Origin of the sequence: Maledivibacter halophilus (assembly GCF_900167445.1) — a bacterium.
Taxonomy (GTDB): Bacteria; Bacillota; Clostridia; order Peptostreptococcales; family Caminicellaceae; genus Maledivibacter; species Maledivibacter halophilus.
In genome coordinates, this window is record NZ_FUZT01000016.1 from 1 (window position 1) to 57671 (window position 57671).

65 protein-coding genes, 1 tRNA gene and 2 other annotated features (1 of these 68 running past the window's edge) are annotated in these 57671 nt (G+C 30.1%); of the genes, 9 read left to right on the forward strand and 57 right to left on the reverse strand.

All coding sequences use genetic code 11. From position 1 onward, the window contains the following. The 25 genes from B5X81_RS22740 to B5X81_RS22860 all read right to left on the reverse strand — a co-directional run. Positions 1-371: GTP-binding protein (locus B5X81_RS22740; protein ID WP_139380442.1), on the reverse strand; the 371-nt coding region annotated here is incomplete at its 3' end. 81 nt (positions 372-452) lie between these two features. After that, positions 453-529: transfer RNA gene (locus B5X81_RS22745), tRNA-Thr, on the reverse strand. A 65-nt stretch (positions 530-594) separates the two neighbouring features. Further along, positions 595-1239 (reverse strand): RNA polymerase sporulation sigma factor SigH, encoded by a 645-nt coding sequence (gene sigH / locus B5X81_RS22750; RefSeq protein ID WP_079495212.1) that lies wholly within the window; start codon positions 1237-1239, stop codon positions 595-597. Positions 1240-1368: 129 nt separating this feature from the next. After that, a complete protein-coding gene (locus B5X81_RS28520; protein WP_170917565.1) occupies positions 1369-1581 on the reverse strand; it encodes an NYN domain-containing protein in 213 nt (70 codons plus the stop codon). Positions 1582-1586: 5 nt separating this feature from the next. Next, positions 1587-1886, reverse strand: a complete 300-nt coding sequence (locus B5X81_RS28525; RefSeq protein WP_170917566.1) for a YacP-like NYN domain-containing protein — start codon at positions 1884-1886, stop codon at positions 1587-1589. 12 nt (positions 1887-1898) lie between these two features. Beyond that, positions 1899-2639, reverse strand: coding sequence for a 23S rRNA (guanosine(2251)-2'-O)-methyltransferase RlmB (gene rlmB, locus B5X81_RS22765; protein ID WP_079495217.1), 741 nt, complete (start codon positions 2637-2639; stop codon positions 1899-1901). A gap of 85 nt (positions 2640-2724) precedes the next feature. After that, the gene (locus tag B5X81_RS22770) at positions 2725-3090 is read right to left on the reverse strand and encodes a hypothetical protein (RefSeq protein WP_079495218.1); all 366 of its coding nucleotides are present in this window, start codon (positions 3088-3090) and stop codon (positions 2725-2727) included. Positions 3091-3092: 2 nt separating this feature from the next. After that, positions 3093-3533, reverse strand: coding sequence for a Mini-ribonuclease 3 (locus tag B5X81_RS22775; RefSeq protein WP_079495357.1), 441 nt, complete (start codon positions 3531-3533; stop codon positions 3093-3095). A 66-nt stretch (positions 3534-3599) separates the two neighbouring features. Next, entirely contained in the window at positions 3600-4421 is an 822-nt protein-coding gene (locus tag B5X81_RS22780; RefSeq protein WP_079495220.1) for a CPBP family intramembrane glutamic endopeptidase, read from the reverse strand. Positions 4422-4907: 486 nt separating this feature from the next. Then, a complete protein-coding gene (locus B5X81_RS22785) occupies positions 4908-5660 on the reverse strand; it encodes a LytR/AlgR family response regulator transcription factor (RefSeq protein WP_079495222.1) in 753 nt (250 codons plus the stop codon). Positions 5661-5812: 152 nt separating this feature from the next. Then, the gene (locus B5X81_RS22790; RefSeq protein ID WP_079495223.1) at positions 5813-6841 is read right to left on the reverse strand and encodes an ABC transporter permease; all 1029 of its coding nucleotides are present in this window, start codon (positions 6839-6841) and stop codon (positions 5813-5815) included. Next, positions 6832-8148, reverse strand: a complete 1317-nt coding sequence (locus tag B5X81_RS22795) for an HlyD family secretion protein (protein WP_079495225.1) — start codon at positions 8146-8148, stop codon at positions 6832-6834. Before B5X81_RS22795 ends, B5X81_RS22790 begins: the two co-directional genes overlap by 10 nt. Continuing rightward, positions 8141-8965 carry a carbohydrate ABC transporter permease gene (locus B5X81_RS22800; protein WP_079495226.1) on the reverse strand — a complete coding sequence of 275 codons (825 nt, stop codon included), beginning with the start codon at positions 8963-8965 and terminating at the stop codon, positions 8141-8143. Before B5X81_RS22800 ends, B5X81_RS22795 begins: the two co-directional genes overlap by 8 nt. Further along, a complete protein-coding gene (locus B5X81_RS22805; protein WP_079495228.1) occupies positions 8962-9786 on the reverse strand; it encodes a carbohydrate ABC transporter permease in 825 nt (274 codons plus the stop codon). The genes B5X81_RS22800 and B5X81_RS22805 overlap by 4 nt, the downstream gene beginning before the upstream one ends. A 259-nt stretch (positions 9787-10045) precedes the next feature. After that, positions 10046-11437 carry an extracellular solute-binding protein gene (locus B5X81_RS22810; protein WP_079495229.1) on the reverse strand — a complete coding sequence of 464 codons (1392 nt, stop codon included), beginning with the start codon at positions 11435-11437 and terminating at the stop codon, positions 10046-10048. A 187-nt stretch (positions 11438-11624) separates the two neighbouring features. After that, on the reverse strand, positions 11625-11807 hold the full coding sequence (locus B5X81_RS22815; protein WP_079495231.1) for an AC3_0185 family rSAM-modified Cys-rich RiPP: 183 nt from the start codon (positions 11805-11807) through the stop codon (positions 11625-11627). A 114-nt stretch (positions 11808-11921) separates the two neighbouring features. Beyond that, positions 11922-12206: a CXXX repeat peptide modification system protein gene (locus B5X81_RS22820; RefSeq protein ID WP_079495232.1), complete on the reverse strand. Its 285-nt coding sequence runs from the start codon at positions 12204-12206 to the stop codon at positions 11922-11924. A 12-nt stretch (positions 12207-12218) separates the two neighbouring features. Beyond that, positions 12219-14354 carry a radical SAM peptide maturase, CXXX-repeat target family gene (locus tag B5X81_RS22825; protein WP_079495234.1) on the reverse strand — a complete coding sequence of 712 codons (2136 nt, stop codon included), beginning with the start codon at positions 14352-14354 and terminating at the stop codon, positions 12219-12221. Then, positions 14341-15069 carry a S8 family serine peptidase gene (locus B5X81_RS22830; protein ID WP_079495235.1) on the reverse strand — a complete coding sequence of 243 codons (729 nt, stop codon included), beginning with the start codon at positions 15067-15069 and terminating at the stop codon, positions 14341-14343. Before B5X81_RS22830 ends, B5X81_RS22825 begins: the two co-directional genes overlap by 14 nt. Position 15070: 1 nt before the next feature. After that, the gene (locus B5X81_RS22835; RefSeq protein ID WP_079495237.1) at positions 15071-16837 is read right to left on the reverse strand and encodes an ABC transporter ATP-binding protein; all 1767 of its coding nucleotides are present in this window, start codon (positions 16835-16837) and stop codon (positions 15071-15073) included. 336 nt (positions 16838-17173) lie between these two features. After that, on the reverse strand, positions 17174-17527 hold the full coding sequence (locus tag B5X81_RS22840) for an AroM family protein (RefSeq protein ID WP_170917567.1): 354 nt from the start codon (positions 17525-17527) through the stop codon (positions 17174-17176). A gap of 101 nt (positions 17528-17628) precedes the next feature. After that, the gene (gene cysS / locus B5X81_RS22845) at positions 17629-19023 is read right to left on the reverse strand and encodes a cysteine--tRNA ligase (protein WP_079495240.1); all 1395 of its coding nucleotides are present in this window, start codon (positions 19021-19023) and stop codon (positions 17629-17631) included. 85 nt (positions 19024-19108) lie between these two features. Next, entirely contained in the window at positions 19109-19768 is a 660-nt protein-coding gene (gene cysE / locus B5X81_RS22850) for a serine O-acetyltransferase (RefSeq protein ID WP_079495242.1), read from the reverse strand. A 108-nt stretch (positions 19769-19876) separates the two neighbouring features. After that, positions 19877-20102 (reverse strand) — a binding site (T-box leader). Beyond that, positions 20101-21582 (reverse strand): glutamate--tRNA ligase, encoded by a 1482-nt coding sequence (gene gltX, locus B5X81_RS22855; protein ID WP_079495243.1) that lies wholly within the window; start codon positions 21580-21582, stop codon positions 20101-20103. (Overlaps the previous feature by 2 nt.) Positions 21583-21786: 204 nt before the next feature. Beyond that, the gene (locus B5X81_RS22860; protein ID WP_079495245.1) at positions 21787-23388 is read right to left on the reverse strand and encodes a proline--tRNA ligase; all 1602 of its coding nucleotides are present in this window, start codon (positions 23386-23388) and stop codon (positions 21787-21789) included. Between the two features lie 277 nt (positions 23389-23665). Here B5X81_RS22860 and B5X81_RS22865 point away from each other — a divergent pair, with 277 nt between their 5' ends. Genes B5X81_RS22865 through B5X81_RS22875 form a run of 3 tightly spaced genes read left to right on the forward strand, consistent with a single transcriptional unit; the run spans position 23666 to position 26044 of the window. Further along, positions 23666-24964 carry a double-cubane-cluster-containing anaerobic reductase gene (locus tag B5X81_RS22865; protein ID WP_079495246.1) on the forward strand — a complete coding sequence of 433 codons (1299 nt, stop codon included), beginning with the start codon at positions 23666-23668 and terminating at the stop codon, positions 24962-24964. A gap of 1 nt (position 24965) precedes the next feature. Next, entirely contained in the window at positions 24966-25226 is a 261-nt protein-coding gene (locus B5X81_RS22870) for a DUF3343 domain-containing protein (protein WP_079495248.1), read from the forward strand. Between the two features lie 47 nt (positions 25227-25273). Beyond that, on the forward strand, positions 25274-26044 hold the full coding sequence (locus B5X81_RS22875) for an acyl-CoA dehydratase activase (RefSeq protein ID WP_079495249.1): 771 nt from the start codon (positions 25274-25276) through the stop codon (positions 26042-26044). Between the two features lie 77 nt (positions 26045-26121). Here the strand turns inward: B5X81_RS22875 and B5X81_RS22880 are convergent, their stop codons facing one another. The 5 genes from B5X81_RS22880 to B5X81_RS22900 form a co-directional block, all read right to left on the reverse strand. Continuing rightward, positions 26122-26892, reverse strand: coding sequence for an NRDE family protein (locus tag B5X81_RS22880; protein ID WP_079495251.1), 771 nt, complete (start codon positions 26890-26892; stop codon positions 26122-26124). 23 nt (positions 26893-26915) lie between these two features. Continuing rightward, positions 26916-27176: a cysteine-rich small domain-containing protein gene (locus B5X81_RS22885; RefSeq protein WP_079495252.1), complete on the reverse strand. Its 261-nt coding sequence runs from the start codon at positions 27174-27176 to the stop codon at positions 26916-26918. A 479-nt stretch (positions 27177-27655) separates the two neighbouring features. Next, the gene (locus tag B5X81_RS22890; protein WP_079495254.1) at positions 27656-28228 is read right to left on the reverse strand and encodes a manganese catalase family protein; all 573 of its coding nucleotides are present in this window, start codon (positions 28226-28228) and stop codon (positions 27656-27658) included. Between the two features lie 21 nt (positions 28229-28249). Beyond that, complete coding sequence (locus B5X81_RS22895; RefSeq protein ID WP_079495255.1) at positions 28250-28507, reverse strand: spore coat protein CotJB; 258 nt, start codon at positions 28505-28507, stop codon at positions 28250-28252. Beyond that, the gene (locus B5X81_RS22900) at positions 28504-28695 is read right to left on the reverse strand and encodes a spore coat associated protein CotJA (protein WP_079495257.1); all 192 of its coding nucleotides are present in this window, start codon (positions 28693-28695) and stop codon (positions 28504-28506) included. The genes B5X81_RS22895 and B5X81_RS22900 overlap by 4 nt, the downstream gene beginning before the upstream one ends. A gap of 460 nt (positions 28696-29155) precedes the next feature. On the opposite strand from B5X81_RS22900, the gene B5X81_RS22905 reads away from it, so the two are divergent. Continuing rightward, on the forward strand, positions 29156-29482 hold the full coding sequence (locus tag B5X81_RS22905; protein ID WP_139380443.1) for a helix-turn-helix domain-containing protein: 327 nt from the start codon (positions 29156-29158) through the stop codon (positions 29480-29482). 147 nt (positions 29483-29629) lie between these two features. Here the strand turns inward: B5X81_RS22905 and B5X81_RS22910 are convergent, their stop codons facing one another. Then, positions 29630-30385, reverse strand: a complete 756-nt coding sequence (locus tag B5X81_RS22910) for an exodeoxyribonuclease III (RefSeq protein ID WP_079495260.1) — start codon at positions 30383-30385, stop codon at positions 29630-29632. Positions 30386-30850: 465 nt separating this feature from the next. On the opposite strand from B5X81_RS22910, the gene B5X81_RS22915 reads away from it, so the two are divergent. After that, positions 30851-31537, forward strand: a complete 687-nt coding sequence (locus B5X81_RS22915; RefSeq protein WP_079495261.1) for a hypothetical protein — start codon at positions 30851-30853, stop codon at positions 31535-31537. A 63-nt stretch (positions 31538-31600) separates the two neighbouring features. Here the strand turns inward: B5X81_RS22915 and B5X81_RS27935 are convergent, their stop codons facing one another. Then, positions 31601-31756, reverse strand: a complete 156-nt coding sequence (locus B5X81_RS27935; RefSeq protein WP_208985123.1) for a hypothetical protein — start codon at positions 31754-31756, stop codon at positions 31601-31603. Positions 31757-32129: 373 nt separating this feature from the next. Between B5X81_RS27935 and B5X81_RS22920 the strand changes: the two genes are divergently transcribed. Beyond that, positions 32130-32582 (forward strand): hypothetical protein, encoded by a 453-nt coding sequence (locus B5X81_RS22920; RefSeq protein WP_079495263.1) that lies wholly within the window; start codon positions 32130-32132, stop codon positions 32580-32582. 17 nt (positions 32583-32599) lie between these two features. Here B5X81_RS22920 and B5X81_RS22925 read toward each other — a convergent pair whose 3' ends face one another. The 3 genes from B5X81_RS22925 to B5X81_RS22935 form a co-directional block, all read right to left on the reverse strand. After that, a complete protein-coding gene (locus B5X81_RS22925) occupies positions 32600-33277 on the reverse strand; it encodes a hypothetical protein (RefSeq protein ID WP_079495264.1) in 678 nt (225 codons plus the stop codon). Further along, entirely contained in the window at positions 33267-33833 is a 567-nt protein-coding gene (locus B5X81_RS22930) for an RNA polymerase sigma factor (protein WP_079495266.1), read from the reverse strand. The genes B5X81_RS22925 and B5X81_RS22930 overlap by 11 nt, the downstream gene beginning before the upstream one ends. 154 nt (positions 33834-33987) lie before the next feature. Beyond that, positions 33988-34269 (reverse strand): hypothetical protein, encoded by a 282-nt coding sequence (locus B5X81_RS22935; RefSeq protein WP_079495267.1) that lies wholly within the window; start codon positions 34267-34269, stop codon positions 33988-33990. Between the two features lie 216 nt (positions 34270-34485). Between B5X81_RS22935 and B5X81_RS22940 the strand changes: the two genes are divergently transcribed. The 3 genes from B5X81_RS22940 (at position 34486) to B5X81_RS27940 (ending at position 36736) form a co-directional block, all read left to right on the forward strand. Next, positions 34486-34812, forward strand: a complete 327-nt coding sequence (locus B5X81_RS22940; RefSeq protein WP_079495269.1) for a helix-turn-helix domain-containing protein — start codon at positions 34486-34488, stop codon at positions 34810-34812. Positions 34813-35994: 1182 nt separating this feature from the next. Next, positions 35995-36204 (forward strand): hypothetical protein, encoded by a 210-nt coding sequence (locus B5X81_RS22950; RefSeq protein ID WP_079495272.1) that lies wholly within the window; start codon positions 35995-35997, stop codon positions 36202-36204. A gap of 154 nt (positions 36205-36358) precedes the next feature. Then, positions 36359-36736: a hypothetical protein gene (locus B5X81_RS27940; RefSeq protein ID WP_139380445.1), complete on the forward strand. Its 378-nt coding sequence runs from the start codon at positions 36359-36361 to the stop codon at positions 36734-36736. Positions 36737-36866: 130 nt separating this feature from the next. Here the strand turns inward: B5X81_RS27940 and proS are convergent, their stop codons facing one another. From proS to B5X81_RS23065, 22 genes are all read right to left on the reverse strand, one after another. After that, entirely contained in the window at positions 36867-38312 is a 1446-nt protein-coding gene (gene proS / locus B5X81_RS22960; protein ID WP_079495275.1) for a proline--tRNA ligase, read from the reverse strand. Between the two features lie 202 nt (positions 38313-38514). Next, positions 38515-38763 (reverse strand) — a binding site (T-box leader). Positions 38764-38816: 53 nt separating this feature from the next. Next, positions 38817-39290, reverse strand: a complete 474-nt coding sequence (gene ispF, locus B5X81_RS22965; protein WP_079495276.1) for a 2-C-methyl-D-erythritol 2,4-cyclodiphosphate synthase — start codon at positions 39288-39290, stop codon at positions 38817-38819. A 240-nt stretch (positions 39291-39530) separates the two neighbouring features. Beyond that, positions 39531-39866, reverse strand: a complete 336-nt coding sequence (locus B5X81_RS22970; RefSeq protein ID WP_079495278.1) for a hypothetical protein — start codon at positions 39864-39866, stop codon at positions 39531-39533. A 124-nt stretch (positions 39867-39990) separates the two neighbouring features. Next, entirely contained in the window at positions 39991-40254 is a 264-nt protein-coding gene (locus B5X81_RS22975; protein ID WP_079495279.1) for an HPr family phosphocarrier protein, read from the reverse strand. Between the two features lie 28 nt (positions 40255-40282). Next, complete coding sequence (gene lpdA / locus B5X81_RS22980; protein WP_079495358.1) at positions 40283-41713, reverse strand: dihydrolipoyl dehydrogenase; 1431 nt, start codon at positions 41711-41713, stop codon at positions 40283-40285. A gap of 90 nt (positions 41714-41803) precedes the next feature. Beyond that, positions 41804-43132 (reverse strand): 2-oxo acid dehydrogenase subunit E2, encoded by a 1329-nt coding sequence (locus B5X81_RS22985; RefSeq protein ID WP_079495281.1) that lies wholly within the window; start codon positions 43130-43132, stop codon positions 41804-41806. A 15-nt stretch (positions 43133-43147) separates the two neighbouring features. Then, positions 43148-44131 (reverse strand): alpha-ketoacid dehydrogenase subunit beta, encoded by a 984-nt coding sequence (locus tag B5X81_RS22990; protein ID WP_079495282.1) that lies wholly within the window; start codon positions 44129-44131, stop codon positions 43148-43150. 13 nt (positions 44132-44144) lie between these two features. After that, positions 44145-45104 (reverse strand): thiamine pyrophosphate-dependent dehydrogenase E1 component subunit alpha, encoded by a 960-nt coding sequence (locus tag B5X81_RS22995; protein ID WP_079495284.1) that lies wholly within the window; start codon positions 45102-45104, stop codon positions 44145-44147. Positions 45105-45377: 273 nt separating this feature from the next. Further along, complete coding sequence (locus tag B5X81_RS23000; RefSeq protein WP_079495285.1) at positions 45378-46673, reverse strand: NAD(P)H-dependent oxidoreductase; 1296 nt, start codon at positions 46671-46673, stop codon at positions 45378-45380. A gap of 257 nt (positions 46674-46930) precedes the next feature. Further along, positions 46931-47284 (reverse strand): PTS glucitol/sorbitol transporter subunit IIA, encoded by a 354-nt coding sequence (locus B5X81_RS23005; protein WP_079495287.1) that lies wholly within the window; start codon positions 47282-47284, stop codon positions 46931-46933. 63 nt (positions 47285-47347) lie between these two features. Continuing rightward, positions 47348-48328 (reverse strand): PTS glucitol/sorbitol transporter subunit IIB, encoded by a 981-nt coding sequence (gene srlE / locus B5X81_RS28235; RefSeq protein ID WP_079495288.1) that lies wholly within the window; start codon positions 48326-48328, stop codon positions 47348-47350. Between the two features lie 30 nt (positions 48329-48358). Continuing rightward, entirely contained in the window at positions 48359-48898 is a 540-nt protein-coding gene (srlA, locus tag B5X81_RS28240) for a PTS glucitol/sorbitol transporter subunit IIC (RefSeq protein ID WP_079495289.1), read from the reverse strand. Between the two features lie 54 nt (positions 48899-48952). Further along, on the reverse strand, positions 48953-49315 hold the full coding sequence (locus tag B5X81_RS23020) for a transcriptional regulator GutM (protein ID WP_079495291.1): 363 nt from the start codon (positions 49313-49315) through the stop codon (positions 48953-48955). Positions 49316-49412: 97 nt separating this feature from the next. Further along, positions 49413-50381, reverse strand: coding sequence for a sugar-binding transcriptional regulator (locus B5X81_RS23025; RefSeq protein WP_079495292.1), 969 nt, complete (start codon positions 50379-50381; stop codon positions 49413-49415). A gap of 314 nt (positions 50382-50695) precedes the next feature. Further along, positions 50696-51490 carry a Cof-type HAD-IIB family hydrolase gene (locus tag B5X81_RS23030; protein ID WP_079495294.1) on the reverse strand — a complete coding sequence of 265 codons (795 nt, stop codon included), beginning with the start codon at positions 51488-51490 and terminating at the stop codon, positions 50696-50698. A 202-nt stretch (positions 51491-51692) separates the two neighbouring features. Further along, positions 51693-52811 (reverse strand): iron-containing alcohol dehydrogenase family protein, encoded by a 1119-nt coding sequence (locus B5X81_RS23035; protein ID WP_079495295.1) that lies wholly within the window; start codon positions 52809-52811, stop codon positions 51693-51695. A 298-nt stretch (positions 52812-53109) separates the two neighbouring features. Further along, a complete protein-coding gene (locus B5X81_RS23040; protein ID WP_079495297.1) occupies positions 53110-53382 on the reverse strand; it encodes a PTS sugar transporter subunit IIB in 273 nt (90 codons plus the stop codon). A gap of 178 nt (positions 53383-53560) precedes the next feature. Next, entirely contained in the window at positions 53561-54319 is a 759-nt protein-coding gene (locus tag B5X81_RS23045; RefSeq protein WP_079495298.1) for an SDR family NAD(P)-dependent oxidoreductase, read from the reverse strand. Between the two features lie 36 nt (positions 54320-54355). After that, entirely contained in the window at positions 54356-55384 is a 1029-nt protein-coding gene (locus tag B5X81_RS23050; RefSeq protein ID WP_079495300.1) for a zinc-dependent dehydrogenase, read from the reverse strand. Positions 55385-55534: 150 nt separating this feature from the next. Beyond that, complete coding sequence (locus B5X81_RS23055; RefSeq protein ID WP_079495301.1) at positions 55535-55837, reverse strand: PTS sugar transporter subunit IIB; 303 nt, start codon at positions 55835-55837, stop codon at positions 55535-55537. Between the two features lie 19 nt (positions 55838-55856). Beyond that, positions 55857-57221 (reverse strand): PTS galactitol transporter subunit IIC, encoded by a 1365-nt coding sequence (locus tag B5X81_RS23060; protein WP_170917569.1) that lies wholly within the window; start codon positions 57219-57221, stop codon positions 55857-55859. A gap of 187 nt (positions 57222-57408) precedes the next feature. Beyond that, a protein-coding gene (locus tag B5X81_RS23065) for a PTS sugar transporter subunit IIA (protein WP_079495303.1) crosses the window boundary here: on the reverse strand, positions 57409-57671 show its 3' portion. The gene runs 205 nt beyond the window's last position; the window shows 263 of its 468 coding nt (coding positions 206-468); its start codon lies off the right edge, out of view — the gene reads right to left on this strand; the stop codon is at positions 57409-57411.

Below are 57671 nucleotides of genomic sequence, written 5' to 3' on the forward strand. Positions count from 1 at the left end.
GATAATAGAATATGCTCTCTTGTTTGTGGCATTGGACCATCTGCTGCTGATACTACTAAAATAGCTCCATCCATTTGAGCTGCTCCTGTTATCATGTTCTTTACGTAGTCAGCATGACCAGGACAGTCTACGTGAGCGTAGTGTCTATTTGGTGTCTCATACTCAACATGAGATGTTGAAATCGTAATTCCTCTTTCTCTTTCTTCTGGAGCCTTATCTATATTAGCAAACTCTACTGCTTCTCCAAGCTGATATTTTTTTTGTAATGTATAAGTGATTGCTGCAGTTAATGTTGTCTTACCATGGTCTACGTGACCTATTGTTCCTATGTTTACATGGGGCTTATTTCTTTCAAATTTTGCTTTTGACATCTTTCTTCCTCCTCTTTAAAAAACTTATCCAGGTCTATCAGTAAACTGACCCCGGTGTGTCTTGATTTATAAAATTTATTTTGGAGCCCATGAGCGGATTTGAACCGCCGATCTCCGCCTTACCAAGGCGACGCTCTAACCTGCTGAGCCACATGGGCATTTGCCTATAATATTTTACTACTTTTATTTATGTAAGTCAATATATTTTTTAACTTATGGTTTTCTAACTCCCTCTAAGCTCTAAAAATCTTTCAAGCTTTCTTTTAACTCTTTGAAGAGCATTGTCAATAGACTTCACATGCCTGTCCAAATCTTTAGCAATTTCTTGATAAGACTTTCCTTGAAGATAATACATTAAAACTTGTAATTCTAATTCACTGAGTATTTCTCCAATCTTTGCTTCTATATTAGTAACTTCTTCCCTTGATATAAGCAATTCCTCTGGATCTGATATCTTTTTCCCCGATAAAACATCTAATAATGTTCTATCAGATTCTTCATCATATATAGGCTTGTTAAGAGAAACATATGAATTAAGAGGTATATGCTTTTGCCTAGTGGCCGTCTTTATTGCTGTAATTATTTGTCTTGTTATACATAATTCAGCGAAAGCTCTGAAGGACGATATCTTATCGCATCTAAAATCCCTTATAGCCTTAAATAATCCAATCATACCTTCTTGAATAATATCTTCCCTATCAGCACCTATTAAAAAATATGACCTGGCTTTAGCTCTAACAAAATTTTTATATTTCTTTATTAAATACTCTTGAGCAGCAGGATCTCCTTCTCTAGCACTATCTACAATTTGTTCGTCAACTAATGCATCGTATATTTCTAAACCTTCTTTTTGCGCACTAACTCCCACAGAAACCTCCTCCTGACTCCTTAAGCTATGTCTTTGTTATTATGTAAATATTTTAAGGTTAAAAATTTGAATATAAAATATTTATTACATGATATAATTATATCTTAATTTATATAACACAGTCAAGCTCTAACCTTTGTCCTTTCTCCATTTTTCAAGTATTTCTAAAACTTTATCATCAATTCTATCTCCTAAAACCATTCTACTTTGAGTAGTTTTTCTTGCTCTTTTTTTAATTTTTGATCTCATTTGATTATATTCTATTTTGAGCTCACGTGGTAAAACTCTGATACCTCCACTACCTAAGACAATTTGCTGTTCAGCCCAATCCGATGTAACCACTTTAACTATATTTTTTTATCTTTTGCCAGTTGTTCTACTTTTTTCTCTATGTATGAATCAGCTGTCTGATTTTTTTTGGTGAATATTACATCAACACCCTTTATTCTATCTCTTTTAACTTTAGCTCCATCTACCCTATATGCGTCAAACACTACAATCACTTCTATATTAGTATAAAAGCGATATTCAACCATTTTATCCACAAGGACATCTCTTGCTTCTTCTAAACTTCTCTCACTAATTTCTTTTAGGTCAGGCCATGCATTAATTATATTGTAACCATCAATTATTAAGAATTCTTTCACATCAATAGTATCCTATCTAAATTCTCTCTGCCTTATAACTTCATACATTAAAACCGAAGCTGCAACTGAAGCATTTAATGAACTTAACTGACCCTTCATAGGAAGTTTTACTAAGAAATCACATTTTTCTTTAACCAATCTGCTAATACCCTTTCCTTCACTACCAATTACTAGAGCAACATTTCCAGATAAGTCACTTTCATAATGCACATTTTCTCCTTCCATATCAGCACCAATAACCCATATTCCTTGACCTTTCAAATAATCAATAGTTCTTGATAAATTAGTTACCTTTGAAACGGGAACATATTCAATTGCTCCAGCAGAAGTCTTTGCAACTACAGCAGTTAAGCCTACAGCCCTTCTTTTAGGTATTATTACTCCATGAACTCCGCAGGCATTGGCAGTTCTTATTATAGATCCGAGATTATGGGGATCATTTATTTCATCTAGTATTATTAAAAATATATCTTCATTTTTATTTCTTGCCGACTCAATTATATCCTCTATTTCATAATATTTATAAGCTGCCACAAAGGCAATTACTCCTTGGTGTGCCCTAGATTCAGATAACTGATTCAGTTTATTTCTATCAACATATTGTATAAGTATTTTCTTTTCTTTAGCAATAGATATAATCTTCTTTATTGATCCTTCTTTATTGCCTTTAGATACAAGTATTTTATCAATATCTCTTTCTGCCTTCAAAGCTTCTATAACTGGATTACGCCCCTCTATCATATTACTATCCATAAAAATCACCTCTTTACATCTTTTGACTTCTAATTTAATAGGAATTTAAGTAAAAAATTTAATTTATCCCATTACAGCATCCATCTCATTTTCTACTAAACACTTTATCTTCTCTATAGGGTAAGAAATGAAATAAATATTTTCTTATTTTTGCTCTATATTTACCCTTAATTTGAATTTCTTTATAATTGCTATTATTTCCATTTTTTATTTCAATTATCGATATTCCTTCATCATCTAATTTTTTAATACTTACAATCCTAAAGCTTGCCAATTTTTTATCCATTAAAAAACCTTTATATTTTTCATCAGCTAAGTTTTCTGCATACTCCTTAAATAGCTTTTCATCTTTCGTAACAGGATTATATTCATCAAGATAAAATGACTTAAAAGTTAAAGCTCCAATAAGTAATAATATGACAACCAAATAGCTTTTTTCCCTTTTATTCATGTTTATACCTCACAATTTCCATCTTTCTCAATTATCTTTATCGCATTGCTTATGATTTCTTCTATCCTTTCTGTTTTTCTAAGAAGGTATAAATATCCAAGCAAGCATTCAAATCCTGTGGCATATTTATAATCTGTAATACTAGCGTTTTTTGCTGTGCTGGCTGATTTCTGATTTCTTCCCTTTTTAACCATTTTCCATTCTTCTTCAGACAATTCACTTTCCAAGGCATGTACAATTTTAGCTTGAGCAGAAGCTTTAACAAATTCAGTTGAAATTTTGTGTAATTCATTAACCTTTAATTTATATTTGCAAACTATATAACTTCTAATATATATCTCATATAAAGCATCACCAATATATGCAAATACAAGAGGAGAAATAGTTTTTAGTTCTTCTTCATCAATTATTTCTAAATTTAATAGTTCTAAAAATCCCTTCATTACTTTTACCTGCTTTCTTTCCTTCAAATTATTTATTTACTTATATTTTCCTCCGGCAATCTGGGTTTAAATAGTACATTCTCCCAATTCTCTTTCATCATCTCTTCTATTAAAAAATTTATAAGAAATAATAAATATTATTATTCCAAAAATAAGCTGCAAAACACTAAATCCTGGTACTGTATTACCTGCTGCTTCAGCAGTATTCATAGAAGCAATAAACACTAAAAAATTATTGGCAAAATGCCAAAACATACATAATATTAATGAATCAGTTTTAATATATATAAAGCCTATAATTAAACCTATAAAAAATGCATTAACCCCTTGATGAATATTAGCATGTATTAAACCAAATATCAACCCTGAAACTATAATCCCTAAAAAAGAACTATATCTTTTAGACAATTGTTCTAAAATAATTCCTCTATATATAATTTCTTCAAATACTGGTGCAATAATACATAAACTAATAAAAGCCACAATAGGATTTATAAGAATATCATCAAAGGCCTCAATTAGCCACTGGCTGACCTCTATTTTTTCTATTAATATTCCAACAGAATTAGAAAATATTAATAAATAGGCTAATAGAAAAAGTAAAGCATATATATATTCTCTGATATTAGGCTTATATTTAAGCTTCAAGTTAAAACTTTCCTTCTTACGAATTCTTTTAATAAAGAAAAAAACTATTAAGATATTGATGAATATATCCCCAATTGTATATAGATATTCATTTATTTCACTTAATCCAATATTTGAAACTATCAAGCTGATAATACCTAAAGGAATAGATAGAATAAATTCAAGTAAAATAGTCAGAGCAGCCAATCCAAAGGCTCCAATTATTGATATTCCCTTTTTTTGCTCAGTTACTTCTTCCATTAAGTTGTCCTCCTACTATATTAAATGAAAATCTTTTTAAAGATTTGTTGACATAAATATATTTTACTATATAAACCATAATAATCCCATGATTTTTTCTCTATTTATAGATAAATAAATTAAAAGTTGAATTTATATATCAAAAAAATTTTTCCACTTTTTATCCTCCTAGTATACATTTAGGAAATGAATTATCATAAAAATTTTATCATATTTTTTCTAAAATTATCCAGTATTTATTATATCATTTCATATATTTTTATTCATTAAAGCTTTTTAATATAATACTTTTTTGTAGATATGAAATATTAAACTCCTTGATATGGGAACTAGCACAACGAGTTAAATTATTATCTTCTTTAGAAATGAAAAATTCAGGTATCATTGCTTGTTAAGTTATGATATCTGAACCCAGTATATTTAATAAAATATAGATAAACAGCAGCAAAAATTGATGCAAAAAATCCTATAATTATTATTATCAAATCAATTACTACATAAGATATACTTCGTAAGTTCCTTTACATATTTTTTAGAAAGGGGGTGCTTATTATTATTTTCCATAATTACATGCATGTCGTTCTCTTTTTTACTTATTTTCTTAATGCTTTCAGTATTTATAACACAGGATCTATGAATCTGATAAAATCTATTGTCTAACTTTTTACATATTTTTTTTAAGGTACCATAGAATTCAATTCTTGTATTCGCTGTGTATAGGATAAGCTTATGGGGTGCTGGAGCAGTTTCAATACAAATAATATCATCGAATGCTATATAAATAATATTAGAACCCACTTTTATTATTAGTTTTCTATTCTTAGTGTTTTCATTATATCTTTCTAACTCTTTTATGGCCACATCAAAAGCTTCATATAAGTTGCTTTTAATGTCATCAACATTTTTCACAATAAAATCTAAAACTTTAATTCTATATTTATATGCTATTAACGATAATTCTATATGACCTGTAACAAATATTATATATCCGTTAATATCGTGTTCTCTAATTTTTCTAGCTAATTGGAGACCATTGATGCTATCATTTAAATCAATATCTAAAATATAAATATTCTTACTAGCCCAGTTCATTTCTACATATTCTAAAACCTCATTATATAAAATAGTATTGACTGGTATATGAGCTTCCAATTTATTCATATCTATGTATTCATTAATAAAATCTTTGATGTTACTTCTAATTTTATTATCATCTTCGCAAATTATAAAATTTATCATATTATACACCTTCTTTAATATATGTAGATTTAGATTGTATTCTTATTTCAATAACAAAAGAAAATATACATCAAAAATATATTTTCGTCAATCAAATCATAACACCTCCATAACTTTACTTATATCTTATTTTTTTACATATATACATTTTCTTAATTTTTTGTTATTTTATAACTTACAGCTAATATACTTACTAATGTAACTAAGAATATAATTAAAACAGTACTACATATACAAATATCACTAAATCCTTCCTGCATTTGATATAACCAAATATCATATAACCTTTTAGCAACATCTATATAGCTTCTTAACGAAAAAAAATTTTCAGGAATAATGTATTTGGAAACTACAATTTTAGTTACAGTTTTCAAAATGATTAGCGCTGAAATTATGATGAAAACAATATTTTTAATAATATTTAGAATCAGAATTTTGTTTTTAATTAAGTAATGGTACCATTCAACACTTCTTTTTTGTACACAATACCCATCATTTAAATATCCAATGTTTTCCTTTAAAGAATAATAAATCCTTTTTATAAACTTTAATATTAAAAATATCAAGACAATAATGATTGCATTTAAAAAAGTATTAATATACCATGCATATAAAATTTTATGTCTAACATCTATTCTTTCTTCTCTAAGCCTTTCATCAATATTTTCCATAACCATATTGGGGTTCATTTTAATCTTACCCGTAAATCTTAATATTATTTTTTTCCAATTATGCTTATGTAATTTCTTTCTGTAGGAAATATAAATTGTTTTGCTATCTTTTACAACTCCTACTATTTCATACTTATCTCCTAATATGTTCATATACATTCCAACACTATTTTCAGTTTTAAAATACTTATCTGCAACTTTATCTCCTATAACTGCATATTTTTTTTTAGAATCATGTATTAATTCACCGTGAATTACATCAATATTCTTAAAAAATTCATCATACCCTGTAGTCATTATAAGAGAGTAATCTTTATGTGGCATTATATAATTTAAAGATGCTAATTCTATACATTCTTCTTTTGCTATTTTATTGAACTGCTCTAAGCTCATATCATTTAATAGGTGGTATTCTATCGCTCTGGGATTATATCTTTCAATTAAATAAATAGAGCAGAGAAAAAGTGCCAGGATCATTATAAATAATGCTAATACTCTTTTTAATCCCATAATGCCACCCTCTCACCATCTTTGATTCTAAAAGAAAGATTTTTAATGACTTTTGGTTCCTTAAAACCTTCAAGTCCAGAAACAGCAACTCTTTTATCACCTACATCCACTATATCAACTCTTGCTTCAGTTGAAATATATTCCTTGCCTAAGATGCCATCTCTCTCCTCTAATACGAATACTTTTCCAGTTCCTCCCGCTTTCAATTCTCCATAATCTGGTATGATTGAAGATTTTGAAATAGTATACTCATAATCATCACTTTTATTTGAAATTTTCCCTTTATACTTTTTGCCAAGAATTGGGTCAATATCAACATTTTCATTAAAGGTTCCTTCAATTTTTAATCTTCCATCTTCGATTACCGAATATATATTTGATATCCTTACATCTAAAAATTTTTGAGCACCTTCTAATTTGATCTTAAAGGTTTTATTTAACTTGACCATATCCATATTCTCTTCGTTAATATGTCCTACAAATATTACAGAACTGAATTTATCCACTTTGCCAATATTAACTGCTGGCTCATCTTCATCTAAGACTATATTGGCATTGCTTATATTAAGTATCACACCATTAATTTCAGAGTAATAAATTCCATCATTAGCTATACTAGAATAAAAAGCTGATTTGGATCTATATTCCTTAATTTTAGCTTCTAATCTTTCTATACTATTCTCCGCTTCTTTAATGTTAAAATATAGGTCTTCATTTTCTTCTCTAAGCTCATCTTCCTTATCCTTAAGTTCAAGCTCTAGCTGCTTTAACTCTCTTCTTTCTTTTTCCAGCTCCGATAATGAAACAGCTCCAAATTTATAAAGATTCTTGGTATCTTCTAAATCATCTTTTTTGTTTTTTACCTTTTCCTTAGAAATAATTAATGAGTTTTTGCTATTCATTGACAATTTTCTATTATATTTTACTAAATTTCTATTTTCTTTTCCCAATTCAATTTCAAGATTTTCTATTTCTTCATTTATATCAGAAATACCATACTGTTTATTTATCTTAAATACGGGATCTCCCTTCTTAATATTTTCTCCTACTTTTTTAAAGTATTCATCTATTATTATTTTTCCTCCTAGTCTTACCTTCAAGATTTCTCTTGGCTCAAGGTACCCATCAATTTCTAATACTGTTTCGAGTTTAGATTTAACTACCGCTTCGGTTGTAACCTTTGGTAAAAAGAAATTTACTATAGATTTTGAAAAAAAACCTATCACAAATATTAGTATAAAGAATTCTATAAGGACTTTTTTAAGTATACTTAAGGTCTTGCTATCTTGATTGGTAGTATCAATCATATTGCTTATTCCCTCCTACATTAAATCCTTCTCTTAAATATTTCTCGCATCTTAAAAATATGATTATAGCAGGAATCATATACAAAACTCCTCCACCGTAAAAAACACTAAAATCATCATAGTATATTGTTTCAAGAAATAGTGACAAAGGAAGCTTTTCAACAGAATCAATAAAAACTATTGCCTGTTCCAAAATATTCCAATTATCAATAAAAGTTAGAACTATTAGCGAAAGGATTGCTGGTCTTATAATTGGAATAATAATTGTAAAGAAAATCTTAAAATCACAAGCTCCATCAATTTTTGCAGCCTGGATTATTTCATCAGGTATCTCCCTTATAAATTGTTTTAAAAGAAATACTCCAAATGTATTAAAAATTCCAGGTAATATCAAAGCTAGATGAGTATCGATAAATTGAATCTTGAGCATCTTCTCTAATTTATCAAAAACCAAATAATTGGGTACAAGAGTTACCTGAAAAGGCAGAAGAAGAGCCATAACATATATGATAAATATTATATTTCTTCCAGGAAATCTCATCTTAGCAAAAGCATAGGCTGGTATTACTGAAAACACAAGTTGTCCACCAATAATAATACTAGTAATTTTAAGGGAATTTAAAAAGAATTTGAAATATTGGCCTTTAAATAAAGCAATTCTATAATACTGCTGAAGATTAAATGCTTCCGGAATAAGATGGACTCCATCACTGCTAAGCTGTCTTTCATCCATAAAGGAATTTGTAAAGACATATATTATTGGAATTAAATAGAGAAAAGCTATTATAATTATTAACACTAAAGCAACTTTTTTCATCTATTTATCACCACTTTTTTTGAGTATTTTCTATCTAATAAGAAGAAAAGTAGCACAAAACCAATTATAACTAACGAAAAAATGTAGGCTGCAGATGTTAAATGTTCATACTGAAGGTCTTTAAATTTGTTATTCATATAATGCTGAAGCATATATATTTCTGGATTTGGATAATTACCTTGAAGTATATAGACATCTTTAAATACTTTAAATGAATTTACTATAGAAAGAATAAGTACAAATACTGTAGCAGGAGTTATAAGAGGAATAATTATATATCTAAGTCTATGAATAAAATTAGCTCCATCTATTTTTGCAGCTTCCATTATTTCTTTATCTATTTGATCTAATCGTACAAGATAGATTATCAAATTATACCCAGTATTTTTCCATAAGTATATTAGTAAAACTACTGTCATCGCATATTTTGAATCTATAAGATTGAAGGCTCCTGTTCCAAAAACCTTTCTGAAAAATCCTGCCACTGTAGCGGAAGGTATAGCTATTGGAAGCATAATTGCCAGCTTAATATACTTAGGTGCATTTATTTCATTTATGATATAAGCTATTATAAATGAAATAACTACTATAAGAGGAATACCTATAATCATAAATGTAATATTGTTCCTTAATGCTAGAACAAAAGAAGGACTAGATAATATATCTATATAATTTTTAAATCCTACAAAAGTCGAATCAAAGCTGCTGAAACTAAAGGAATATCTTATTCCCCATATGAAAGGTATGAGATAGAAAATTAAAAATCCTAAAAAGCTTGGTAGTAAATAAAAATATCCTTTTATCTTTTGTAAATCTTTCAAAAGGATCACCTCCAAAAACTGCTTCTACATTTGTATGCTAATCTTTTTATAAAAGTCGATAATTTCTTATCCACTCAATAAATTCTATACAAAATCGAATATTCCTTTTTTTATATAAATCGTAAAATTATGTATGATTTTTCAGTTGATAAATTTTATTATCCAACACTTAAACTTACTCTCATATAAATAAAATTGACAGCATTATTATTTGCTGTCTAAATAACAATCAATTATTCGAGAAAATTGCATAATAAAGCTATTCATTCAAATATAAATTTAACTCATTTTTTAATTTTTTAAGTTTATTGTCTATCTCTTGATCAGAAAAATCTTCATCTGCAAAAACTATTTCTACTAGTATTTTTAAAAATCTTTGACTACAATAAACTTCAAATTCATTCCTATGTTTTAATCTTATATCTCCATCATTTATTTTATCTATTATAAAATTCCTATATTCCATACCTTTTTGAAATTCATCCTCTTCATTATTTTCTTGAGCAAATTTCAACAAATCATCGTTAATAGTTGTAACTACAGGAGCCATATGAGGATACTTCAAATAAGTTCTCCTATTTTCTCTTATAGTAAAATCCCTTTGTGCATCATCACTTATTAAATAATTAATAAATTTTACGCCTTCTTCAATATTTTTTCCCTTTCTGTTCACTAAAAACCCAGTATAATATACTGATGCTATATCAGGATAAGGATTTATAAGAATATCATTTGCTTCAATATTTTCTTTATGAAGAAAAGGCTTTATACTTAATGGATTTAAATAGGTCTGAAAATCATGAAACATATATTCAAAGTAAACTTTCTCTTTTTTTCTATTTAATTCTATAATTTTACTACGTTCTGGCGAATTTTCATTGAAGAATAAACTATACCAATCATCATAGGAATAGTTTTTATCCTGTACATATTTACTAGAAAATATTTTTTGCCTGGAATCCTTTAAAAATTCCCTTAGGGCTTCTATATTATATTTGATTTTCTTTTGTTCTAAGTCTACTTTTTTGTATGTATTCATCTTATATAAGAAGTCTAAACTCAATTCTAAAAAATCTACATACTCAGGATTTTTATTTAGCCATTCATTTTTAATTTTTATATAATCATCTATACTCCAATCATAATCTGGTTCTTGTACTCCTATTTCTTTTAATATTTCTCTTTTTAAAATACGAACATCATAATCACATAATGCAAAAGGAATCAAATACTCATCCTTAAGTCCCTTGATAATATTTTGTTGATTTGGTATTTTACCTTTTATATTAAAGGCTACTCCTTGTTCAATCAAGCTTTGTGCAGAATCAGACCAAGATGTTACCAATATCAGCGTAGGACCTCTATCTGTTAAAAGCTTTAAGTTTCTTTTTTTTATGTAATCATCATTGCCTTTCACATTAACTGTTTCTAAAGAAACCTTTGTACCCGTCTCTTGTGAAAATTTTCTAATATTCTCCTGTAATAATTTTTCAATTTCATCCTTAATAAATTCTTTTTCAAATTGTGGGATCAATATTGTTATCTCTTTTTCTTTGTTTTCATTGGTTAAACTCGCTTTATTGCTCTTCTTGCAGCCAAATAATCCAAATATCATAGTCAAGCTAATAATTACCAATAATATTTTTTTCAATTATAACACTCCTCAGCTTACTATCTTTTAATTCTATTATAAGCCATTCCAAATATTTGTTAATCATAGATGTAATAATATATAAAAAGTCTCTCTTATTCAAAGTTAAAAATGCCAGCAAATAGCAAAGATACCTATTTAATTTATACTTAATCCTTTCAGTGCAAACTTATGTTGTTAATATATATTAATCCCATCTAAGTCCAGATGCACAGGTTTGTGTACAAGTATCTGCACAAGCAGATGAACAATCTCCTTCGCATGAATGTGCGCAAGAGCCAGTACAAGTACCATAGCAATCACATATAGGGCTGTATCCTTGTACGTCTTCTCTATTTTTATAAATTTTCTTTGAAAATAAATGCTTCATTAAATACACCTCCAAAATTTGTCATTATTAAGTTGAATGCTATCTGCTGGCACAAAAACATTATGTACCATTGAAATAATACTATTTTGTTAAAGAAAAATAGAATTGTTGATATCATTTAATAAATACTTCATTTGTTTCAAAATTAATTGACCAACTCTTGCCTTTGATTGATTCCCAGTTATATTTTTTACTTTTTTGCTTCCACCACTCTTCATATAACCCCGTTGTTTTATTCATATCCCTTGAAATCTTATCATATAAAATATTTTTTAATTTTTCAGACATATCCGGATTATTCAATGTAATTGATAACTCCCTTAACCCTGACTTTCTTTCATATAAATTAAGTATTTCTCTTTTTTCATACTCACTTACATTACCAATTTTTTTGATCATTAATTATCCCCCTTATTGATTTACAATTTTATCCAACGGATCTAAATAATCGATCTTAGCCAATATGTTTTGGGAAGTAGTATATTTTCCTTTAATCAACTTTTTCTGTAGATACATAGCAATCTTTCTTTCCGTATGCCCTATAACACATTGAATTTTTGATGGTGTATTTATTTCATTTGTAAGTTTTTTATTTAAATATCTACACCTTCGACAATGATATGCATCACATATTGAACAAATAGGGGCTTTTTCCAACTTTAATAGTTCTTTATTTTTTATCTTAATACCATTTCTGATATCTCCTATACTATCATTCGGATTATCAAAATAAAATGCAGGACAAATATATATTTTCCCATTAGGTGCAAGGGCAAATGTAGTAATTCCACAATCGCAATTATACATACTTTCTAGATTCATAATATCTGTAAGTACATTTAACTCTATTGGGCTTCCTTGTTTATAAGTATCAAATATAAAATCTGCAACCATCTGCAGCTGATTTTCGTAAGCTTTAACTTCTTTAGTCTCCCATTTATCAATGTCTTTAAGTATTAGATTAATTCTTTGTTTATTAGGATATAACTCCTTAATAAAGGTAAAAAGGTTTTTAATATTTTTCTTAGAAACAAGCAGTATACAATTATCTAAATTTAAGGATCTTCCTGCAATATTATCATCATAGATAACAATATTATCATCTTGAATATTTTTTGCCTTACTATTCACCAACCTAATACCCTTACCTTCATCTACTCCTTCACTGCCTAGAAATACTGGAATAAAATTATTTTCCTTACAGAATTCCATACCTTTACTAAATACATTTCTACTCATTTTATTCTTTGTTCCCTGCCAGTTTATGTAATTACAATGTGGAGTTATATCGTCTGATAAAATAAAAAACAAAAACTTGTCTTTGACAATCTCTTGTTCAACATTCTGTATATCTCGTAATTTTCTTTGATTATCCCTTGGATTTTCTATACCAATTGTCTTAGAGAGTTTATCCCAAAAATACTCATTAGCTCGTACATTGGCCTTATGCATCTTACATACATAAGTTGCTCTGCTATATATAGTATCAGACTCTGACGCATCATAATTAAAGCCTGTACACCATGCACAACCAGCTGCCACATCACAGTTTATACACTCTGACTTACTTTGATTTGCTAGTGTCAATGCTTTAAATGGTCTAAGCTTATCTAGATTAATTCCCGCAACAACATTTCCAATACATACTCCTTCTTTATTGTTAAGGGTAAAATCTGTAAATCTAATACATGGAAATAAGTCACCTTTGTAATCAACAGCTATCATTTTACCTGCTCCACAGTAATTTCTACTCAAATTATCTTTCATTAATGGAAAACCAATTTTAGGGTCAAAAAATCTTACAGAATAGTTTTTCCATAATTCATTTTCAATAATGTAATCTCCCAAACTCTTTAATTGATTTTCAAATATTACGTCATCACCTTCATGCCACACATCTTCAAACACCACATTAGCTGAAACATAGTTTATTCCAATGTTCCATAAACTAATTATACTATCCTTAAGGTAAGGTAAATCTTCATGAGCAAATGTAGCTTTAGTATCAGTCCCTGGAAATTGGCTTTGCCATAGAGGAACTATTTTCATTACATCGTCATAGGAGCCTCTACCATCGGGTTTTATTCTTTGGAGATCGTGTTTCATTTTGTTTCCATCAATACTTACACTTATAGATAGATGGTTTTTATTCTTCTTAATAAAATTCTGTACCTTTTGTGTACCATATAACATTCCATTTGTTGTAAAGGATATTCTATAGCTATTAAACCACGGATGATCAAGTAAAAACATTTGCTGTTTTATATAATCACATACTTTATCAATCAAGTCTATTTCTAAAAAAGGTTCCCCACCTATAAAATCCCATACAACACTTTCTTCATTAAAAAGTTCTCTATTGGATAAAAAATAGTCAACTGCTTTTTTTGCTATATCAAAACTCATTTTATTACGGTTGTTTTTACCAGTCATATAACAATATTTACATGCTAAGTTACATTCTTCGGTAACACAAAAAGTAATGGATTTAGCACTATTTCCCCAAGCTCTAGGAAGCTTTCCCATCATTACCTTATTTGCTTGCATTATATATTCCTCCTTTTATCAGAACTTTCAATTTCTCTATAATATCATCATTTTTTATACTGCCTTGTTCATATTTTATCAAGGCAAGACACCCTGTGATATAGGCAGCGGAAATACTAGTTCCCTTTAATTGCTTTCTCTTGGATATATTTATTAAATTAAATTCATCTATGACCATAGATGGTGCGTAAAAAAATCCATTTTCATACTTAATACCTGCGTTAATATCGTTACTACTTGCTTTAACTCCTACAACTCCTTTTAAATAGGCGGGATATGACTTTAACCCATGGTTATTTGCGGAGCATACAATTATAATATTCTTTTTAATAGCCTTTCTAACTATCCTCTTCAGTTGAAATATGTACCTAGGACTTGTTGTGCCTAGACTTAGATGTATAATATCTGGACTATATAGTAGTATCTTTTTTAACGAATGTACCAATACTCTTCCATCAGAAACCAATCTCTCATTAAGTATATTAATGCTTATAAATTCTATATTCTTGCATATGGATGAGATTATCGAGGCAATTACTGTTCCGTGGGGGTGTAAAATTTTCTTGTCATTATCTTCAACAATATAGCCTTGCCTATCAATTATAAATTTTGTAGATAGCTTAACAGATTTATATAAATCCCCTATGGTTGTATCAATTCCACTATCAACTACAGCAACAGTAACGGGTTTTCTATGTAATTGTTTTTTTGTTATGTCAAATCACCTCTTTTACATTTTTAAATTCTTTAAATTCATTTTCATATAAATGTCTATATACTTTACTATTACTTATTAATTTCTTGTGGGAATCTTGTCCTACAACTTCCCCTTCATCAATTACTATTATTTCATCCACATTATTAATTGAAGAAAATTTATGTGCAATTATAATAACAGTGTGCTTCTTAGAAATTTCATCAATAGTTTTTTTGAGATAAAGCTGTGATTCATTATCAAGTGATGAAGTTGCTTCATCCAAAAGTATAATTTTCGATTTCTTTACTAAAGCTCTAGCTATTGCTAATCTTTGTTTTTGACCACCTGATAGAGTAACACCATTCTCTCCTATAATAGTGTCATATCCTTCAGGTAAACTCATTATAAAGTCATGTATATATACTGATCTACAAGCATTTATAAGCTCTTCTTCATTTGCTTTTAGATTCGCTATTGATAAATTGTCCTTAATAGACATATTAAATAAAAAGGGTTCTTGTAATACTACAGAAATATGATTTCTAAGAGATTGTTCATTAAAATCTTGAATATCTATATCATCAATTAATATTCTTCCAGAATCATAATCATACAGTCTAAGAAGCAAATTAAAAATAGTTGTCTTACCACTACCATTGCTACCTACAATGGCAATCTTTTTATTAGGCTTGATCTCAAAGTTTATCATATTCAATACCTTTTTATTGTCCCTATATTTGAAACATACATTTTCCAACTTTATATTTCCATTTATTTCCTTAACTTCACGACAACCAAATTTTTCACTTGAATACAGCATATCATCAATTATTTCAAAGCTTCTTTCTAACGAAGTCATAGTACTCTGTATGCTTGAATTCAATTTAGTAATATTCATTAATGCAAGCGAAAAATTATGTGAATATGACGAAAAAGCAATAAAGTATTCTATGGAAAGTGATCCTTTTGATATTAAAAAAATACCAAAAGCCATCACTGCAGCCTCTGATAAATAATTCATTGCTCTTGCCAAGGTACTTGATAATACACTAGTAAAGTTTAAATTTATTGTCGAATCCTTTAATTTATTTGATGTCGTCGAAAATAATTTATAGCTATAATCCTTTATCCCTAAGCTCTTTATTTCTCTAATTCCTTGTATAGATTGCTGAATGTTACTATAGTAATTATCTCTTAATTGTGCTGCTTCTTTATTTTTCTTTCGTAATATATTCCCAAATTTTATAAATATAATAAATGAAATAGGAAAGGAACAAATAATTATGACAGACAATGGTATATTAATGCTAAAAATAGTAATTCCAATTGCAATGACTTTTAAGATATCAACAAATCCAATCAAAAAATGATTAGAAATTATATTTGCAATTGATATTGCATCTCCCTCTAATCTTGATAAGAAATCACCTGTCCTCATTTCATCAAATGCCTTTACTGGTAAATTTAATATTTTTTTATATATATCATGCTTTATGTTGTAGGTAATGTTTGAATTTAAAGATGTAAAAAGATATGATTTTATTAGTTCTATGCTAGATTGGGATATATTTAGTACAAATATTATTAGAATACTTATGAGTACACTATTATAATCTTTCTCAAACAGTGTCGCTATCATCTTCCCCCACATTAATGGCTGTACAATGTCAAAAACTATTCTCATTAATACAGTTACTAATGTGAAAAACAATTTTACTCTATATGATATGGTATAGCTAAGAGTTCTTTTCAGAAGCAAAATATCTTTTCGAGATAAAAATTTCATTATTTCCACACTTTCTTTATAATATTTCTATATCAATAATATCTTTTTTCTTATATAACTCTATTGATATTTCTTCATATCATAAAGTTCAATTTAAAAATTTGTCAGTAACAATATGTAGCATGGGATTAAATAGTTTCCTTATTATTATGGAATTTATTGAAATATAGCTATATTTTTTCTTTATATGTAAAATTATAGCATAATTTCTTTAAAATGTAGACATTTTCATCATAAAACATACATCTATTGTCCTGAATTGCATAATTATATTATATTTTATCTGTTTTTATGGACAAATGTTATTTCATGACTAAATATATGCTTTATAAGATATTAATTTAATATCTGCAGCTCATTACTAACTTTTTCTTTCGTGAGCATTACTTGTGTGCCATCTCTCATTCTAGAAGCAAGTATATCTTCATTGTCATTTGGACTAAATTCTTTAAGTACCTCTTCATATGTATACTTGTCTAATACAACTACTTCAATTATAGTTATATCTCTATTCAATATATCCTTAATATTTTGTGTAAGATCTATTCTTGGAGATTGGCCTATAGTAATAATTTTAATAAAATCAGTACTACCTTTTTTACCTAATACTGTTTGAACGGTTACATTTTTACCCTCTCTGCTTTTTAAAAAGGCTTCCACTTCTTTACCTTTAAAACCTTCAAAATACAAAACTATACTTTACCTTTCAAAAATAAAGTAAAGAGAACATAATATATTTGATATGCTCTCTTTGCCCTTAACATTTATGAAAACTTCCTCTTAAAATATAACTATATCCTCTTCCACTTAACCCCTTGGGGAGTATCTTCAAGTACAATACCCTTATTCTTCAAATCATCCCTTATATTATCAGCTAAGGCATAGTTCTTTTCTTTTCTGGCTTTTTGTCTTTCTTCAATAAGTTTTCCAATTTCCTCATCAAGTATTTCCTTTTCTTTATTTACTATTCCCAGCACATTAGTAAGTTCATTAAATAATTCATGACTTTTTTGAATAAGCTCCTTTGAAGACTCTGGGTTTATATTGGTATTTATTGATTTTACAAGCTCAAATATAGCTGAAATTCCATCGGCTGTATTTAAATCATCGTCCATTGCTTCTATAAATTTATCCTTGTATTTCAATAACTCATTAAATATTTCCTTTTCTTCATCCTTCATTTCATTTTTACTTGCATTTTTTATTAGATGCTCTAGATTTTCCTTAGAATTATATAATCTATCCAATGCGTTCTTTGCCTGCTGTATTAATTCTCTGCTGAAGTTTATTGGATTTCTATAATGGGCTGATAGTAGGAAAAACCTAACAACTTCTGGATCAAATTCATTTACTATTTCTCTAACGGTAAAAAAATTCCCCTTTGATTTTGACATCTTTTCGTTGTTTATAGTTATATATCCATTATGAACCCAATATCTTGCAAAGGGCTTTCCTGTAAAGGCTTCACTTTGTGCTATTTCATTTTCATGATGGGGAAAAATTAAATCCTGTCCTCCTGCATGGATATCTATAGTCTCACCTAAATATTTTGTTGACATAACCGAACACTCAATATGCCATCCTGGTCTTCCCTTTCCCCAGGGACTGTTCCAACTTGGCTCGCCGGGTTTTTGTTTTTTCCATAGGGCAAAATCAGTTGGATGCTTCTTTGTTTCATTTACCTCAATTCTAGCACCGGATTCTAACTCTTCAATGCTTTGCCTAGATAATTTTCCATATTCTTTGAACTTAGATGTGTCATAGTATACATCTCCATTAACTTCATAGGCATATCCCTTTTCAACAAGATTTTTTATAAAATTAACTATGTCGCTTATATTTTCTGTAACCTTTGGATGTATAGTTGCCCTCTTTATACCTATTGCATCAGCATCTTTAAAATATTCTTCAATATATTTTTTGCTAATCTCCTTTGATTCTACCCCTTCTTCATTTGCCTTTTTTATTATTTTATCATCTACATCTGTAAAATTCTGAACATATGTTACCTTATATCCCCTATATTCTAAATATCTTCTTAAAGTATCGAATATTATAAAGGGTCTAGCATTACCTATGTGAAAAAAATTATATACTGTAGGTCCGCAGACATACATCTTTACTTCCTCTGGAGTAATTGGTACAAACTCTTCCTTTTTTCTAGTCAAAGTATTGAATAGCTTCATCTTAATTTCTCCTTTCTGTATAAATTAACTATTTTGCTGGAATATCTGTATAGATTTCCAATAGCAAAACTTAATTTATATTAATTTAAAGTTGTTCATCTTTATAAATAAGTTTTTCTTCTAATTTTACTACTCTTTTTCTTAAACACTCCAGTTCCTTTGCTATAGGGTCTGGAAGTCTTACTTGATCAAGATCAGCACCATGTTTTTTACTATCTTTAATCTTTACATTATCCTTTATAACAATTTTACCAGGAACTCCCACTACTGTACAGTTAGGAGGCACTTCACTTAATACAACAGAACCTGATCCTATTTTTGAATCATCTCCTACCTTAAAGGGTCCTAATACCTTTGCTCCAGCAGCAATCACCACATTATTTCCTATTGTAGGATGTCTTTTTCCCGTATCTTTTCCTGTACCTCCAAGGGTAACTTCCTGATAAATTGTTACATCATCTCCTATTTCTGTTGTTTCCCCTATAACTACACCCATTCCATGGTCAATAAAAAATCTTTTTCCTATTTTTGCACCGGGATGTATTTCTATTCCGGTGAGAAATCTGCTCAATTGTGAAATAATGCGGGCTATTACAATGAATTTTCTTTTGTAGAAAAAATGAGCTATTCTATGAAGCAATATTGAATGAACACATGGATAACATAATATTACTTCCAACCTACTTTTGGTAGCAGGGTCCCTTTCAATAATAGCGTCTAGATATTCAAAAAAATCCTTAAACATGTTTCTCTTCCTCCTTTCTCACTATCTATATTCATGCTCACTGTTATTGACACAAAACGTGAAAAGATTCTAAATTTTTCTATGCAAAAAACCCCGCCTCTGGAAAAATCCAGAGACGGGGAATATCCGCGGTTCCACTCTGATTAGACGTAATAACATCTCTCTCAAATAGCCTTTAACGGAGCTACCCGTAAGACCTACTTTTGCATGTATATTTCAGCCTTAGACTTATAGGTGCACTTCAACCTGTAATCTAGTTTGGGACTGCTTTCAGCCGGTGACAGTCCTTCTCTAAAAACATCAACAAGTCTACTCTCCTAATCAATGCCATATTACAATATATAATTTCTTTCTACATACTCTATTCTTTTAATAAGATTTTCTCTTCCAATTATAGCTATTACTTTATCTATATCCGGTCCATGGAGTTGACCTGTAAGGGCAGCCCTTATAGGCATATATAGATTCTTTCCTTTAACTCCGGTTTCTTTTTGAATCACTTTGAATACTTTTTTACCAAATACTGCATCAATAACATCAGCATTTTTTATCTTATCTTTAAGTGTATTCAAAAGGTCCTGAACATGTTCCAATTTTAACATTTTTATAACATCATCATTTTCAGGCTTTACTTCTTCTCCAAAGAATTGCTTAGCATAATCAGATATTTGACTTAGGGTTGAAATTCTCTCTCTTGCAGTTTCTACTATCATTTTAACCCATTCATATTTTTCATTAAGTTCTTCTTCCTTTACCATATCTGCTTGTACTAGATAAGGTATACATAGCTTTGTAAGCCTATCTATATCTGCTTCTTTTATATAATGTTCATTTACCCAGTTCAGTTTATCAACATCAAATACTCCGCCACTTTTTGACACCCTATCAAAGGAAAAGCTTTCTATCATTTCATCCATTGTCATTATTTCTTTATTTTCTTCAGGACTCCAGCCCACAAGAGCTATATAATTAACCAGTGCCTCTGGCAGATATCCCTTGTTTTTGAAATCTTTTACTGCCACATCCCCCTGTCTTTTGCTTAATTTTTTCTTTTCCTTGCTAAGAATATTAGGTAGATGTGCAAACTTCGGAAGTTCCCATCCAAATGCTTCATATAGAATTATCTGCTTTGGAGTAGAGGGCAGCCACTCTTCTCCACGAACCATATGGGTAATACCCATCAAATAGTCATCTACTACAACGGCAAAATGATATGTGGGAAATCCATCGGATTTTATGAGAACCTGATCGTCAGAATCATTTGTATTCATTATAACTTTTCCTCTTACTAAATCATTAAATGCTATTTCTCTATCCTTAGGTAGTTTTAATCTTATAACATGGGGTTCACCATTTGCAACTCTTCTTTTAGCTTCTTCCATTGGAATATTTCTACAGTGGCCATCATATCCAAGCATTTCGCCCTTTTCTTTTTGTTCTTCTCGAATTTTATCTAATCTTTCTTTAGAACAAAAACAATAGTATGCATGTCCGCTTTCTAAAAGTTTTTCAATATGGTCTTTATATATATCAAGCCTTTCAGATTGTGTATAGGGGCCATACTCACCTTTTACAACAAGCTTACCATCTTCAAACATTGGACCTTCATCATGTGTAATTCCTGCCCACTCCATCGAGCTAAGTAAATTTTCTATAGAACCTTCTACATATCTGGTTCTATCGGTATCTTCTATTCTAATAATATATTTTCCACCATTTCCTTTTGCGAAAAGGTAGTTATATAAAGCAGTTCTCAAACTTCCTATATGAACATATCCAGTAGGACTTGGAGCAAATCTTAATCTTACAGTCATTATTTTACCTCCTATATGTAATTCAACTAACCGCATAGCTTTACTTAAATATTTATTATATTAGATTATTATATCCTAAATATATTTTTGTATCAAGGGAATTGTATAAAAGCATGTTTCGATGCTATTGTAGTTCTAAGTTCAAAGTTGTAATTTCTAAGTCCTGTAGTCTTTCTAATGGATGTTAAAACAAATAATTTGATTTTAGCTAATACCAAGAATATTAAATACTTTCTCTATGGCCTTATCAGCATCTAATTCTTCCCTTTCATTTTCCCATCTAAGTTTGAACTCCACTTTATTTTCACTGGAACCCCTTGCTACTACTATTCTTATGGGAATACCCAAAAGATCAGCATCGTAAAACTTTGCTCCTGCCCTTTCTTTTCTATCATCAATTATTACATCTATCTTTTTATTCTTTAGTTCATTATAAATTCTTTCTCCTAAAGAATTTTGATCCTCCTTTTTAGTATTTAATATTGATATTATTACATGGTAGGGAGCTAAAGCCAAAGGCCATATTATACCATCTTTATCATGATTTTCTTCTACTATAATACTTATGAGCTTGTATATGTCCATATAGCTTGAGATACCATAAATCCCCATAGGCTTTCCTTCTTTATTCTTATATAGCATATTTTTAATATAATTTATTTTATCCAGGTTTAAAATTTTTCCTATGGATATTCCATGTTCTTTATTTAGCGTACCACCACATAATGGACATTTATCCTCACCCAAAATATAGCTCACATCGGCCACTAAGTCTCCTTCAAAATCCCGCTCATACTTTACATTTTTTAGATGATAATTCTTTTTATTGGCTCCAGTTATTAATGATCCTGCCTTGGTTATTTCTCTATCTACTATTATTCTAACACCTTGAAGTTCAACGGGACCAACAAATCCAGGAACAGTTTCAATACTGCCGTCAATTTCTTCATACTCTGCCATTTCTATATCCTCTACAGCCACATCTAAAACACTGGCAAGCTTATATGGATTGAGTTCTCTGTTTCCCCTTATAACCACTGCCAAAATTTCTTCTTTTACCTTAATTAATAATGTTTTTGCTAAATCTTTAGAGTTTATATTTAAAAACTCCTCCAATTCCTTTATAGTTTTTATATCTGGAGTATAAACAGCTTCTATCTCCTTATCATCAATCTCAATTTCTTCAATATGAAAATCAGACATTTCCTCAAAGGCTTTATATCGGCATTTCTCACATTTGAAAATTTTTCTATCTCCCCTATTGCAAGAGTATACAAATTCTTCAGCCCTAGCTCCCGACCTTTTTTCATTATGGGACTGCAAGGTAAAGATATTTAAACCCATATCCTTAAGCTTCGATTTGTAAAGATTCTTTATATCATCGTATCCTTGAATTAATGCTTCTTCATCTTCGAAAAAACTACAAGTCCTTAGATTAGTATATCTTTTAGATTTTATTAAACCGTCCTTTATTTTTATCTTTTCACGCTGTGATATAAATATATCATATATAGATATTGGAAAGTCTTTATATGATTTCATATCATTTCTCAAAGTGAGACTGGCTGTCTTTTCAAATTCTTTATCCGATGGTATATATACTCTTTGAAAACCTCTTTGTTCAAGTTCTCTTGTCAACAGATGTAAAAGCTTATCCATTGTTTTTGATCCAAAAGGTAATACCGAGTATACTCCGTCAGAAACGCTTCTAAACATTCCTGATCTTAGCAAAAGCTTTTGACTTGCAATATTAAATTCTCCATCAATCTTCTTAGAGGTTTTTCCAGCTAACTTTGTCATTCGCATGCTTTATCTCTCCTAACAAATTTATATATACTATTTATTATAACAGTTTTTATTATTTATATTGAAACAATGTCAAAGGTGGACTTCTATATATTAAGTTTTGAGATTGTTTCCCTATAAATAATCAAGATTAAAATTTCATGAAATATTATATAAATTTTTTCTATGTTAAAAGTTTTTCTATTGTAATTTTCTATATTGATAAATAGCTCTTCCTATTTATTATATAATTTTAAGAAGGTAAATTTGTTTATATAAATTTGAGGAGGGTTATAAGATGGCCGATTATAGAGATATGTGGAAATCACTTGAAATGGATGTAGAAAAACATGATGAGCTTTGTGAAATATTACCTAAATTTTATGGAGACATCTATCTTTCACAGGAGAATCGTCCTGAAGGTATGAACTACTTTAACTTTGTTGTATCTGAAGTTCATGGCCTTAGAATTAAAGAGCTTCTAGAACATAAAGAAAAAAATGAAAAAGTCATTGGAACCTTTTGTGTTTTTGTTCCTGATGAAGTAATAAATGCTACTGGTGCTGTTAGTGTTGGATTATGCGGTGGCTCAGAATTTTGGGAACCGGCTGGGGAAAAGGTTCTTCCAAGAAATACATGTCCATTGGTAAAGGCCTCTGTTGGTGCAAAGATTTCTGGAACATGTCCCTATTTTCAATCATGCGATCTTATCGTTGGTGAAACCACTTGTGATGGAAAGAAAAAAGCATGGGAAATTTTAAATGAATATATACCAGTTCATGTTATGGATCTTCCACAAATGAAAAGGGAAAAGGATAATTTACACTGGCAAGATGAAATAAAATTATTCATTGAAAGATTAGAAAACTTAACTGGCAATAAAGTTACTGTAGAAAATTTAGCTAAAAGTATCAAACTAATTAATAAAAAACGCAAAGTCCTAAAAAGACTCTATGATGCTAGAAAAGCAAATAAGCTTCCTATAAGCGGTAAAGACGCTCTTTTAATATCACAAATAGCTTTTTATGACAATCCCGAAAGATTTATAGAAAAAACAGGTGAATTATGTGATGAATTAGATAACAGAATTGAAAAAGGTATATCGGTATTTAAAGAAGATACTCCTAGAATTTTAGTAACTGGAACTCCTATGGCTATTCCCAATTGGAAGCTTCATCATATTATTGAAAGTAGCGGTGGAGCTGTTGTATGTGAAGAAACTTGTACAGGTAGTAGATACTTTGAAAATCTAGTTAAGGAAGATGGCAAAACTTTAGAAGAACAAATGAAGGCCTTAGCCGATAGGTATTTAAACATCAACTGTGCCTGCTTCACTCCTAATCCTGGAAGAATAGAAGATATAATTAAATATTACAAAGAATACAAAGCTGATGGGGTTGTATACTTTACTCTACCATTTTGCCAAACATATGCCACTGAATTCAAAAAGGTTAAGGATGCCCTTGATAAAGAAGGTATACCAGTAATTATGATCGAAACAGGCTATAGCTTGCAAGATGCCGGTCAGCTAAAAACTAGACTCGAAGCATTCTTTGAAATGCTAGAAACTAATAAGCAGGCAGCTGTATCTAAATAAAATGGATAGAAAATTTGAAACCTATATTCTCTTTCCAAGTCACTCCGATGGTTTGGCCCTTGAAAAACTTTTAAAGTATAATCATATAAAGTATACTATTGTTCCAACTCCAAGGGCTTTAAGTAAATGCTGCGGCATTTCCATACGAATTGACCCAGAGGATACTTCTAGGATAAAAGAAATTTTAGCTGAAAATCCCAGTATCAATACAGAAGGAATCTATAATCTAGAAAAAAAGAAAAGTTCTTTATTTAATTTTTAATTTACTAGCACAACAAGTTAATTTAGTTATATATAGGAGGCAGTATAATGTATTCAGTTGGAATCGACTCAGGTTCTGTGGCAACTAAGGCCGTTCTTTTTAATGGCAAAATGATTGAAAAAATCATTATCCCTACTGGATGGAGTCCAAAGACAGCTGCTAAGGAAGCTATAGACTTATTGATTAATAAAGTAAATATAGATAAAAAACAAGTTAAAAAAATAATTGGTACCGGATATGGTAGAATATCTATGCCCTTTGCAGATAAAACTGTTACAGAAATAACCTGCCATGGTAAAGGTGCTCATTTTCTCAACAGCAATGTAAGAACTATTCTTGACATTGGCGGTCAGGACAGTAAGGTAATAAGCCTTGATAATAATGGCAATGTAATTGACTTTGCAATGAATGACAAATGTGCTGCAGGTACAGGAAGATTTCTTCAAGTAATGTCTAATGTACTTGAAGTGGATGTAAGTGATTTAGATGACATAACCGACAATGTAAAGCCTGAACCAATAACCAGCATGTGCACTGTTTTTGCTGAATCTGAAGTTATAAGTCTTCTGGCTAAAGGTTTACCTAAAGAAAGGGTAGCGGCTGGAATAGTTTATTCCATTGCAAACAGAGGTACCTCTATATTAAACAAGGTAAGTCTCGTTGATACTATAGCCTTTACAGGAGGTGTGGCTAAATCTGCAGTTATAAAAAAAATGATAGAAAAGGAAATGGGTAAAAATTTATATGCTCCAAAAGATTCTCAAATAGTTGGAGCATTGGGAGCAGCTGTTATTGGCTGGAATCTATTAAACAAGTAATAGAATTCCTTATTTATAATTTAGTCACAAAGTTAAAATAAAACCCATTATTAATCCTTTGTAATGGGTTTTATTTACTATATAATATCAAATTCATATTTAACTTCATTCCACTCTCTAGTACTAATATTTTTTAAACTTTTCTCTATAAACGTCACATGGTTTTTAACATCTATTAATAGAAGGGTTGATGCTCTAGTTCCATAATTCGGGCTTTCAATAAAAATAGAAGAGAGAATTCTTTCCCGCCTTATACCTATTCCAGTATCAGGTAATTCTTCATCTTTTGGAGACCATTTATCAAAGAGAATTCTGTATAAATCACTAAAATCAATTTCTCTATTGGAATTAATCATTTCCTTAAACCTCTTTTTACCTCTTATGATCTTAGGCCATGGCGTATCTAAAAGTGCGTTGCTAAGTCCATAAATTCCAGGCCTTATTTCCTTTATTTTATTATCGACATTAGAGTAATAGTACAAAGCAGAAGTATTTCCCACCAAAAGGTTAAAGGGGTTGTACTTTTGTCTCTCATCCTTGATCTTTTCCATATAGGTCTTAGGCGAATACCCTTTAATCAAATAATCCTTAACCAAATTACCGCGACTTATTGGATCATCAATAAGCAAGGAAAAATCCCTATAATTTGTAATTGCTGAAAAATCTCCCCTTTTACTTATACCCATCCATGTTCCATTCTTCTCTAAGTCCCTCCCGGCTAATACGTTGGGATAGTCCTTCCAAAACTCTGCACTTTTTGTAGGCCTTTCATAAATTTCATCCCTATTTGCAGCAAATACAAGTTTATATTGTGGATGAGCCTTGTATGCAAAAAAAATTATACACATATTCATTCTTCCTTTGTAAATATCTAATCTCTCTCACTGCCAATTTCAATTACCTTATTTATTTTAGACATAATATGATCATATCCATTTTCTAAGTGGGGAATAGTACAATCACTACAATCTTTTGTTCCATGATTATATTTAAAGTTTCCGCCACATTTGTCCTTTAATGCATAAAGTGGACAAAAACAAAAAAGACAATTGAACTTTTCATTATCTTTTACCTTATGACAAGGAAAGTATTCACATTTAGTATTTTGCACAAATTTAAAATTTTCACTCATAACTTGTCCCCTCCTTATTTTGCTCTTCTATTATAACATGTATTACTTCTATGTTACAAACTGCACATTATAATTCTTACCAATCCATTTCAAAATTAGGTCTGCTTATGAAGAGAAAAGCTTTTTAAAGCATAAAGGGACTGTGAAAGAAATCGTTGATTCATTGATTTTATATTTAAATAATTTAACTTGTTGTGCCAGTTATTATATCTAAGGTTTTAATATTTCATTTGAGTGATTTTTATAACACATAGGAAATTATAATCTTACCAAATTATGAACGAATATAATTCCCTTCATGTGGTTCAAAAAAGTCTACAATTTAAAAGCTTTATAAAAGACTTTTTTATAAACTTGTTTCCCTCTTCAAAATCCTATGAAAAATTAGGCTTGTAGCATGAATGAAAAGAATTTACTAGCACAACAGGTTAATTTGATTTCACATTATAAATTATAATAATTTATTTTAATCTTAGTTCTTAATAAAATTTCTTTGAATTCTTTACATCGTATACACCCATAAGTGCTTCTCCAAAACGCTGATAGTGTACAACTTCTCTTTCACGAAGAAATCTTAAAGCATCTTTTACTCCTGGGTCATCAGTGATATTTATAAGGTTCTCATAAGTGGCCCTTGCTTTTTGCTCTGCGGCCATATCTTCATGAAGATCAGCAACTGGATCTGCCTTAGACTGTATAAAGGCTGCCGTCCATGCATATCCTCCTGCACTATGGGGGAAAGGACTTTTGCCATGGCTAACGTAATGGGCTTCAAATGCAGTTCCCTTAATCTGTTCTATTGGAGCATCCTTAACTAATTTCCACATAATTGTTGCAATTATTTCCCAATGGGCCAATTCTTCAGTGCCTATATCAGTTAATATACCCTTTGCTTCATTTGTAGGCATAGTATATCTTTGGCTTAAATATCTTATCCCTGCTGATAGTTCTCCATCTGGCCCGCCGAACTGTTCTAACATCATTTGTGCTAAAGTAGGATTACAGCTATCTACTCTAACAGGATATTGTAATTTCTTTTCATAAATCCACATATATTTTTACCTCCTTTAATACTATATTTCCCAAGGCCATGGTTCCTCTATCCATCTCCAGGGATATTGACTTGGAGAAAATCCAAAGTTTAATAATGGTCCATAATTCATTTCATACGTTCTCTTTAACTGATCAAGCTCATATACATATTTATTATAATCCATTAATGCTTCCATATTATCTGGATGGGTATCAAGATATAGATTTATATCTAAAGCTACAAATTCAACTTCTTGAATCCTTCTTAACAAATCACTTCTTCCCATTTCATGCTTCATTTATTCTCCTCCTTCCCAAACTTGCTTTCCTTGTTTATATATGGTTTATAGAGGTCTGCAAAAATAGTTCCTCTTTTTAGAGCCTCCTCTAAAGAAAATAGGTTTGTATAGGGCTGACTTACTATATAGGGTCTTGCTAATTGCCATTTCCCCATAGTCATATTTTTAGTTTTATGCTCACTATTCATATTTTCACCTCTCTTTATTAACGTTCCATATCATAATATTCATTAATATATAGAAATGTGTATAAAAAAAAGAGCTCAAAATATTATAGATGAACTCTCTAAAAAATTATAATGATTTTATTTTCTCCTAATCTCTCTAACTTTTTCAATTCCCAAAGTAATTATGAGCATTAAAAATAAAAATATAAGAATCTTTAATTTTTCTTCAAAAGGAACCCCTAATAACATCTTTTATCCTCCTTTGTTCATTGTCTAAAATCCATGTATTATGTAAAAGCTCCTATTTCTTTATATATTTTTCAATTTTTCCCATGTGTTTATTTTAATAATAACATAACACTATTATCAAGTCAATTCTTTAAGAATCCATTTTATATTGTCTATTAGTAACTGGTATTATATTCTTTTAAATTATAAATTTATTATAGAGGTGGTAGTATTGAAATATGACTTAAATATAATGGGCAAACGAATTAGAGAAGAACGTACTAAAAGAAATTTGACTATTGAACAGCTTTCAGAGTTAATCGATCTTTCTCCTTCTTTTTTAGGGCTTGTTGAAAGAGGGGCTAGAGGATTAAGCATAGAAAAGCTTATTACTGTTGCTGAAGTATTTGATATATCAATTGATTCTTTATTAAAATCAAATGATTCCACTGAAGTTACAAAATATGACGCTGTTAAATCTTTATTATATAATTTAGATGATACAGAATTCAATTTTATTTCAAATATTATAAAGGAATCGAGAAAGTTGTTTAAGGCTAAAGCTGAAGAAGACAAATAGAAATGGCTCTAAAATATTATAGGTTCTAATGTTAGTTATACATATAAAAAGCTAAACCAAGACTTAAATTTTATAAATTAAATTTATCTTGGCTTAGCTTTTTAAAATTTCATCTTAGATTAAAAAATCATAATATTTAGTCTATCTTTATAAATCTATTTTTAATACTACTGGACAATGATCACTTCCCATTACATCTGAATGAATTTCAGCATCTACTAAAAACTCCTTTAAACCTTCAGATACAATAAAATAATCTATTCTCCAGCCTGAATTCCTTTCCCTGGCCTTTCTCATATAAGACCACCAGGTATAAACTTCTTCTTTACCTGGGTAAAAATATCTGAATGTATCTATAAAACTGCTTTCTAACAGCTCAGTCATTTTTGCTCTTTCTTCATCGGTAAATCCTGCATTTTTTCTATTTGTTTTAGGGTTTTTGAGGTCAATTTCTTTATGGGCCACATTGAGGTCTCCACATAAAATAACTGGTTTTTGTGAATTTAACTCTAATAAATAATTTCTAAAAACATCTTCCCAAGTCATTCTATAATCAAGTCTTGCCAATTCTCTCTGAGAATTTGGAGTATACACATTAACCAGATAAAATTTTTCAAATTCTAAAGTTATAACTCTACCTTCCTGATCATGCTCTTCAATTCCCAAGCCATATTTTACTGATAAAGGCTCTTTCTTTGTAAATACTGCTGTACCGGAATAACCTTTTTTCACTGCATAATTCCAATATTGATTGTACCCCTTTAGGTCCAAATCAATTTGTCCTTCTTGTAATTTAGTTTCCTGAACACAAAATATATCAGCATCCATATCATTAAAGTAATCTAAAAAACCCTTTTTTACACAGGCCCTTAGTCCATTAACATTCCAAGAAATTAGTTTCATAATTTTTACCTCCATTTATATATATAGTTTTATTCTATCAATTAGCACCGGCTTTGTCATTTGTTTTCTTGGAAGAAAGATATAAGTTATCAAAAAATATTATATTCTAATAAAAAAATACTCTATGATAGAACAAATAAACCACTATAAGTAATAATTATTTTTATAACTGCTATATAAATAATTGAGGAAATTGCATAATTCTAACTTGGCAGAATTGCATAATATATATGGTATGTCTTTGGAGATTTTAAAACTATATGTATTAGATAGTTTTTACAGAAAATAATTATGCAGTTTGCTCAATTAAGAGTTTTTATAAAACTTATTGATTTTAATTAAAAAGTTTTTGGTTTTTGGGAACATTTTTCATATAACTTAATCTATATTAAGTGAAACATTCTTGAGATAGGTTGGCCAACCATGAAATTTGGAATGTTTAAAAAAATTTAGGAGGAAAAAATAATGTTTAGAAAAACTATATCTTTAATTTTGTGTTTAACATTATTATTGTCTATGTCTGTAAGTGCCTTTGCCATCCAAGGTGCATCTGATCCAAAAGTGAAAGCAATATTTATAAAAGACGAAAATGGAAATTTAGTTGAGATAACCAAAGAAGAACATGATAGAATATTGGAAAACCTGCAAGCAGAAAAGAAACAAATAATTAATTCTGTAAATAATAAAGATGTAAAGCCATTAGGAATGACAGATGACTGGTATAGATATGATGAAGAAGAAACTGGAAGCAAAGAAAGAAGTGATCTTAGAAGTGTAGATAGTAATGTACAATACAATAACACATCATCAAAATCAAAATTTGCATTTTCATATGAAAAAAAAGTAGGTGCAGAATTTACAATTAATTTGTCAAGTAATGAAAAATCTGCTGTTAGAGGTGGTATGTCATTAGGCTGGAATAGTTCTGAAACATATAAAGAAGAACATTCTTTTGAAGTTAGTCCTAAAAAATATGGTTGGGTTGAAATTGCACCAGTTATGAATTATACCGAAGGGTATGTTCGCACATTTGATTGGCTAGGAAAACAAAAAGATGAAAAATGGGTTAGAACTTACATTCCAAGGGATGGAGAAATGCCTGAATATTTCTACTATCTAATGGAAGATTCTGAAAAGCCTGATGGATATTAATATATAATTAATGCTATAATAAAGATGGGGTGTAATATTGAATAAAAGAAGGATGGCGAATAGTTACATAATCTCTAGCATATATTTATTTTCTATTCTAATAGTTAGTGCTAAATTTCTACAACTATATCGTTCCTCAATCACAAGAGATTTGTCAGAAAGCATTTGGGAAACGCTTCCTTTTTTAGTTTGGTTTTTACCTATTTTACTATTAATCATGGGATTTTATGAAGCAAAAAGGTAATAGCATATAATTTCTATAACACAAAAGGATCTTCGTGTACGAAGATCCTTTTGTCTGTAAAAATTGAGGAAATTGTATAACTCTAATTTGGTAAAATTGCATATGCAAATATTATCCTTAATTTAATTTTTTAGAATAAAATATATTTTGATGGTATGTATCTGAAGTTTTTGAAACTATATATGGTAGTTAGTTTTTTGAGAAGGTAATTATGCAATTTGCTTAATTATATATTTATTTTATAAATTTATTTTTTAAGGTTAAAGAATTTTTTTCTTATTTTAGGGAACATATTGCTTTTTAATTACTCTATAATTAGTGAAACTAAAAATTAAGGAGGGAAATTTCATGAAAAGATCAGTAACTTTAATAATTATTATCACCATATTTCTAGTATTTAGTGTTTTATCTTTTGGTCAAACTAAGGAGGCTAAGATATTAAATGATGGTACTATTGTAAATAGGACATCATCACATGAATACCTAATAGATAATGGATGTTCAATTGACTTCTATATATCCGATAATCGGTTGGTAGCTTCTGCTTATACTAATACATACATTGATGTTACTAGTATATATGTTAAAGTATATATCCAAAGGTATAGTAACGGGTCTTGGGTTACTATAGATAGTAAAACCAGCACTGTAAATGATAGTAAAAAAGCTGATGTCTATTTGTCAATAAAACCATTATCCAGTGGCCAATATAGAGCATATGCTATCCATAAATTAACGCATAATGGAAAAACAGAAAAGGACACTTCTAATACTAAATCAATAATTGTAAATAAAAAATAGGAGGCCCAAAAGGCATCTTATTTTAATTCTGATATTATTTTTTTAGATTCTTCTATAGTTAAATGATAATATACGGTAATATTTGTTCTTATAGCATTTTCTGTCCATATTAGCTTTGTTATTTTATCATTAATGTTTATATAGTTATAAATGCTTTTATTAATTTTAATCTTTTCTATATTACTATCTTTATTAATCTCCATAGTATTATTTGTTTCTAAACCTTCTAACTTATGTATTAATTCTAAATTCCCCTTATCTGTTATATATTCTATTATAATTTTTTTATCTCCTACTACATATACTTTCTCTATTTCATAAGGAAGTTCTTTAAATTTAAATGATATTATATCCCTAGCTCCATTTATATCTATCTCCATTTTTTCAACATTGATATTGGATTGACTATGGGTAGATGAACCTTCATTGATTATTTTTTTATTTTCTTTACCTATAATATCAAAGATTTTAAATGTCTTCCAAGAATAAGATTTATTAGTGTTTAGATTAATTACTGCTAATATTAATATTACAATAGCTACAATCGATAATATTTTTTTATAACGGAAACCTTTCCTTTTAATTCTTATTTTTTCCCATTCCCTTTCTATTTCTTCATCACTAACATTAACACTTTCAATTTCAGCTTTTAAAGTTTCTTCAATTAAAGAATCTAACCTTTCATTATCTGGCATAATTAACACCTTCTTTTTCAATGATCTGCACCTCATTAATAATTTGTTTTTTAGCTCTGCTGATTCTCGATTTTACAGTTCCTATACTAATATCAAGGTGTCCAGCAATTTCTATGTATGTCATGTCACAGTAATATCTTAAAATTATAATTTCCTTATACTGAGGATTTATTTTTTCTAAAGATTTTTTTATATAATCTAACTTCATTTCTCTATCCATTTTTTCTATTATTTCATTCTCAATATTGTTTGTTACTATACTTAAATTATTATAATCTTCAATAAAATAGAGTTTGCTATTCTTTTGAATATATTTTTTAGCTAAGTTTGTCCCTATAGCACATATCCAGCTTTTAAACTTTGAAATATCTTTTAATGTATAAAATTTTTCAAAGGCAGTAATAAAAGCTTCATTGGTTAGTTCTTTAGTAATTTCTTTATTCTTTATACAATAATATATTGTCCTGTAAACTGTTTTGTAATATTTTTTATATAGACAAGCTTCTTGTTTAAAGTCTAAAGTCTTTTTATTAGACAATATATTGAAAAATGACATCGACAAATTATCACCCACCTTACTAAAATTTATATACAAACATAATAAAATAATTTAGTTAAAAATAAAAGTAAACTTTGTCGAAGTATATTTTTTATTTTATTAAACAAGAAAGATATTAGTAATCCTAATAAATAATAAGCTAATTATATCTCTAAAATATCTCTTTTCTCATAAACTCTTTTAAAATCTTCTTGTTTAATAGTTCTATCTTGATAATTATTTCAAATTCCTTCATTGTTTTATAAAGATAATCATCAAGTCCATTTAAGTCAAAGATTTCATCCTTTGTATTATCTGTAACCCTATATAACCTTTTCAATTCCTTCAATAATCTTCTTATGTAGTTAATTTTATAGTTTTTATATGATATACACCTATAAATATATATTATTTTCTTTATTTTCTTACATATCCCCCCTTTAGATTTTCCCATAAGAACCCTCCTCTATACTTCTTCATTCTTAAAGCTTATTTCTATTTTTCTACATAAACCTTTATCTCAATAGAATTAACCTATTTTTATTTAGGAAAATGGATTATATGTTAAATTTTAGCATACATTATGCACTATAGTCAATATTAAATACCAACTATAGGCTGTTAATTTTTCGTCTATTTACAGTTAAAGTAAGCATAGAGGAGTGATTTTATGGACAATGTAAAGCTAGGTAAAAGAATACGGGAAGAACGTCTTAGATTAGGTTTAACACAAGAAGATTTGGCGGAGTATTCAAATATTTCTCTTACATATATGGGAAGAGTTGAACGTGGAGAAAGAAATATGACAGTTAAAACTCTTGTAAATATAGCTAACGCTCTAGGAGTTACAATAGACTATTTATTAGATTCTGTTGTTAATATCAAAGATGATAATTTGATAAAGCAATGGCTTCAACTCACTCATAATAGAAGCGATAAAGAAAAGAAGATGGCTATTGATGTTATCAAGGTTATGTTTGGGCATTTAGATTCCTAATCATAATTTAACCTGTTGTGCTAACAAATTAAATTTTTTGTTTTTAAATATAGCTTAGGGAGTTGTAATATTTCATTTGAGTGATTTATAGAATGAACGAAAAGGAAATATTACAACTCCCTATATAGAAGCCTGCATAACTAGCATTATTGATTTTAAAATTCTTCATATGTATTATGCAATTTCCTCATATATTTATAATTGAATTAATAAAATAAGTACATATAGATAAGAATTTCAATATATCCAATATTACGGTTCAACTTTTGGTACAGTATACTATATAGTTTAGATGATCTTTTTATAATCATCAAATATTTTTCAGCTTATAAAAAAACAACCTAAATTATTATTTATTTTTCTTTATAATATTTAGTATTTTTATATTTTTTAGAAATTTTCAACCAATACATAACAAACCCTATCATTATTATAAAAAAAGCAGTTGTATTATATATAATTAAGGAACTTAATTTATTAGGGCTTTTCGAAGAAAAATAAATGGTAAAGAAAATGTAAATAATTGCTATAGGGATAGATTTTCGAATTACAAATTTGACAATGCCTTGTTCATATATATCTTTCCATTTTGATACATCATTATGATTATTTGACATATTTGTCTCCCCTTTCTCTTGAGTAAACATAGGCATCACTACCCATGCTCCTCTACAGAATCGTACGTGCCCTATTTAGACATACGGCTCTTCACATTATATTTTATCATCTATAGAATAAACTTACTCTTATGTTAGGTTTTAGTAGCGGAAAAGTTTTCAGCAGTCCATTATAGAATGTCTCTACACTCTACATTTTTTCATTATTTTCATGTTATAATGCTTTTAATTGTACGCGTACATATATTTTACATTATAGATAACCAATATTAAGACTAAAATTATACTATAAATTTTTTATAGACCAATTGATTTAAATTTCAATAAATAGAAAAATGTATAATTCAAACTGTCAACTTGGTTATCTATAGAAAAACATCCATAATATTAAAATGAGGTAAAATTATGAAAAAAATATTGAGTTTAGTATTAGTATTTACTATGTTGTTTTCAACTGTTTCAAGTTTTGCGACTACAAATAATGTTGATCCTCAAAACAAACAAAGGCTTTTCAGACGTAATTGACATTGGGAGTTCTCCAAAATATTCAAGACTGAGTACTAAAATGAATAAGATTGAAAAAATTAAGAAAGAAATTGCAAACGGGAATCTCAACTTAAATGCAATAGATATTGAAAAAACATTCATAAAAAACCCCGTTAAGGAAAATTCCACACATCTTATGAGTTCAAGTGAAGAGGATGAAATCATGGATGTATTATATAATGAAGGTTTATTGGATACAGGTCTTGATAACTATTTTAATTTTAACTAACATATAGGAGATGATTGATATCCTTAGAATTTTTAAATTGCCTAGTACTTATTATTTTTTAATAACTACTATATTCTTTATCTATATTGGTTCAAATTGGCGAAAATATTTAACTCGTAAGTTGCTTTATGCCTCTATTTTTTATATAACACTTATGTTCGTAATATATCAATTATCATTTAGCATGATATCAATATATCTATTAGAAACATTTCACGCCGATAATGTAATTATTGAACATGATTCTGATCGGTTAAATGTAGAAGCAAATAAAATTCTCATTAGTGATAGTGGGATTTATATGCGAAAGCAAAATATAGAAGAGTTATTATTAAATTTTCGACAAGAACCCTATATAACATTGTGGTTTTATAAAAACAATAAATTGATTACAAAATTTAAGGTATATCAATCATCAGATGAAACTCCATACTCTGGTTTAGTAAATAATATGCCTGTTATAATAAAATGGCATGGTCGCATTATTAAACTAAACAATGAATTCTATGTGAATTTAGATAGATTTATTTAATATATCTCTTTTGGGTAGTAGGCCCAATCCTAGCAAACGTGTCATCAAGTGCAAAATAAAATTATGTTTAATAAACCTCCTAAAATATAATATCTTAGGAGGTTTATAACTTAAAAATATATTCTATTTACTAATAAGCCTTAGCCATATAAACCATATGCTTTGCTTCCTTGCCGCAGAAATGACATTTGCCACCAAGGTCTTCCTGCTCAAAGGGAATACATCTGATTGTTGCCCCTGTCTCTGCCTTTACATGTTCTTCACATTCTCTATCTCCACACCACATAGCCTTTGCAAATCCAGGTTTTTCTTCCATTTTTTCTTTAAAGTCTTCAAAGCTTTCTACATAATATGTGTTTGCATCTCTATGCTTTCTTGCTTTTTCAAGCATGTCTTTTTGGATTGTTTCTAATAATCTATTTATATTTTCAGCTAATCCATCCATAGATACTGCTTCTTTTTCTAAGGTATCTCTTCTAGCAACCATTACTTGGTTATTCTTAATATCTCTAGGACCTATTTCTATACGAACAGGTACTCCCTTCATTTCATATTCATTGAATTTCCAGCCCGGTGAGTAGTTTTCATTATCATCAAGCTCTACTCTTAATCCCATATCATCAAGCTGCTTTTTAAGCTCATAGGCCTTGTCTAGAACTCCTTCTTTATGCTGTGCTATTGGTATGATTACAACCTGATTTGGTGCAAGTCTTGGAGGTAATACCAGCCCTCTATTGTCTCCATGTACCATTATAACTCCACCTATAAGTCTTGTTGATACTCCCCATGAAGTATGATATGGATTTTGCATATCTCCATTTCTATCCAAGAATGAAATATCAAAGGCCTTGGTAAAATGCTGTCCTAGGTTGTGGGAAGTTCCTGCCTGAAGAGCTTTACCATCATGCATTAAGGCTTCCATAGTATAGGTAGCATATGCTCCTGCAAATTTTTCCCTTTCACTTTTCCTTCCTGTTACTACAGGTATTGCAAGTAAATCTTCAGCCATCTCCTTATAGATATTTAGCATTTGAATAGTTTCCGCCTGGGCTTCATCATAGGTTTCATGTAATGTATGACCCTCTTGCCATAAAAACTCTGAGGTTCTTAAGAATGGCCTTGTGCTTTTTTCCCATCTTACAACACTACACCATTGGTTATACAGGTATGGAAGCTCTCTATAGGATTTTAACCACTTTGAATACATTGAACAAATAATAGTTTCTGAAGTTGGTCTAACACAAAGTCTTTCTGCTAATTTTTCTTTTCCTCCATGGGTTACCCATGCAACCTCTGGCGCAAAACCTTCAACATGCTCTGCTTCTTTTTGAAGTAGACTTTCAGGTATTAAAAGAGGAAAATAGCAGTTTTTATGTCCAGTATCTTTAAATCTTCCGTCTAAAAAGCTTTGGATATTTTCCCAAAGGGCATATCCATATGGTTTTATTACCATAAATCCCTTTACCGGTGAATAGTCAACAAGGTCAGTTTTTCTAATAACATCTGTATACCATTGGGGAAAATCAACCTCCATTGGGGTGATTTCTTTAACAAAATCTTTATTATTTTTACCCATTACATCACTCTCCTTTATTTTTTAGTTACAAGTTGCAAGTATTAGGGTCTTTCTATTAAGTTTCTTTAAAGAACAACCTGCTCCAATATTTTATTGACATTATTTTATAACTTTCTATATTTCTTGAATTCACTAGGGTTAATGGATATAGTTTTCATGAAAAATCTTTGAATTCTAGAAAATAAAAAACCCCGTCTCTAATTTTAGAGACGAAGGCTATTCGCGGTACCACTCTAATTAATCTATAATTTATGCTTAAAATGATTTAGTATTTAATATTTACAGATTATCTTCCTACGATGATAACGGTATCGCCAACCGTATGACTTCTTTTCCCGCCATAGGCTCTGGGGTGGGTTCAAAATAAATATATTCTGTGAAATTTTCCAGCCATCGAATTTCACTCTCTAGAGAAATCATCATTTTTACTTATTCCCTTCACAGCCAATATATGAAATTTATTAAATCTCAAAGTTATTTCTTTATAACATTATATTTAAATCCCTATATTTTGTCAACACTAACTACTGCCTGAGAAGCAATTCCTTTACCTTCACCGGTAAACCCAAGGCCCTCAGTGGTTGTAGCCTTTACATTTATACAATCTATATTAATACTTAAAGCCTCAGAAATATTACGCCTCATTTCTTCAATATGCGGTGCCATTTTAGGTTTTTGTGCAATTATAACTGCATCTATATTATTAACTTTATATCCTTTTTCCTTCAATTTATTATTAACCTTAGCAAGAAGTTTAATACTTGAAATTCCTTTATATTTTTCATCGGTATCGGGAAAATGCTTACCAATATCACCTAATGCCACGGCTCCAAGCATTGCATCCTTTATAGCATGAAGTAAAACATCGGCATCGGAATGACCTAGAAGTCCTTTTTCATAGGGTATATCCACTCCACCTATAATGAGCTTTCTGTCTTTAACTAATTTATGTACATCATATCCTATTCCAACACGCATATTGTTCATCCTTTCAGATTGAGATTAACTTTTAAATTAATGTATTATTCTAACTCCTTAAATGCTATTTACTTTTAATGTATTTCTGCATATTTCCCAGGAAATTATAAATTTATTTCCTATTTCGACTAAAGTATATCATATTCTTCATTAATCTGAAAACTATAAATCCTACAAGTTTTATATTTACAATCGCAAAAATATAAGGGCTTATTTCTAAGCCCTACTAAAATCTATCTATTACTTTACTCTTTTATCTCCAGTTATTCCCTTTAACTCTTTATATTCCTTTACCATTCTATATGGTTTTGTCACAACTCTAAAGGGAATGGAACATAAAAACTTCGATAAATCCTTTTTAATTTCATTGCTCATTCTCTCGGGTTTGCTAGAAACCCTTTTTAATATATTCATGGCATATGTGGACATTACAAGATTTTCATCAATTTCTAAAAATGCTTTGCATTCTAAACAGGTTATTTTTTCAATATCTTCTCCAATATATATTACTTCATGGGGAGTGTTTTTTCTGCAATTAACACAGTATAAATCAGCTTTCATTTTTGTAATACTCATATAAACACCTCTTTAAAGATCTATCTATATCAAGTATACCCTATTTTTGCTTTAGATAATATATATTTATGAATATATTGGCTACTTTATGATTGATAAACCCTATTTCCATAGGCTGATTTTTTTATTCTTCGAAATTACTCCCTATTAGATTCTTTAATTCTGAAACTGCTTTAATTTCATCCTGCCCTTCGGCTATAATAGTGAGTTTAATACCCTTTCCTGCTCCCATACTGAGGATTCCCATTATACTCTTTGCATTGTATTCTTGTCCGTCCTTAACAACTTTTATATCCGATGAATACTTGGATGCCTCCTTAACAAAGATACTTGCAGGCCTTGCATGTAAACCTGTTTCATTTCTTAAAACAACTTCTATTTTTCTCATTTTATTCCTCCCTTATCTGTATTTAAGTTTAAAGCTGTTTTTTAGGCAAATGTATACTACATCCTAAAGCATCTCCACATGCCTCCATAAAGGCTTCAGAAAAGGTTGGATGTCCATGTATAATTTTAACTACTTCATTAATTGTTATCTCCATTTCCATTAATGCAGCAGCCTCATTAATTATTTCTGCTGCTGATGGACCTATTATATGTACTCCTAGTATTTCTCCATATTTTCTATCTACTATTACTTTTACAAATCCCTTTATTTCCCCTGAAGCTAAGGCCCTACCATTTGACCCAAAGTTAAACCGTCCTATACTTATATCATATTTTTTTCTAGCTTCATCTTCTGAAAGACCTACACATCCTACCTCTGGAAGTGTATAAATACATCCTGGAACATTGGCCAGATTAATTTTTTCACTTCCACCCATGGCATTTGAAGCTGCTATTTCTCCCATTTTAAATGCAGCATGGGCTAACATATTAAGTCCATTTATATCTCCCGGTGCATATATCCCATTTATACTTGTTTCCATATATTCATTAACCTGTATTTTCCCCCTTTCCATTTGGAAGCTTACATCTCCTATCCCATCTAAATCTGGTACTCTTCCAATGGATAATAAAGCTTTATCTGTTTTTATAATTTCATTATTATGTAAATATATAATCAATTTATTATTGTTTTCTTCTATTCTTTTAACTCCTGAGGATGTAAATATATTTATTCCCTTTGATTTAAGATTGTTAAATAATTCAAGGGAAATATCTTTATCCATTAGGGGAACAATTCTATCCTGCATTTCAATAATTGTTACTTCACTGCCATATGAGCTAAATACTGTGGCAAGTTCTACTCCTATAACTCCACCACCTATTATAGCCAAGCTTTTAGGAATTTCCTTTAAATCTAGAATCTCGCTGCTGGTAAGAACTAAGGGACTTTCTATCCCCTGTATATTTATTTTGGCTGTTTTAGAGCCTCCAGCTAATATTATTTTTTTACCGTCTATAATCTTGGAAGCATTAATTATAACTCTTTTATCTTTTGTTATTTTCCCTACTCCATTATAAGTAGTTACTCCATAGCTTTTCAGTAGTCCCATAACTCCAGTTGTAAGAGTTTCAACCACTTTGTTCTTTTCATCTACTACTTTATTCATGTCTATTTCAATATTTGAATTTTTTAGAATTATACCTCTGTTATTTGAATACTTTATTGTTTCTATAATTTCAGCATTTCTTAAATATGTCTTTGTAGGAACACATCCCCTATTAAGGCAGGTTCCACCTACTACATCCTTTTCTATTAAAGCTACTTTCCCATTTAATTGTGCAGCCTTAATAGCAGCCACATAACCTGCTGGTCCACCTCCAATAACAATTACATCATAGTATTCATTTTTTCCATTTTGATCTTTATTACTTTTTGTTTTAGGCATTATTATTTCCATTGCCAAACTTAAAACTCCCTTCTGTAGATAAATAATATTAATACGGAAAATAAATTTCAAAGTAAATGATGGGGTTTATAAGCTTATGATTTAAATTAAAAGCTTCATTGGATTTTCCAGTAAATCCTTAAGATATTGTAAAAACTTAGCACCGGGAGCTCCATCTATAACCCTATGGTCTACCGTAAGGCTTAAGCACATTATTGGTCTAATATCAGGTTTTTTATTGATAACTACCATTTTATCTGTAATTGTATTTACACCTAAAATAGCACTATTGGGTTGATTGATGATAGGGTTAAAATGTGTTATTCCAAACATCCCCAAATTACTGATGGTAAATGTACTTTTCTCCATTTCATCGGGTAAAAGCTTGTTGTTTTTAGTACGTTCAATTACATCCTTGGTAGAGTTTACAATTTCACTCAAGGATTTTTTATGGGTATCTCTTATAACTGGAACTAATAACCCTTCATCTAATCCTACTGCCAATCCAATATTAACGTAATTATGTAATAAAATACCTTCTTCTACCAAAGAAGCATTTACAATAGGATATTTCATCAATGCTTTGGAAACTGCCATTATAATTATATCTGTAAATGTAATTTTATTTCCTGTTTCATTAAATATAGAATCCTTTACTTCATTTCTCAAAGCTTTTACATTAGTCATATCAACATCTATATTTAATGTGAAGGTTGGAGCTGTAAAGTAACTATCCCTCATTCTGCTGCCAATTACCTTTCGCATACCTGTAAGGGGAATAATTTTGTCCTCTTCCTCCCTTAGATTCTTTTCATGACTCAAGTATTTTTCTACATCGGCTTTTAAAACCTTATTTTTAAAGCCGCTGCCTTCAATATCTTCTATATTTATGCCTTGAGCCTTAGCAATATTTGCTGCCAATGGCGTTGACCTTTTCCTTGATTTTTCTATTTCCCTGAAGCTTTCTACATCACATAGCTGAATTCTTCCCTTTGGTCCCGTTCCTCTTATTTGTGAAAGCTCTATATGTTTTTCCCTTGCTGCTCTTCTAGCAGCAGGAGTAGCTCTGATCTTTGTATTTGAAAAAGAGATTTCTTCTCTTTGAGTTTCCTTTATTTGATTTTCTTTTGGAGTTACATGTTTTCCTTCATTCCTCTTCTTTGTTTCTTCATAGGCATCAGGAATTTTTTCTCCTTCTTCTCCTATATATGCAATAGTTGAAAAAACTGGCAATACTTCTCCTTCTTTAGCTATAGTTTTTAAGAGAATACCACCTACTTCAGCTTCAACCTCCATATTAACCTTGTCTGTTAATATTTCCAGTATAGCTTCTCCCTTTTCTACTTTGTCCCCTTCTTCTTTAAGCCATTTAATAACAGTTCCTTCTTCCATGGCCATACCAGCTTTGGGCATTATGACTTCTGTTGCCATATATTCCTCCCTCCTTTATCTATTCATAACTTTATAAATCGCTTCTTTAATATCATCTTCACTTGGAACTACTGCCTTTTCCAGTTCAGGATTATATGGAATAGGTACATCTTTACCTGCCAATCTTAATACTGGCGCATCTAAATAATCAAAGGCTTCGCTTTCTGTAATTACTGCTGCAATTTCTCCAGCATATCCACCGGTTTTTACCGCTTCATTTACAACTATTGCCCTTCCAGTTTTTGATACGGATTTTATAATTGTTTCCTTATCTAATGGTACTAAAGTCCTTGGATCAACTACTTCTACACTTATTCCTTCTTTTTCCACTTCCTTAGCCACATTTAAAGCTCTTTCAAGCATCCTGCCATATACAATTATTGTTACATCAGTTCCTTCTCTTTTTATATCTGCTTTACCCAAGGGTATAATAAAATCTTCTTCTTCTGTAACTACACCTTTTTTTCTATATAATAATTTTTGTTCTACGAAAATTACAGGATTGTCATCTCTGATTGATGCTTTCAATAGCCCCTTTGCATCTTCTGGGGTAGAGGGTGCTACTACCTTTAGTCCTGGTACATGACAGAACCATGCTTCTAAACTTTGAGAATGCTGTGCTGCTGCCCCTGTACCTGATCCGGCAGGACAACGAACCACCATTGGTACCTTAGCCTTTCCTCCAAACATATATCGTATCTTTGCAGCTTGATTAACAATTGAATCCATTGCTATTGTACTAAAGTCCATAAACATTATTTCTGCAATCGGTCTTAATCCAGTTACTGCCGCTCCTGCTGCTGCCCCTGCAATAGCTGCTTCTGAAATAGGTGTATCCCTAACTCTTTCTTCTCCAAATTCATCTATCATTCCAACGGATACTCCAAAGGCTCCCCCATATAGGCCTATGTCTTCGCCAATAAATATGACATTTTCATCTCTTCTCATTTCTTCACTCATTGCTTCTCTTATAGCCTCAGCATATGTTATTTCTCTCATTTTTTTACCTCCTTTATGCATATATATCTTCAAGCAGACTTTCTATTGGTGGGTTTGGACTATTGTTTGCAAAGTCCACGGCCCCATCTATATCATCAATTGCCTTTTTTTCTATAACCGATATCTCATCTTCTGTAAGAACTTCATTTTCTAAAAGGTATTTTCTTAATCTCTTTATTGGGCATTTTTTCTTCCACTTTTCTATTTCTTCCTTTGTTCTATATATATTTGCATCACTCTTTGAATGTCCCAGCCATCTATATGTCTTGCTTTCAATTAATACAGGGCCCTTGCCGCTCCTTACATATCCTGCTGCTTCCTTAACCCTTTTATATACTGCTACTGCATCATTTCCATCCACTATATAACCTGGTATTCCATATGATTCAGCACGTTTTGCAATATCCTCTATATTCATATGCTTTGCCATAGGAGTTGACATACCATATAAATTGTTTTCACAATAAAATATTACTGGTAATTTCCATACTGAAGCAAGGTTCAATGCTTCGTGAAAACTGCCTTCATTTGCAGCTCCATCTCCAAAGAAACACAATACTATTTTTCCTGTTTTTTTAATTTGCTGGGTCAAGGCTGCTCCCACTGCAATACCATGACCTCCACCAACAACACCATTTGCTCCAAGATTTCCTGCAGCCACATCTGCTATATGCATAGAGCCACCTTTGCCTTTACAATATCCCGTTTGCTTACCTAAAAGCTCGGCCATCATTCTATTTAAATCAATTCCCTTACCTATTACCTGACTATGGCCCCTATGGGTGGCTGCCATTAAATCATCATCATTTAATGCCATACATGCAGCCACGCCTGATGCTTCTTCCCCCACTGAAAGGTGAGTTGTCCCATGAACCATTCCCCTTGCGAAAAAATAGCTGACTTTTTCTTCAAAAGCCCTGGCTTCATTCATTCGCTTATACATCTCTTTAAAGGTTTCTTTACTTATATCCACTTTCTTTACCTCCTACTTTTTTCTAATTATTTCTTAATTAAAATATTTCTTGAATTACTTTTTAATAATAATAAATTATCCCCCTTATATATAAACTTTGCTTTAATTACTATCAGTTTATATAAGCAAATAATATGCCATTTATATTCAAATAACTTTTAAAATCCTTAGAAGGGTTTTATTCTACTAGTATTATTTATTTTTCCCAAAATAGATAGAGAGAGATTTTTTGCTTTTAAATGCAATGGTTTTTTATGTATGGTTTTTATTGTACTATCCAATTAGTTCTTCTTGTAAGCTTCTAAGCTTGTAAATTAATGTGGACCTATCAATATCAACCATATCATATGTTATTAATTGGCCTTTTTTAACATCTTTAGTTAAAACCGCATTCTTATTAATTAAGCCTAGTGGAACAGCATTTTCTTTTCTTGCTTTCTCATAAGTATCTATACTTCCATAAACAGTAAATCCGCCTATACCATCTAGTCTTTCGCCTCTATTCATATCTTTCTTTGCTATTGTCAAAGTTTCAGCTATTGGCTTTCCATCCATTGGTGCAATTGTAGGCTCTTTGTATATATAAGCCCTTGCGGCAGTTAATGGAGTTTCTAAACTACATAAATGATATGGACGATAAAGTACATAATTTGGTCCTGAGCCCATGCTTAGATATTGCATCTCATGATGGATTTGTGGGAGTTTAGTTGTTACAATAATAAACACACCCGGTGCAACCCCATTTACATAGTCTACAATTTTATATTTGTTTAGTATTCCACCCTCTTCTTTTAATTTGAACATTTCTGGAAGTTCATGAACTTTTCCAATAGGTCCATGTCCTCCTCTTATATCAGGAATAAATCCCATAGAATTTGCCATAGCAGTCATTTCTACCATAGTTTTTGTTCCGTCTTTAAAACAAGCTAACATTTTAGGACTCACTCCTGATTTTAAAGCCTGTTCTCTGACACTATCGGGATTTGCCTCACGGTTTACCGGATTATTTTTACCTTTTCCAATAGCCACAATATCGAATCCCATTCCATCTGCAAAGTCATATAATTCTTTAACTGCTCCTGGTTCATCTCCTGCTGTACCAGTATAAATTACGCCTGCATTATCCGCCATTTTTTTAAGTATAGGCCCTATAACAACATCAGTCTCAACATTTAACATTACAATATGTTTTCTATTTAAAATCGATTCCATTGCAATTTTTGCACCTACATCGGGAACTCCTGTTGCATCTACTACAGCATCTATTAAATTAGCTTTAACGGCTAGATCTGCATTATCAGAAACTACAAATTTGCCCTTCTCCATTGCATAATTCACATCCTGCAGCTTTTTAGCTACTACAATATCTTCTTTTTTAACTCCAGTTAAGGTATAAGCTTTTATTGCATTTTCCACATCAATATCAATTACTAATGAAGGCTTCATTCCCTTCATTAAAGACATCTGACTTACCATGCCCTTTCCCATTTGACCAGCGCCAATAAGTCCTATTTGAATTTGTTTTCCTTCTTCTTCCAATTGTTTCAATCTTGTATTTAATCCTAGCATCTTCATTCCTCCTAATTTTTTATTTATAAGCTATTTTGATTCTTGAAATTATTTTCAATGTTATAAATTTATTTCATAAATGCTATAAAAAAATATTATTGTTTCCAATAAATATTTTAGAATTGAGGAAATTTTTAATAAATCTATTGTAAAATAAATTGGAGTTTAACATTACTATATAAAGATTTAATAGTTTATACATGTCCAAAACTCCCAAGAGAGCTGGGTATTTGTACATGTATAAACTAAAACAGCAATTAATATATAATGATTTCATCACCTATTTTCATATGGGGTTTTTCTTTGTTTTCTAAACAAATTACCCCTGGTAAATCTGCTTCTTTTAATCCATTAAACTTAAATGTACAATGTCCCAATTCCTTTAATGTTTTATTAGCTTCATGGCCTATTGATGTTATTAAATATTCCATATTTCCAATTTTGATCCTATCTCCTGCCTCTATATTTTCTTGTAAATTCCCATATGTATGCAGCACTGATATTTCAGCTAATTCCGGGGGAGCATTGTCATTAAATATTATCATCATTCCACCATCTAAAAATTCTTTTACCATTTGTCCGAATTTTACTATTTCAACTTGATATTTCATAATCTACCTCCTAAAATTATTAGTGCCACAATTTTTTAAATTCTAATTTAATATTTTAATAAATTAATATAAACCAATACTAAACAAATATGCTATAATAACAGATATGGGACCTGTTATTAGTCTTGAAAACAGAATGGCCGGCACGCCAATTTCAACTGTTTCAGGTTCCGCTTCTCCTAAACTTAATCCAACAGGGATAAAATCACATCCAACTTGAGGATTAATAGCGAAAAGTGCTGGAAGAGCATATTGCGCTGGAATATTTCCCTTTCCTATTTCAACTCCAATTAAAACTCCTACTACTTGGGCAATAACAGCTCCTGGTCCTAATAAAGGTGAAAGCAGGGGAATCGCAGCCACTATAGAAATAACAAGTAATCCTATTATACTGCCGGAAAAGGGAGCAATTACATTGGCTATCAAATCTCCAATTCCTGATTTAAGAATAATTCCAATGAGCATTGAAACAAAAGCCATAAAGGGTAATATATTTTTTATTACGGAATCTATTGTTTCTCGCCCTGCTGAATAGAAAACTTTTACTACTTGTCCAGCACCTCTACCAATTTTTTCTATTATATTTTGATTTTTTGGAGTTCTTTCTGATGATTTTTTATAGGTTTCATTTTCCTTTTCTTCCTTGAATTCCTTTTCTTTTTCTAATACTTCTTCATCAATTAAAGTGATATCCTTTTCCCTTACTCCAGAAACATAAATATCTTCTTTAATATATTGTGCTAAAGGCCCAGATTGTCCTACAGGAGTTATATTTAGAGTAAAAATTCTTTTTTTAGGATAAACACCACATCTTGCTGTTCCTCCGCAATCAATAACTGCAATCATTATTCTTTCATCTGGAACTGTAGTTTTAAAACCATCTACGGCAGTTGCTCCCGTTAAATCAGCAATCCTTTGAGCTAATGGATGTATCCCTCCTCCAGTTACTGATAAAATTACATCTTTTTCTTTACTAGGTTTTATTAACAGGGGCCCTCCCCATCCACTGGATCCCTTAGTAATTTTAATAGCTTTATAAGACATCTAATTCACCTCACTATTTTTAAAATTTTCTCAAGCTGGAACATCTGACGATGTTTTTTTAGCCATCATACGTTTTGTTACCATCTCTGTAACCATTCCACGTATAAATATTACAATCAATCCTACAAGGAAAAATCTAATAGCAAGATCCCCTAAGGGTAATCCTAGCTTTTTTATTCCTTCTGCCACTCCAAGATAAACAAATAGTTCTGATGCATTGGCATGGGGAAAAAGTCCAGTTATAGGATGTACAAAGGATACGGCAGCATCATAAAAAGCCGGTTTATATTTTTCATCTAAAAACTTTCCAAATGTATAACACATGGGATTAGTTAAGAAAAATACAGCCATAAGCGGTAATATAGTATATCTTGTTATAACGTTTTTAGTTGCTATTTTAGCGATTCTGTTAACCTTTTCCTCTCCCACAAGCTTAATAATAGAATTTACTGCTGTTATTAATACAATTAATGTTGGTAATATACCTGTTACCAAGCCTACGAAGGTTTCTCCCCCTTGTTCAAACAGACCTATGAAGCCTTCGGCCAAATTGGCCATAGATTCAAACATTTGCTCTCCTCCTTATTTAAAGTTTTTTTATAAAAGCTTTATCCTTTAATTTTTTCAACTCACCCCCTCTAAAGCTTTTCTAATAGCTTTTATACTTTGTTTTCCTCTAACATTAGCTATTATGCTCTCTGCATCCTCTACATTCTTTCCAATGATGTGATTTTTTTTCTTAAACTTATTAAAAACTGTAAAGCCATTCATTTCTTCAGCATCAATAATATTATTCTTATCGTCTACTACTAAAATTACAATACTACCTGCAGCAAATCTTCCTTTTTGCTGGCCTATCAATATTTTCCCCTTTTTCTTTAGTTGCCTAATTCTTTCTCTGAAATGTTTAATTTGAAAATAAGATAATATTCCTTGAATCATCCACATTATAAATATAAAACCCAATACTTTTCCAATATTATTCAATTTTCAATCCCCCACGACCCTATTATTAAACATATTTTCTTTCAATATTATTTTTTCAAGAAAATAATATCGACTCTTATGTTTCACTATAAGCTAATCAATCGTCAAAATTATCTAGGTTCAATATTCCCTGAGCAGTTTTATCATCTACAATAAGTACATCTATATATCCTCCACGAAGAGCTGCTAAAATAGCTTTTGTCTTTTTCTCATGTCCAGCAACTCCTATAGTCAATGGTATATTTTTTATTTGATTCAAAGTAACGCCTATAACTCTATTATTATTTTCAAAAGAATCCCCTTGTCCAAATTTATCAATAAACAAACTGCTAATATCGGCAACTGCACCTTCCTGAACTAAGTTTTCTATCTGCTTTTTACTATAATATCCCGTTGCCAACATTGTAGAGGTATTTAATTGAGGAGAACCTATTCCTGTTATTGCTATATTTACTTTTTCCAGTAATTTTAAAAATGTTTGTATATTTTTATCTTCAATAAACATTTTTTTTCTTTCTGGATCGTCAATTATACAAGGTGCATGGAGTAATCTTGAATCAGCTTTAAATTTTTTTGCAAGCTCTAAAGCAATCTGATTTGAATGTATATCTATATTTGACTGTCCAAGGCCACCTAAAAGGGGAATAAATGTAACTTTATTTCTTCGATTATTCTTTACATATTTAGTAATTTCTTTTATTGTAGTTCCCCATGTAACGCCAATAATATCATCATCTTTTATTACACGCTCCAAATACTCGGCACTGGCCTTTGCAAGTTCCTGTTTAATCTCACGAGGTTCATTAGATTTGCTGTCAACAACAATGACTTCTTTTAATCCAAACTTCTTTTCCAATCCCTTTTCAAGATAAATATATTCATTAGGCAAAGGATTCAAAACTGAGATTTTTATAATCCCCTCTTCCTTAGCAGAATTTAAAATCCTTGATATAGATGATTTTGAAATTCCTAATTTCTTAGAAATCTGAGCTTGATTCAGCCCGTCCTCATAATACATTTGTGAACATCTAACTAGCAATCTTATATCATTTGTTTTATTATCCATGACAATCCTCCGTGAATTTTTTTTCAATGTGTAAAATATTTTTCATATGTTTACTATTATTATATGGTTGGTTTTTAAAACAGTCAACAATTGTTTATTTATTAACTTGTCATTTTATTTACTACTTCCTCATTAAATTTGCTAATGTATTTGATTTCCTATGTTTTAAAAAATTGAAAAATTCTGTGAATTTTGACGATTGTTAACAGGTTGATAGATTTTTTGTGGTTTTATGTTATTTTTTTAACATCTCAACAAACAAAATAAAACATCCCTTTTTATTCCTACTAAAAGGATGTTTTATAATTTGTATATTAAAATAAAATCTTTTCTATTGCGTACCCAACACCATTTTCAGATTGTGGAAGTGTTATAAAATCTGCTTTTTCCTTTACATTTTCTAAAGCATTTCCCATGGCCACTCCCATTCCTGCATATTCTATCATAGATATATCATTTTCTCCATCACCTATTGCTATTATTTCTTTACTTTCTATTCCATAATAGTCAGCTATTTTTTTTAGCATAATTCCTTTACTTGTATTTTTATTGTATATTTCTAGAAAAAAGGGCTTTGAAAATTCAATATTAATTTCTTGAGAATAGCTTTTTTCTAAAGCTCCTTTGACCTCAAGTAATTTCTTGTTATCAGCAATCATCAGCACTTTACTGACTAAATGGTTTTTATAAAAATCCGACAACTTCCCTACATTATTTACAGGTGCATGGGAATATTTCCTAAATAGTTTAATATCTTCGTCTTCATGATTAGCAAATAATTCATTTCCTGAAAATAAAACCATAGAAATATTTTTTTCTTCACAAATTTTTATAATATTCTCTGTTATTTCAGGCTCTATATCTTTTCTAAAGAAAATCTTTTCTAATTGGCTATCTATAACCATGGCTCCATTTAAAGAAACAATTAATTGGTTTAAATTTAGTTCCTTTGCAAATATATTTATGGAGTAAGCCTCTCTACCGGAAATAAGTATTATTTTAATATCTTTTTTTATTGCTGCATTAATACTTGCCTTTGTTTCCTGACTTATTACACCATCTGATCCGATCAGAGTGCCATCTACATCTAATGCTATCATCTTATACATAGTATCTTCCCCTTTATTTTTACAATAATTATTATCTTAAGCACTTTTATATGGAATTTTTAATAAAACCTGTACTCCACAATATACAGCAATATATAATTTTATACAAATATATTCTAATTTGAGTAAATTACATAATATATAAGGTAATTATGCAATTTACTCATTTATATAAAAAACATTTAAAATCAAAGGATTATCTTTACATACATTCTCTAATTATATCTAACACATCCTTTTCTTTCACCGGCCTTGGATTTTTCTTTAATGATCTTGACTGAAATGTTTTTTCTACAATTTCTTTTTCTCTTCCCTTCTTATACCCTGCCTCTAATAATGTCTTTGGAATCGGCATGCTTTTTATTAGTTTTCTAATCTGCTCTGAAGCCTTCATATTTCCACCCAATAACACACTAATTTCTTCATATCTATTATGACATGTTTTATCATTGTATTCAATAACTACAGGCAATAATATAGCATTTGCAACTCCGTGGGGAATATGGAAAAGAGCACCTAGCGGATGGGAAATAGAATGGGCAACACCTACACCGGTTTGAGAAAAGGCCAGTCCAGCAATTACACTACCCAAAGCCATATTCGCCCTTGCATCTTTGTCCAATCCATTATCTACTGCTTTAACTAAATTTTGACCTATTAGCTCTATGGCTTTTCCTGCTAAAGCTAAAGTAATTGGATTAGCTGCTAATGAAGTGTAGGATTCTATAGCATGGGTCAATGCATCCATCCCTGAAGCTGCGGTAATTGCATCGGGCATTGAATAAGTAAGGGTAGGATCTATTATACTAAGTTTTGACTGAAACCTAGGGTGGGCTATGCTATTTTTATTTCCTTTACTTTTATTATATAAAACTGAATTTAATGTTATTTCACTTCCAGTTCCAGAAGTTGTAGGGATACCAATAAAGGGTATTCCCCTATATTCAAAGGGTTCTTTGTTAAGATAACTGAGAGTTTTCAGGTTTTGATTATAAAGTCCTGCTGCAGCTTTGGCAACATCTAAAGCGCTGCCACCGCCAACACCTATAATAAATTCTACACCTTCTGTCTTAGCTAGATTTCTAACTTTATCAACCATTTCTGTATCTGGCTCACCCTTTACTTCATCAAAAATAAAGAAGGATATTTTAGATTTCTTTAAACTACTAATTATTTTATCTAAGGCACCAGATGATTTTGTAGATTTCTTTCCTGTAACTATAATACACTTACTGCCAAAGGCTTTAACCTTTTCTCCTAAGCCATCAATCGTATTTTCTCCAAAAACTATATTGTTTGGTAGATTAAGTAAAAAATTCATCTTGCGGTTTTCTCTCCTTTCAGCTTTAAGCAACCAGATTAGTATTTTGATACAAATTATTAAAACTAAAATATACAAATTAATAATATAAGGCTATTTTACTATACATTATAATTATAATCTGTAAAAAATCAACCAATAGAAGTTTATATATAATTTAATTAACTCCTATTGGTTTTGGTATTATAGATAAGCAAGATTATCATTTAAAATAGATTTCAAAGAAAATAATGAATGCTCCTATATTTTTCATTTGATATTTATTAAACCTTAAAGCTGTTTTATCTTTAGATTAATTTTATAAATAAGATAATATTTCTTTACAAGCTTCATCCATATTTAATTTTGTAATAAAAGCAGTTCCCACAACAATTGGTATATCAGTTTTAAATTTATTGGGACCTATTAAGACAATTACATTGGGCTTTTCTTCTTCCAAATTTACTTCATAAACGTTTTTACCCTCTACCTCTACGTTAACACCTTCTTTTAAACAATAATCTTTTATAGTATTTACTGCAAATTTTTTTTTGTTTTCAGAAGTCCCACAAGCAACAAGTATCTTTTTCATATATTTTACCTCCTATAGATAATTGAGGAAATTTCATAATACATGTAAAAATTTTTAAAATGCAAAATGTAGTAGAGAAAGTCAGGTAATATTCCTACATATTGTATTTTAAAATTAATAATGTTAATTATGTAAGTTTCTCAATTAACATTAAAACCTATATCACTGTAAAGTTAAGTTATTGAAAGGTTCTTCCTCCATCTAAAATAATAGTTTGCCCATGAATATACGAAGCCTTATCAGAAGCTAAGAAGCATACTAAATAAGCAACATCCTCTGGTCTTCCTAATCTTTTTATGGGAATAGCATCAACTAAAGCATTGCGTTTTGCCCCATTAGGATAAAGCTCATTTAATATTTCTGTTTCAATAACTCTTGGAGCTATAGCATTTACATTTATTCCCTTTCCTCCTAATTCCTTAGATAGCGCCCTTAAAAGCCCATGTTGCCCTGCTTTAGATGCTGCATAATGTGCGCCGCCCCCACTACCTGTAAATGCAGATCCCGATGTAATAAATATAATCTTTCTTTTCTGTTTTTCATTTTTATCTAATAAGTCATTTAGAAAGGCTTTAACTGTAAAAAATGAACCAGTAAGATTTACATCAATAACTTTCTTCCATTCTTCTAATTTTAAATCCTTTATATTTCTTCTAAAACTAATTCCTGCATTTACTATTAATATATCTACTTTTTTAAATCTTGCAATAACCTTATTTCTAAAATTAATCAAATCTTGATAATGACTAACATCTGTTTGTGTAAAAATTGAAATTCCACCATTTTCTTTAATTATATTACAAGTATCTAAACCATCTTCTTTAGATATATCAGCCACTGCAATCTTTCCACCTTCTCGGGCCATCTCAATAGCAATTCTCCTACCTATCCCTTTACCTGCGCCGGTTATTGCAATTACTTTATCCTTTAAACACATGGCATATTCCTCCCTTGCAATAAGAAAATCATCATATTAGGGTTCTATTATTATTTTTAAAGAATTCTGCTTTGTATCTGTAGTTATATCTATAGCCTTTTGTAATTCATTAAGCTTAATTTTATGGGTTATCATTTTATTTACATCAATTCTCTTTTCACTTATTAACTTAATAGCGATATCATAATCAAAGGGAGATGAAGAATAACTGCCAAATATACTTATCTCGTCATTAAAAAATCTTTTGGAATTAATGGCTACAGTAGAATTAATATCAAAGGGAGAAAAAACCAAAATTTGTCCACCTCTAGCTATACACTTTACGGAGTCCTTCAACAAAGAAGATATACTTGTGGCAATTATAGCGGTATCTATCCCTTTGCCCTTTGTTATTTTTTTTATTCCTTCTATCAAATCCTCTTGTGATACGTCTATAACTTCATCTGAACCTGCTTCCTTGGCCTTGGAAAGCTTATAAGTAGAAATATCACTAACTATAACTTTACTTGCACCTAAAAATTTCATTAGCTGACAAAACAAAATTCCTACTTGCCCCGCTCCCATTATAAGAACACTGTCTCCATATCTTACATTTAGCTTATTTACTCCATACAAACAACAAGCTAAAGGTTCTACCATCGATGTTTCCTGAAAACTCATATTTTCTGGAATCTTATGCATAGTATGTTTTACATTATCTATCGGAACTCTGATATATTCTGAAAATCCACCTGGATATATATTTGTTTCTCTAAAATGACTACATAAAGTATAATGTCCTTTTCTACAGTATTCGCAAGTAAAACATGGAACATGATGGGCAAAAAAAACTCTATCACCTATATTGAATTTTTTCACATCTTTTCCTACTTCAACAATCTCACCTGCTACTTCATGCCCTAAAACCACAGGGGGCTTTACAGTTTTGTGAAGAACTTTATGAACATCTGTACCGCATAATCCACAGCTCTTCATTTTTACAAGTACTTCTCCAAAGCCAATCTCAGGCTTTTCTAGCTCTTCATATCTTATATCTCCAATATCATAATAAACAGCTGCCTTCATTTCTTTTCTCCTTCCTACCAATTACGCTTTTATGGTAGAATTTTCACTTTTATATATTTACATTTTAAACAAAATTTTCTAAAATATTATTAGGTATACTTTTCAATTTTACGCAAGTATTAATATAAATATTAATACTTGCTATTTTTTTTAATTATCTTTATGATCTTTACTAATTATCTCAACTATTTTATTTATGTCATTTTCTATACCTACACCTGTTAAAAATGATATCGCTACTACAACAGGTACATCATTTATGGTATTTTTATATGGGGTTGTTGTAATAATTAAATCAACATCATCTAATTTAGAATCCAATTCTGAAACTTTACACTGTTGTACATTAGCAGCTGCTCCATGTTGATCCAATAATGTCTTTAGTTTCTTAACCACAACTGTAGATGTGGCTATACCAGTACCACAGGCCACTAATATTTTTTTCTGCTTCATATAGCTCCCCCTTTATATATTATTTTATAGTTTCTTTCTCAAATTGTTTTCTTATATCTTTCCTTGTCCAGTACCACATTCCAGCATATAGAAGTGTACCAAAAACTCCAGCTAAAAACATAGGAGTATTTTTATAATCTATAAGTTTTAATATTAACCATAATGTAATATGGCAACTCATATCTATGCCAGAAATCATAGTTGCCCCCTCCGGAAAGTCAAATCCTACTGCATGTCCCATCTGCGTGGTAAGAGGTCCTAAATTAGTTGCTATAAAAAATACTAAACACATTGAAATTATAGAATTAATTACTCCTCTAAAAATATCGCCTCTAGAAGCAGCCACAGCCCATATTACAGTAAATGGCAATACTACTAAATCTGCAAATGGCAGCATTTTATTATAAGGTAAAATAACTGCTAATAATATTGTAATAGGAACCATTATGAGAGCTACTGCCATATTAGCAGGATTCCCTATAACTACAGCAGCATCTAATCCAATATATACTTTTTTACCGGGAAATCTTTTTGATATAAATTCCCTTGCACCTTCGGAAATAGGTATTAAGCCCTCCATTAATAAAGCAACCATTTTAGGCATAAGTACCATTATTGCACCCATTTGAATCCCTAGTTCTAAAATTCCAGCTAAATCAAACCTTCCTAGTATTCCCAAGATAAGTCCTAACACAAGTCCCATCATTAGAGGTTCTCCAAATATTCCAAGCCTTTTCTTTAATGCCTCTGGGTCAGCTTTCACTTTATCAAATAGAGGAATTTTATCTTCAATTTTATTTAATGCATACATTATAGGTGCAAAATTAACTGTTTCTCCATGTGGTAAAGAAATCCCCGGTAATCCAAAATGATTTTCAACAGCCGGAGCTGTCCAGTCCGCCAATTTAAAAATTATAGCTGCATTAACTAAAGTTAATAAAATGGATATCCAGATGTTTTGAGTTGCATAGTACACCATAGCTCCTGGAAAAATTAAATGCCAGTAATTCCAAATATCAACATCCATGGTTTTAGTAAAGTTCACTGATAAAAGTATTATATTGAAAAAGAAAATTATTGGTATTAATATAGCTGCGATAGGAGTGGCAAAAGTTATGGCTGCACCTATTGGCCATCCAACATCTATAATGTCAAGATTAAGTCCTAATGATTCAACTAAGGATTGAGCTGCTGCTCCTAAAGAACTTGTTAATAAACCAATTACCAAATTAATCCCCACAAATCCTACTCCAACTGTTACACCAGCTTTAAAAGATTTTTTTAAACTTTGCCCTAATATTAATCCAAATATAGTTAATATAATTGGCAACATAATAGCTGGTCCAAGACCAAGAATAAAATCAACTACAGTTTTGATAATCATAAATATCCTCCTTTTTAGTTTTTATTAGTGCTTTGACAATAAAAATAATCTATAGACTTACCATATATCACCACCTTCTTGTTTTATTATAAAAATCTCATAATATTATTTAAAATTTAATACAGGTGATATGCCTTCGCAAATTCTAAAGCCATATTATATAGTAGATAGTTTTTACTGAAGGTAATTATGCAATTTCCTCACCTATTAATTTAACAATCTCAGATTGGTTTTTACTTTTTCTAATATGTATCAAAGCATCATAATTCTGAATAAGATTTATAAGATTTTCTAAAACTTGTAATTGTTCTTTTGGATCTTTTATTGCCAACATGAATATTAATTCCACATCTACATGTCCTTCAGAATATCCCATCATATTAAATTTAACAGGATTTTTAAGTATTCCTATACTTATTGCAGCCTTATTTACATGTTTAGAATCTGTGT

Bases quoted from the DNA above. Each gene is read 5' to 3' on its own strand.
- rlmB (WP_079495217.1), bottom strand. From the start codon at position 2,639: ATGGATAGTAATATGATAGAGGGGCGTAATCCAGTTATAGAAGCTTTG.
- B5X81_RS22770 (WP_079495218.1), bottom strand. From the start codon at position 3,090: ATGAATAAAAGGGAAAAAAGCTATTTGGTTGTCATATTATTACTTATT.
- B5X81_RS22775 (WP_079495357.1), bottom strand. From the start codon at position 3,533: ATGAAGGGATTTTTAGAACTATTAAATTTAGAAATAATTGATGAAGAA.
- B5X81_RS22780 (WP_079495220.1), bottom strand. From the start codon at position 4,421: ATGGAAGAAGTAACTGAGCAAAAAAAGGGAATATCAATAATTGGAGCC.
- B5X81_RS22785 (WP_079495222.1), bottom strand. From the start codon at position 5,660: ATGATAAATTTTATAATTTGCGAAGATGATAATAAAATTAGAAGTAAC.
- B5X81_RS22790 (WP_079495223.1), bottom strand. From the start codon at position 6,841: ATGGGATTAAAAAGAGTATTAGCATTATTTATAATGATCCTGGCACTT.
- B5X81_RS22795 (WP_079495225.1), bottom strand. From the start codon at position 8,148: ATGATTGATACTACCAATCAAGATAGCAAGACCTTAAGTATACTTAAA.
- B5X81_RS22800 (WP_079495226.1), bottom strand. From the start codon at position 8,965: ATGAAAAAAGTTGCTTTAGTGTTAATAATTATAATAGCTTTTCTCTAT.
- B5X81_RS22815 (WP_079495231.1), bottom strand. From the start codon at position 11,807: ATGAAGCATTTATTTTCAAAGAAAATTTATAAAAATAGAGAAGACGTA.
- B5X81_RS22820 (WP_079495232.1), bottom strand. From the start codon at position 12,206: ATGATCAAAAAAATTGGTAATGTAAGTGAGTATGAAAAAAGAGAAATA.
- B5X81_RS22825 (WP_079495234.1), bottom strand. From the start codon at position 14,354: ATGCAAGCAAATAAGGTAATGATGGGAAAGCTTCCTAGAGCTTGGGGA.
- B5X81_RS22835 (WP_079495237.1), bottom strand. From the start codon at position 16,837: ATGAAATTTTTATCTCGAAAAGATATTTTGCTTCTGAAAAGAACTCTT.
- cysS (WP_079495240.1), bottom strand. From the start codon at position 19,023: ATGAAGCTATTCAATACTTTGACTAGAAAAAAGGAAGAGTTTGTACCA.
- cysE (WP_079495242.1), bottom strand. From the start codon at position 19,768: ATGTTTAAGGATTTTTTTGAATATCTAGACGCTATTATTGAAAGGGAC.
- gltX (WP_079495243.1), bottom strand. From the start codon at position 21,582: ATGACTGTAAGATTAAGATTTGCTCCAAGTCCTACTGGATATGTTCAT.
- B5X81_RS22860 (WP_079495245.1), bottom strand. From the start codon at position 23,388: ATGCGAATGACAAAGTTAGCTGGAAAAACCTCTAAGAAGATTGATGGA.
- B5X81_RS22865 (WP_079495246.1), top strand. From the start codon at position 23,666: ATGGCCGATTATAGAGATATGTGGAAATCACTTGAAATGGATGTAGAA.
- B5X81_RS22870 (WP_079495248.1), top strand. From the start codon at position 24,966: ATGGATAGAAAATTTGAAACCTATATTCTCTTTCCAAGTCACTCCGAT.
- B5X81_RS22875 (WP_079495249.1), top strand. From the start codon at position 25,274: ATGTATTCAGTTGGAATCGACTCAGGTTCTGTGGCAACTAAGGCCGTT.
- B5X81_RS22880 (WP_079495251.1), bottom strand. From the start codon at position 26,892: ATGTGTATAATTTTTTTTGCATACAAGGCTCATCCACAATATAAACTT.
- B5X81_RS22885 (WP_079495252.1), bottom strand. From the start codon at position 27,176: ATGAGTGAAAATTTTAAATTTGTGCAAAATACTAAATGTGAATACTTT.
- B5X81_RS22890 (WP_079495254.1), bottom strand. From the start codon at position 28,228: ATGTGGATTTATGAAAAGAAATTACAATATCCTGTTAGAGTAGATAGC.
- B5X81_RS22895 (WP_079495255.1), bottom strand. From the start codon at position 28,507: ATGAAGCATGAAATGGGAAGAAGTGATTTGTTAAGAAGGATTCAAGAA.
- B5X81_RS22900 (WP_079495257.1), bottom strand. From the start codon at position 28,695: ATGAATAGTGAGCATAAAACTAAAAATATGACTATGGGGAAATGGCAA.
- B5X81_RS22905 (WP_139380443.1), top strand. From the start codon at position 29,156: ATGGGCAAACGAATTAGAGAAGAACGTACTAAAAGAAATTTGACTATT.
- B5X81_RS22910 (WP_079495260.1), bottom strand. From the start codon at position 30,385: ATGAAACTAATTTCTTGGAATGTTAATGGACTAAGGGCCTGTGTAAAA.
- B5X81_RS22915 (WP_079495261.1), top strand. From the start codon at position 30,851: ATGTTTAGAAAAACTATATCTTTAATTTTGTGTTTAACATTATTATTG.
- B5X81_RS27935 (WP_208985123.1), bottom strand. From the start codon at position 31,756: ATGATTAATAGTAAAATAGGTAAAAACCAAACTAAAAAAGGAAGCGTT.
- B5X81_RS22920 (WP_079495263.1), top strand. From the start codon at position 32,130: ATGAAAAGATCAGTAACTTTAATAATTATTATCACCATATTTCTAGTA.
- B5X81_RS22925 (WP_079495264.1), bottom strand. From the start codon at position 33,277: ATGCCAGATAATGAAAGGTTAGATTCTTTAATTGAAGAAACTTTAAAA.
- B5X81_RS22930 (WP_079495266.1), bottom strand. From the start codon at position 33,833: ATGTCATTTTTCAATATATTGTCTAATAAAAAGACTTTAGACTTTAAA.
- B5X81_RS22935 (WP_079495267.1), bottom strand. From the start codon at position 34,269: ATGGGAAAATCTAAAGGGGGGATATGTAAGAAAATAAAGAAAATAATA.
- B5X81_RS22940 (WP_079495269.1), top strand. From the start codon at position 34,486: ATGGACAATGTAAAGCTAGGTAAAAGAATACGGGAAGAACGTCTTAGA.
- B5X81_RS22950 (WP_079495272.1), top strand. From the start codon at position 35,995: ATGAATAAGATTGAAAAAATTAAGAAAGAAATTGCAAACGGGAATCTC.
- B5X81_RS27940 (WP_139380445.1), top strand. From the start codon at position 36,359: ATGTTCGTAATATATCAATTATCATTTAGCATGATATCAATATATCTA.
- proS (WP_079495275.1), bottom strand. From the start codon at position 38,312: ATGGGTAAAAATAATAAAGATTTTGTTAAAGAAATCACCCCAATGGAG.
- ispF (WP_079495276.1), bottom strand. From the start codon at position 39,290: ATGCGTGTTGGAATAGGATATGATGTACATAAATTAGTTAAAGACAGA.
- B5X81_RS22970 (WP_079495278.1), bottom strand. From the start codon at position 39,866: ATGAGTATTACAAAAATGAAAGCTGATTTATACTGTGTTAATTGCAGA.
- B5X81_RS22975 (WP_079495279.1), bottom strand. From the start codon at position 40,254: ATGAGAAAAATAGAAGTTGTTTTAAGAAATGAAACAGGTTTACATGCA.
- lpdA (WP_079495358.1), bottom strand. From the start codon at position 41,713: ATGGAAATAATAATGCCTAAAACAAAAAGTAATAAAGATCAAAATGGA.
- B5X81_RS22985 (WP_079495281.1), bottom strand. From the start codon at position 43,132: ATGGCAACAGAAGTCATAATGCCCAAAGCTGGTATGGCCATGGAAGAA.
- B5X81_RS22990 (WP_079495282.1), bottom strand. From the start codon at position 44,131: ATGAGAGAAATAACATATGCTGAGGCTATAAGAGAAGCAATGAGTGAA.
- B5X81_RS23000 (WP_079495285.1), bottom strand. From the start codon at position 46,673: ATGCTAGGATTAAATACAAGATTGAAACAATTGGAAGAAGAAGGAAAA.
- B5X81_RS23005 (WP_079495287.1), bottom strand. From the start codon at position 47,284: ATGAAATATCAAGTTGAAATAGTAAAATTCGGACAAATGGTAAAAGAA.
- srlE (WP_079495288.1), bottom strand. From the start codon at position 48,328: ATGTCTTATAAAGCTATTAAAATTACTAAGGGATCCAGTGGATGGGGA.
- srlA (WP_079495289.1), bottom strand. From the start codon at position 48,898: ATGTTTGAATCTATGGCCAATTTGGCCGAAGGCTTCATAGGTCTGTTT.
- B5X81_RS23025 (WP_079495292.1), bottom strand. From the start codon at position 50,381: ATGGATAATAAAACAAATGATATAAGATTGCTAGTTAGATGTTCACAA.
- B5X81_RS23030 (WP_079495294.1), bottom strand. From the start codon at position 51,490: ATGTATAAGATGATAGCATTAGATGTAGATGGCACTCTGATCGGATCA.
- B5X81_RS23035 (WP_079495295.1), bottom strand. From the start codon at position 52,811: ATGAATTTTTTACTTAATCTACCAAACAATATAGTTTTTGGAGAAAAT.
- B5X81_RS23040 (WP_079495297.1), bottom strand. From the start codon at position 53,382: ATGAAAAAGATACTTGTTGCTTGTGGGACTTCTGAAAACAAAAAAAAA.
- B5X81_RS23045 (WP_079495298.1), bottom strand. From the start codon at position 54,319: ATGTGTTTAAAGGATAAAGTAATTGCAATAACCGGCGCAGGTAAAGGG.
- B5X81_RS23050 (WP_079495300.1), bottom strand. From the start codon at position 55,384: ATGAAGGCAGCTGTTTATTATGATATTGGAGATATAAGATATGAAGAG.
- B5X81_RS23055 (WP_079495301.1), bottom strand. From the start codon at position 55,837: ATGAAGCAGAAAAAAATATTAGTGGCCTGTGGTACTGGTATAGCCACA.
- B5X81_RS23060 (WP_170917569.1), bottom strand. From the start codon at position 57,221: ATGATTATCAAAACTGTAGTTGATTTTATTCTTGGTCTTGGACCAGCT.